This is a genomic window from Marinibacterium sp. SX1, from assembly GCF_050389775.1.
GTDB lineage: Bacteria > Pseudomonadota > Alphaproteobacteria > Rhodobacterales > Rhodobacteraceae > Marinibacterium.
Map to the genome: position 1 here is coordinate 1,246,036 of NZ_CP177144.1, position 57,671 is coordinate 1,303,706.

The 57,671-nt window shown below is 69.7% G+C and carries 41 protein-coding genes (2 of these 41 only partly in view); 30 read left to right on the plus strand and 11 right to left on the minus strand.

Annotated elements, in window-relative coordinates; all coding sequences use genetic code 11:
- From ACK3BB_RS05605 to ACK3BB_RS05620, 4 genes are all read left to right on the plus strand, one after another.
- On the plus strand, positions 1-1,088 hold the 3' portion of the coding sequence (locus ACK3BB_RS05605) for a polysaccharide pyruvyl transferase family protein (RefSeq protein WP_428927741.1). Its footprint begins 115 nt before the window's first position; only the last 1,088 of its 1,203 coding nucleotides appear in the window; its start codon lies off the left edge, out of view; it ends in the stop codon at positions 1,086-1,088.
- A gap of 13 nt (positions 1,089-1,101) precedes the next feature.
- Positions 1,102-2,784: a tetratricopeptide repeat protein gene (locus ACK3BB_RS05610; RefSeq protein WP_428927742.1), complete on the plus strand. Its 1,683-nt coding sequence runs from the start codon at positions 1,102-1,104 to the stop codon at positions 2,782-2,784.
- A 123-nt stretch (positions 2,785-2,907) separates the two neighbouring features.
- On the plus strand, positions 2,908-5,307 hold the full coding sequence (locus tag ACK3BB_RS05615) for a PAS domain S-box protein (protein WP_428927743.1): 2,400 nt from the start codon (positions 2,908-2,910) through the stop codon (positions 5,305-5,307).
- On the plus strand, positions 5,308-6,930 hold the full coding sequence (locus ACK3BB_RS05620) for a chemotaxis protein CheW (protein WP_428927744.1): 1,623 nt from the start codon (positions 5,308-5,310) through the stop codon (positions 6,928-6,930). It abuts the gene before it with no gap.
- Between the two features lie 576 nt (positions 6,931-7,506).
- Here the strand turns inward: ACK3BB_RS05620 and ACK3BB_RS05625 are convergent.
- Positions 7,507-8,010, minus strand: a complete 504-nt coding sequence (locus tag ACK3BB_RS05625; RefSeq protein WP_428927745.1) for a lactoylglutathione lyase family protein — start codon at positions 8,008-8,010, stop codon at positions 7,507-7,509.
- 99 nt (positions 8,011-8,109) lie between these two features.
- Between ACK3BB_RS05625 and ACK3BB_RS05630 the strand changes: the two genes are divergently transcribed.
- Positions 8,110-9,012, plus strand: a complete 903-nt coding sequence (locus ACK3BB_RS05630; protein ID WP_428927746.1) for a LysR family transcriptional regulator — start codon at positions 8,110-8,112, stop codon at positions 9,010-9,012.
- On the opposite strand, the gene ACK3BB_RS05635 is transcribed toward ACK3BB_RS05630, so the two are convergent.
- Genes ACK3BB_RS05635 through ACK3BB_RS05645 form a run of 3 tightly spaced genes read right to left on the minus strand, consistent with a single transcriptional unit; the run spans position 9,009 to position 18,576 of the window.
- A complete protein-coding gene (locus ACK3BB_RS05635) occupies positions 9,009-10,844 on the minus strand; it encodes a sensor histidine kinase (RefSeq protein ID WP_428927747.1) in 1,836 nt (611 codons plus the stop codon). The genes ACK3BB_RS05630 and ACK3BB_RS05635 overlap by 4 nt on opposite strands.
- Complete coding sequence (locus ACK3BB_RS05640) at positions 10,844-11,503, minus strand: LuxR C-terminal-related transcriptional regulator (RefSeq protein WP_428927748.1); 660 nt, start codon at positions 11,501-11,503, stop codon at positions 10,844-10,846. The genes ACK3BB_RS05635 and ACK3BB_RS05640 overlap by 1 nt, the downstream gene beginning before the upstream one ends.
- 41 nt (positions 11,504-11,544) lie before the next feature.
- Entirely contained in the window at positions 11,545-18,576 is a 7,032-nt protein-coding gene (locus tag ACK3BB_RS05645; protein ID WP_428927749.1) for a hypothetical protein, read from the minus strand.
- Positions 18,577-19,193: 617 nt separating this feature from the next.
- Between ACK3BB_RS05645 and ACK3BB_RS05650 the strand changes: the two genes are divergently transcribed.
- The 4 genes from ACK3BB_RS05650 to ACK3BB_RS05665 are packed head-to-tail and all read left to right on the plus strand — an operon-like array spanning position 19,194 to position 23,041.
- Positions 19,194-20,123, plus strand: coding sequence for an iron-siderophore ABC transporter substrate-binding protein (locus tag ACK3BB_RS05650; RefSeq protein ID WP_428927750.1), 930 nt, complete (start codon positions 19,194-19,196; stop codon positions 20,121-20,123).
- Between the two features lie 37 nt (positions 20,124-20,160).
- A complete protein-coding gene (locus tag ACK3BB_RS05655; protein ID WP_428927751.1) occupies positions 20,161-21,216 on the plus strand; it encodes a FecCD family ABC transporter permease in 1,056 nt (351 codons plus the stop codon).
- Positions 21,217-21,248: 32 nt separating this feature from the next.
- Complete coding sequence (locus ACK3BB_RS05660; protein WP_428927752.1) at positions 21,249-22,205, plus strand: FecCD family ABC transporter permease; 957 nt, start codon at positions 21,249-21,251, stop codon at positions 22,203-22,205.
- An 11-nt stretch (positions 22,206-22,216) separates the two neighbouring features.
- On the plus strand, positions 22,217-23,041 hold the full coding sequence (locus tag ACK3BB_RS05665) for an ABC transporter ATP-binding protein (RefSeq protein WP_428927753.1): 825 nt from the start codon (positions 22,217-22,219) through the stop codon (positions 23,039-23,041).
- A 129-nt stretch (positions 23,042-23,170) separates the two neighbouring features.
- On the opposite strand, the gene ACK3BB_RS05670 is transcribed toward ACK3BB_RS05665, so the two are convergent.
- Positions 23,171-25,336 (minus strand): TonB-dependent receptor, encoded by a 2,166-nt coding sequence (locus tag ACK3BB_RS05670; protein WP_428927754.1) that lies wholly within the window; start codon positions 25,334-25,336, stop codon positions 23,171-23,173.
- A gap of 198 nt (positions 25,337-25,534) precedes the next feature.
- Positions 25,535-26,422 carry a LysR substrate-binding domain-containing protein gene (locus tag ACK3BB_RS05675; protein ID WP_428927755.1) on the minus strand — a complete coding sequence of 296 codons (888 nt, stop codon included), beginning with the start codon at positions 26,420-26,422 and terminating at the stop codon, positions 25,535-25,537.
- Positions 26,423-26,608: 186 nt separating this feature from the next.
- Here ACK3BB_RS05675 and ACK3BB_RS05680 point away from each other — a divergent pair, with 186 nt between their 5' ends.
- The 6 genes from ACK3BB_RS05680 (at position 26,609) to ACK3BB_RS05705 (ending at position 33,859) form a co-directional block, all read left to right on the plus strand.
- Positions 26,609-27,358 carry an HAD hydrolase-like protein gene (locus ACK3BB_RS05680; protein WP_428927756.1) on the plus strand — a complete coding sequence of 250 codons (750 nt, stop codon included), beginning with the start codon at positions 26,609-26,611 and terminating at the stop codon, positions 27,356-27,358.
- Positions 27,355-28,281 (plus strand): ABC transporter permease, encoded by a 927-nt coding sequence (locus ACK3BB_RS05685; RefSeq protein ID WP_428927757.1) that lies wholly within the window; start codon positions 27,355-27,357, stop codon positions 28,279-28,281. Before ACK3BB_RS05680 ends, ACK3BB_RS05685 begins: the two co-directional genes overlap by 4 nt.
- A gap of 4 nt (positions 28,282-28,285) precedes the next feature.
- Entirely contained in the window at positions 28,286-29,170 is an 885-nt protein-coding gene (locus ACK3BB_RS05690) for an ABC transporter permease (RefSeq protein WP_428927758.1), read from the plus strand.
- Positions 29,171-29,249: 79 nt separating this feature from the next.
- Positions 29,250-30,803: an ABC transporter substrate-binding protein gene (locus tag ACK3BB_RS05695; protein WP_428927759.1), complete on the plus strand. Its 1,554-nt coding sequence runs from the start codon at positions 29,250-29,252 to the stop codon at positions 30,801-30,803.
- Between the two features lie 69 nt (positions 30,804-30,872).
- Positions 30,873-31,700, plus strand: a complete 828-nt coding sequence (locus ACK3BB_RS05700; RefSeq protein WP_428927760.1) for a metallophosphoesterase family protein — start codon at positions 30,873-30,875, stop codon at positions 31,698-31,700.
- Positions 31,701-32,131: 431 nt separating this feature from the next.
- On the plus strand, positions 32,132-33,859 hold the full coding sequence (locus ACK3BB_RS05705) for an ABC transporter ATP-binding protein (RefSeq protein ID WP_428927761.1): 1,728 nt from the start codon (positions 32,132-32,134) through the stop codon (positions 33,857-33,859).
- Between the two features lie 12 nt (positions 33,860-33,871).
- On the opposite strand, the gene ACK3BB_RS05710 is transcribed toward ACK3BB_RS05705, so the two are convergent.
- Both ACK3BB_RS05710 and ACK3BB_RS05715 read right to left on the minus strand, forming a co-directional pair.
- Entirely contained in the window at positions 33,872-35,212 is a 1,341-nt protein-coding gene (locus ACK3BB_RS05710; RefSeq protein ID WP_428927762.1) for an ATP-binding protein, read from the minus strand.
- Positions 35,209-35,925 carry a response regulator gene (locus ACK3BB_RS05715; protein WP_428927763.1) on the minus strand — a complete coding sequence of 239 codons (717 nt, stop codon included), beginning with the start codon at positions 35,923-35,925 and terminating at the stop codon, positions 35,209-35,211. Before ACK3BB_RS05715 ends, ACK3BB_RS05710 begins: the two co-directional genes overlap by 4 nt.
- A gap of 236 nt (positions 35,926-36,161) precedes the next feature.
- On the opposite strand from ACK3BB_RS05715, the gene ACK3BB_RS05720 reads away from it, so the two are divergent.
- The 14 genes from ACK3BB_RS05720 (at position 36,162) to map (ending at position 53,881) form a co-directional block, all read left to right on the plus strand.
- Positions 36,162-36,806 (plus strand): EF-hand domain-containing protein, encoded by a 645-nt coding sequence (locus tag ACK3BB_RS05720; protein WP_428927764.1) that lies wholly within the window; start codon positions 36,162-36,164, stop codon positions 36,804-36,806.
- Positions 36,807-37,464: 658 nt separating this feature from the next.
- Positions 37,465-38,532 (plus strand): siderophore-interacting protein, encoded by a 1,068-nt coding sequence (locus ACK3BB_RS05725; protein WP_428927765.1) that lies wholly within the window; start codon positions 37,465-37,467, stop codon positions 38,530-38,532.
- Between the two features lie 10 nt (positions 38,533-38,542).
- A complete protein-coding gene (locus ACK3BB_RS05730) occupies positions 38,543-39,628 on the plus strand; it encodes a helix-turn-helix transcriptional regulator (protein WP_428927766.1) in 1,086 nt (361 codons plus the stop codon).
- A gap of 40 nt (positions 39,629-39,668) precedes the next feature.
- Complete coding sequence (locus tag ACK3BB_RS05735; protein WP_428927767.1) at positions 39,669-41,774, plus strand: TonB-dependent siderophore receptor; 2,106 nt, start codon at positions 39,669-39,671, stop codon at positions 41,772-41,774.
- The gene (locus ACK3BB_RS05740; RefSeq protein ID WP_428927768.1) at positions 41,768-42,700 is read left to right on the plus strand and encodes an iron-siderophore ABC transporter substrate-binding protein; all 933 of its coding nucleotides are present in this window, start codon (positions 41,768-41,770) and stop codon (positions 42,698-42,700) included. Before ACK3BB_RS05735 ends, ACK3BB_RS05740 begins: the two co-directional genes overlap by 7 nt.
- Positions 42,697-44,661 carry a Fe(3+)-hydroxamate ABC transporter permease FhuB gene (gene fhuB / locus ACK3BB_RS05745; RefSeq protein WP_428927769.1) on the plus strand — a complete coding sequence of 655 codons (1,965 nt, stop codon included), beginning with the start codon at positions 42,697-42,699 and terminating at the stop codon, positions 44,659-44,661. Before ACK3BB_RS05740 ends, fhuB begins: the two co-directional genes overlap by 4 nt.
- Positions 44,658-45,431 carry an ABC transporter ATP-binding protein gene (locus ACK3BB_RS05750; protein WP_428927770.1) on the plus strand — a complete coding sequence of 258 codons (774 nt, stop codon included), beginning with the start codon at positions 44,658-44,660 and terminating at the stop codon, positions 45,429-45,431. Before fhuB ends, ACK3BB_RS05750 begins: the two co-directional genes overlap by 4 nt.
- Positions 45,432-45,492: 61 nt before the next feature.
- Positions 45,493-47,190: an ABC transporter ATP-binding protein gene (locus tag ACK3BB_RS05755; protein WP_428927771.1), complete on the plus strand. Its 1,698-nt coding sequence runs from the start codon at positions 45,493-45,495 to the stop codon at positions 47,188-47,190.
- A gap of 673 nt (positions 47,191-47,863) precedes the next feature.
- Positions 47,864-48,991 (plus strand): CaiB/BaiF CoA transferase family protein, encoded by a 1,128-nt coding sequence (locus ACK3BB_RS05760; protein WP_428927772.1) that lies wholly within the window; start codon positions 47,864-47,866, stop codon positions 48,989-48,991.
- A 487-nt stretch (positions 48,992-49,478) separates the two neighbouring features.
- Positions 49,479-50,393 carry a metal ABC transporter substrate-binding protein gene (locus tag ACK3BB_RS05765; RefSeq protein ID WP_428927773.1) on the plus strand — a complete coding sequence of 305 codons (915 nt, stop codon included), beginning with the start codon at positions 49,479-49,481 and terminating at the stop codon, positions 50,391-50,393.
- 64 nt (positions 50,394-50,457) lie between these two features.
- Positions 50,458-51,351, plus strand: a complete 894-nt coding sequence (locus ACK3BB_RS05770; RefSeq protein WP_428927774.1) for a manganese/iron ABC transporter ATP-binding protein — start codon at positions 50,458-50,460, stop codon at positions 51,349-51,351.
- The gene (locus tag ACK3BB_RS05775) at positions 51,348-52,205 is read left to right on the plus strand and encodes a metal ABC transporter permease (protein ID WP_428927775.1); all 858 of its coding nucleotides are present in this window, start codon (positions 51,348-51,350) and stop codon (positions 52,203-52,205) included. The genes ACK3BB_RS05770 and ACK3BB_RS05775 overlap by 4 nt, the downstream gene beginning before the upstream one ends.
- On the plus strand, positions 52,205-53,038 hold the full coding sequence (locus tag ACK3BB_RS05780; RefSeq protein ID WP_428927776.1) for a metal ABC transporter permease: 834 nt from the start codon (positions 52,205-52,207) through the stop codon (positions 53,036-53,038). The genes ACK3BB_RS05775 and ACK3BB_RS05780 overlap by 1 nt, the downstream gene beginning before the upstream one ends.
- 87 nt (positions 53,039-53,125) lie before the next feature.
- Positions 53,126-53,881, plus strand: coding sequence for a type I methionyl aminopeptidase (gene map, locus ACK3BB_RS05785; protein ID WP_428927777.1), 756 nt, complete (start codon positions 53,126-53,128; stop codon positions 53,879-53,881).
- On the opposite strand, the gene ACK3BB_RS05790 is transcribed toward map, so the two are convergent.
- The 3 genes from ACK3BB_RS05790 to fepB form a co-directional block, all read right to left on the minus strand.
- Positions 53,878-54,957, minus strand: coding sequence for a FecCD family ABC transporter permease (locus ACK3BB_RS05790; RefSeq protein WP_428927778.1), 1,080 nt, complete (start codon positions 54,955-54,957; stop codon positions 53,878-53,880). The two genes, map and ACK3BB_RS05790, sit on opposite strands and share 4 nt — an antisense overlap.
- Positions 54,954-55,997 carry a FecCD family ABC transporter permease gene (locus ACK3BB_RS05795; RefSeq protein WP_428927779.1) on the minus strand — a complete coding sequence of 348 codons (1,044 nt, stop codon included), beginning with the start codon at positions 55,995-55,997 and terminating at the stop codon, positions 54,954-54,956. Before ACK3BB_RS05795 ends, ACK3BB_RS05790 begins: the two co-directional genes overlap by 4 nt.
- 279 nt (positions 55,998-56,276) lie before the next feature.
- The gene (fepB, locus tag ACK3BB_RS05800) at positions 56,277-57,284 is read right to left on the minus strand and encodes a Fe2+-enterobactin ABC transporter substrate-binding protein (RefSeq protein WP_428927780.1); all 1,008 of its coding nucleotides are present in this window, start codon (positions 57,282-57,284) and stop codon (positions 56,277-56,279) included.
- Between the two features lie 172 nt (positions 57,285-57,456).
- On the opposite strand from fepB, the gene ACK3BB_RS05805 reads away from it, so the two are divergent.
- A protein-coding gene (locus ACK3BB_RS05805) for an ABC transporter ATP-binding protein (RefSeq protein WP_428927781.1) crosses the window boundary here: on the plus strand, positions 57,457-57,671 show its beginning. Its footprint extends 586 nt past the window's final position; the window shows 215 of its 801 coding nt (coding positions 1-215); its start codon is at positions 57,457-57,459; its stop codon lies off the right edge, out of view.

A 57,671-nucleotide genomic window follows, 5' to 3' on the forward strand; every position in this document is an offset into this window, starting at 1 on the left:
TTTCGCCGACCGATTCGGCGGTCGGATATGCCGACAGCCACCGTCCGCTGTCCTTCGCTGAATTTGCCCGCGATCCCATGCGCTTCGACGGGGTGCTGATCGGCGGTGGCAATATCGTGCACCTGCGCGATTTCGGCCTGCCGGCCTATCCGTCCACGGCCTATGCCGCGCTCTGGCTCGGGGCGACGGCCCATGCCGTGGCCCATGGCCTGCCGGTCTGCTGGAACGCGCCGGGTGTGCTGGCGCCGCGCGACCCGGGGCCGCCGCCACCCTGGCTGGCCCGGGCGACGGCGGCGGCCGATCACTTTGCCGTGCGCGACGTGCCGAGCGCGGATGCCATGGGGCGCTGGAGCGGCCGGCGGCCGGAGGTCCTGCCCGATCCGGCGCTCGACCTGGCCCGGCTGTGGCCGCGCGATACGCTGATGGCCCGGGCAGGGGTGCTGTGGGGCGAGCTGGGGCTGGACGATGGCGGGCCGGTCATCGCGCTGCATGTCAAGCGGCGCAGCCTGCGTGACCAGCCGCTGGCCGAATTTGCCGCGGCTCTCGACGGGGCGCTGGCCGCAACGGGCGCGCGGGCTGTTCTGCTGGCGCTGGGGCGCTGTCACGACGATCATACGCTGGTGCAGGAGCTGCACGCGCTTGCCCCGGCGCGCACGGTGGCCTTTGCCCAGACCGACCGGCTGCGCGACATCGCGGCGGTCATTGCCGGGGCCACGGCCTATGTCGGGGCCTCGCTGCACGGCCATATCACCGCGGCGGCCTATGGCACCCCGGCGCGGGTGGTGGCGGTGCCGGCGCTGCACAAGTTCGCCGGCCAGGCCCGGACGATGGGCCGCAGCGACGACCTGGCCGCCGACTGGGCCGCGGCGCTGGAGGCCCTGCCCACAGTGCTGGCCGAGAACCGCCGGCCGCTGCCGGCAGAGGTCGGCACGCAGCTGTCGGGCCATTGGGCGCGGATCGCGGGCCTGGTCCGCGACGGGCGCACGGGGCCGGACCGCCCGGCGGTCTTCCGGCGGCCCAATATCGCACGGGCCCTGCAACGGGTGGTGGACGAGGCCAACGCGGCGCTGGCGCCGGCGGGCCGATAAGGAGACGACGGACATGGCAGAGACAACCGCGGCCGCAACCGATTGGGACAACGCAAAGATCAACCGGCAGATCGCGGCCGGCGAGTTCGAGGCCGCCGGCCCGGTGATCGAGGCCCGGCTGGAGGCCACGCCGGGCTTTCTGCCGGCGCGGATGGCGCGCATCCGCCTGCTGTTGGCCCGGGACGAGGTGGCCGAAGCCGCCCGGCTGGCCGCCGCGCTCTATGACGATGTGCAGGGCAATGCCTGGGTCTGGGTGCTGGCCGTGCAGGCGCTGGCCCGGGCGGGGCAGGCCGAGGCGCTCTGCGAGACCTTCATCGAAGGCGCGACCTGGCTCACGCTGGATGAAACGACCCTGTTGTCGGCCCTGAATGCCGCGATGCCGGCCGCCGGGGGCACTGCCGCCCAGCTGTCCCTGCTGCGCGAGGCCGTCCAGGTGCTGCCCGAGAACCGCGATATCCAGCTGCGCCTGGCCACCCGGGCCTATGCCCTGGGCCAGGTCGAGATGGCCATCGACATGCTGACCCGGGCCGAGGCCTCCGGCCCGCTGCCGGCCTATGCCCGGCGGGTCCAGAGCCAGCTTTATCCCCGGATGGGCAGCTGGGCCCAGGCGGCCGACCGGCTGGCCGCCGACATTGCCGCCCGGGACGAACCCGACGGCGATGTCGAACTGCTCTGCCGGCTCTGCCGCTACCAGGCCGCCGCCGGCCGGTTCGACGAGGCCGCCGTCACGCTGGATCGCGCGCTGCTGGCCCATCCCGAGGCCTGGCGGCCGATCTACCGGCTGACCCGGGTGTTCCTGCCCGCTGCGCAGGATGCCGCCCTGTTCGACCGGCTTGAGGCCTATCGCAAAGCCAATCCGACGGATCGCAACTGGCAGCTGCAATTTGCATTCTTTGCCCTGCGCGCGGGCCGGGATGCCACGGCCGTCGCGCTGCTGACCGACCTGGCCGGCGACGAGGTTGTCGGCCCGACGGCCCGCGACCTGCTGGCCGCGCTAGAGGCCCTGCCCGTGGCCGAACCGCGGCCCGGCGTGCTGGACCACGCGGATGTCCGGGTGATCCGCAAGGAGGGGGCCCGGGGCACGCTGGTATGTTTCGGCAATTTCCTTGGTGGCCTCAGCTATATCCCCGACCGCCGGCTCGATGCCGCGCTGGCCGATCTGCCGCTCAATGTCGTCTATCTGCGCGACCCTCATGGCCGGGCCTACCTGAACGGCATTCCCGGTCTTGGTCCCGACGCGCCGGCCAGTTTCGAGGCCCTGGGCCGGCTGGTCGCCGGGCTGGACGGCGAGCGCATCATTACCCTGGGCAGTTCGGCCGCCGGGCATGCGGCGCTGCGCGCGGGGCTGGCCATCGGTGCCGACCGGGTGATCTCGCTCGCGGGGCTGGTGACACCCGACCAGGCCGGCCAGGGCGAGGCCCAGCACAACCGCAATGCGCTCGATGAACTCTTTGGCCCCGACCTGGGCGCGCTGGATCTGCGCCCGGGGCTTGAGGCGCGGCCCGACACCCGGCTGTCGCTGGTCTTTGGCGATGCCTACGGGCCCGATGTCGCGCGCAGCGCGGCGGTGGCCGGGCTGGGGAACGTCGATCTGCACCCGATGGCCGGGGTGTCGACCCACCATTGCGCGATCGCGGCGATCAGCGACGGCACGCTGATCGGCCTTCTGCGACAGGGGCTTGGCCTGGACGGCTGAGCCTATTCCGCGCGACTGCCGGGTTTTTCGGGGATCGCGCGGATTGTAGGGATGAAATTAGGCAAGCCTTAAACCGGAGGGGGTAGACGAAAGGTCATTCCCGTTCCGGAGAGGAGGCTCCGCATGACCGCCGAAATGTCTGACCAGGACGTTGATCGCCTGCGGCAAATGGTGACCGAAGCAAGCATGTTTCTTCGGATCGACATGCCTGACCAGACCATTCAGACCGCCAATGCCAATGCGCGCGATCTTCTGGCCGGCAAGGATGGGGGCGTCACCGGCACGGCCTTTCCGTCCTATTTCGGCAATCCCGATTACGTGACGACCTGCCTGCAGACGGCATTGGAATCCGACCAGCTGGTGCAGTTCAACACCCGGCTGAAGGGCGGCGACGATGCCGCGACCTTCTTTGGCAGTGCCTTCCGCCCGGATGACAGCGGCAAGGCGGTGCTGGTGCAGGGGCGGCTGGTGCCCTTTGACAAGGAAACCGCGTCGAAGCTGCAGGCGCTCGACCGGTCGCAGGCCTCGATCGAGTTCCTGCCCGACGGCACCGTGCTGAAGGCCAATTCGAATTTCCTTGCCCTGATGGGCTACAAGGCCGACGAGATCGTCGGCGGCCACCACAGCATGTTCTGCCGCAAGGAATTTGCGAATTCACCCGATTACAAGATGATGTGGAACGCGCTCTGCCGGGGCGAGCCGCAGGACGGGGAATTCGAACGGATCGACAAGGCGGGCAATCCGATCTGGATCCGGGCGACCTATTACCCGGTCATCGGCCCTGACGGCAATGTGGCCAAGGTGTTCAAGGCCGCTTTCGATGTCACGGCGGAACATAATGCGTCCAACCAGATCCGCGGCCGGATGGAGGCGGTGAACAATTCCCAGCTGGTTGCCGAATATGCACCCGATGGCCGACTGGTCGAGATGAACAGCGCCTACCTGCGGGTGGCCGGTTTCGAATCCGGCGACCTGATCGACCAGCCGGCGATCCTGTTCTGGACCCGGGACGGGGTCGAGACCAAGGAATACCGCCAGGCCTGGAAACAGCTGGCGGCGGGCGAGACGGTGACGGGCATCCACCGGCGTTTCAACAAGCAGGGTCAGGATTTCTACCTGCGGTCCACCTTTACGCCGATCCGGGACCTGGACGGGCGGATCGATTGCATCGTCGAGCTGGGCCAGGACATCACGGACACGCGCATGCGCAATGCCGAGTTCGAGGGCATGGTCAACGCGATCCGCCGCGCCCAGGCGGTGATCGAGTTCGACCTCGACGGCAAGGTCCTGTCGGCAAATGCCAATTTCCTCGATCTGATGGGCTATGATTCGGCCGATGTCATCGGTCAGCACCACCGGATGTTCTGCAAGCCCGAGATCTTCGAGGCGCCGGATTACCGGGCCTTCTGGGAGAAGCTGGGCCGGGGCGAATTTGTCTCGGGCGAGTTCGAACGGGTGACACGATCGGGCCAGGAGGTCTTTATCCAGGCCAGTTATAACCCGATCATGGATCTGGATGGGCGGCCCATCAAGGTGGTCAAGTTCGCCACCGACGTGACGGCCCAGCGACGCCGGAACGCCGAGTTCGAAAGCAAGTTCAACGCGATCGACAAGTCGCAGGCGGTGATCGAGTTCGATCTGGAGGGCAATATCCTGGCCGCGAACGAGAATTTCCTGCGGGTCACGGGCTATTCCATGCGCGAGCTGCAGAGCCAGCATCATTCGATGTTCTGCACGGCGGAGTACGTCCAGTCGCAGGGCTATTCCGATTTCTGGACATCGTTGCGCAAGGGCGAAGAGCAGGGCGGGCGGTTCTGCCGGATTGCCAAGTTCGACCGCCAGTTCTGGATCCAGGCGACCTATGCGCCGCTCTTCGACATGCATGGCAAGCCGGTGGGCGTGATCAAATATGCCTATGACGTGACGGCGCAGGTCCAGCTTGAGAACCTCATCCGGGAAAAGGCCGAGACCATGAAGGGGATGGTCCAGGCGCTGGAAGGGTCCATCGAGCAGATCGGCGAGGCCACGGATTCGACCATGGCGGTGTCCAAGGACACACGGACGGCGGCCTCCGGCGGGTTCGAAGAGCTCAACCGTGCAATCGAGGTGATCGACCTGATCGACAAGAGTTCTAAGGAGGTCACGGAAATGGCCCGGGTGATCAGCGATATCGCCAATCAGACCAACCTTCTGGCCTTCAACGCCGCGATCGAGGCTGCCCGGGCCGGTGAATATGGTGTCGGTTTCTCGGTGGTGGCCGACGAGGTGCGCAAGCTGGCCGAGCGCAGTTCCAACGCCGCGCTCGAGATCACCCGTCTGGTCAACGAGAACGGCTCGCAGGTGTCGCTGGGCAAGGATCGGTCCAACTCGGCGCGCGCGGCTTTCGAGCGGATCGTGGAAAGCGTTCAGGACACGGGCGGTGCGGTGACCAAGATCTCCGATTCCGTGGGCAAGCAGAAGGATGTGTCGCGCGACGTGGTGAACCTGATTTCCACCCTGGCCCAAGTCACGCAGAGCGGCTGAATGGTCGCCCCCGAAGATCATGGCGTCCCCGGGATTGATGATGCCCTGGCAGGCGAAGGCGCAGCCGTTGCGCCACAGGCCGCCGCGGCTTCTGCCCCTGAGGTCATCCCGGCAGACCCTGCTTCCGTAACTCCAGATCAGGATGCAGCTGCCGCAGGCTTGACGGACACCACCACACCCGACGACCGGCCAAGTCGCGTGCAGGACACTCAGGCTGGTGCCAAAAGCGATGCGCCCATGGCGCTGATCGATCTCGGCGCCGCCAAGATCGCCATCGATGTGACGGACCTGCGCGAAGTCATGCCCGCGCCGGAAAAGCTGCAGGCTTTCCAATCCTCGGCGCCGGGCATTGTCGGCTGTGTCGCCTTGCGGGGTCAGGTGGTGCCCGTTGCCGATCTTGGCCCCCTGCTTGGCCTGCCTGGACGGCAGCCCGGGGATGAGCCGGGGGTGATTGTCATCATCGGCAATCAATCCCAAGCTTATGGCATCACGGCGCGCGCGGCCTTGCAGATCGTTCAGGCCCGCGATTGTGCGCCGCAATACATCACCCGTGACCAAACCGCGCTTGTCGACAGGCTGTTGGCCCGGCTTGTCCTTGTGGATGACGAGGCCATCGGTGTGCTGGATCCCCATGCCTTGCCCGCACTTGGCGTGCCTCTGTCACGATCGGACCGCGCCCAGGACCCAACTCGTGAGCCGACCGAGAATTTCCTGTTGTTCGAAACGGATGGCACCCGCTTCTGCCTGCCGCTGTCGGATATTCAGGCGACATTGCCCGAAGCATCGATCGATCCCAGCATCCTGCGCGCTGGGCCAAGCGAAGGCGGCATCGTGCACCATGGCACCGAGCGGGCCCTGCTCAACCTGTCGCGATACCTGGGCATGTCGACCTCGGGGGGGGGCGCCTCGCGGGCGTCGGCGGTTCTGCTGGAACGGGGCGAGGACCGGGCGCTGGCGCTGCGGGCGGACCATGTGCGCGACATCCTGAGCCTGACAGGCGGTCAGATCGCACGCATGCCCTCCTTGCTCAGCAACAACCCCGGCGTGTTTCGCGGCGTCTATACCCCGACCGAAGGCGAAGAGACCTACATCCTCGATGGGCAGGCGCTGGGCTGCGATCCGGTGCTGTCGTCCTTCGGGCATTTGCAGCATGAAGTCGGTGAAGACCCACCGGAAGATAATCGCAGCGCGACCGTCGATTTGAGCGAGCGGAGGACGGAACTGGCCTTACTGGTCGTGGCCGGCGTGCGTTGCGCGATCGAGGTGGCGGTGGTCGAGGAAATCGTCTCGGTCAGCCCGCGGGTCGCGGAACGGTGGAGCAATGGCATGCAATACCTGGGCAACATCACCTCGCGGCGGGGCGAGCTGATCCCGACTTTTTCCCTGGCGGCCTCTTTGGGGCACACGGCGGCGGCCGAAGCTGCCCTGCCGGCCATTGTTGTCATCCGGCGCAATGACGAACAGATCGGCCTGCTGGTGGACGAGATCTGCGCGTTGGAACGGATGGTTGTCATGTCCGAAAGCAAGAGCGACAGCGGTCGCATCCTGCAGCCGGTCAAGACGGAGGACAATTCGTTGTGGGAGGTCGTGCGGGCGGATGCGCTGCCTCTCTATGCGATGTGAGCGGCGTCCGGCGTGACCCGCCAGCGCTCTTTTTTCTGGTGGGGGTCGGCCAGGAGCGCGGCGGATGGAACCGTTGCGAGAGTGCGAGTGAAAGAAAAAACGCGCTCGAAAATGGGCGAAATGGCTTTCCCACGGCGTGGACCGAATGGTTCCTTTCAGAGCCGAGAGCCGAGAGCCGAGAGCCGAGAGCCGAGAGCCGAGAGCCGAGAGCCGAGAGCCGAGAGCCGAGAGCCGAGAGCCGAGAGCCGAGAGCCGAGAGCCGAGAGCCGAGAGCCGAGAGCCGAGAGCCGAGCCGAGAGCCGAGAGCCGAGAGCCGAGAGCCGAGAGCCGAGAGCCGAGAGCCGAGAGCCGAGAGCCGAGAGCCGAGAGCCGAGAGCCGAGAGCCGAGAGCCGAGAGCCGAGAGCCGAGAGCCGAGAGCCGAGGACAGGCTCGCTCCGGCAGACGTCGGGGCAGGCGGGCCGGGGCGATTGGGATCGCCCGCCCCCCTGCCGAGCCGGGCGATCGCGGTTTCGACGACCGCAAGCCAAAGGCGCCTGCGGTCGCGAAGGCCGGGAGCGTCCGGCAGGGGCGACCGATCAGGCGTAGGCGCCGGCCGAATAGGTCAATTCGTAGCTGTGCGAATACAGTTCAAAGACAATGCCGAAAGGATCTTCGACATAGACCATGCGATAGGGCTTTTCGCCCGGGAAATAGGACCGGACGGGCATGCGCTGGCGGCCGCCGGCGGCCACGATACGGGCCAGCAGGCCCTCGAGATCGGGATCCTGGATCGCAAAGTGGAATAGGCCGACCTGGCGATGAGGCAGGTTGTCGTCGGGGCGATGGTTCTCGGGGAATTCGAACAATTCGAACCCGATCCGGTCGGCGGTCGACAGGTGAGCAATGCGGAACCGTCCCCAGCCCGGGCCAAAGACATCGTTGCACATGACGCCGATGTCGCTGTCATCCTCGGCGATCTCGGTCGGCTCCATGATGACATAAAACCCCATCACATCGCGGTAAAAGGCAACCGCGGCGTCGAGATCGGGCACCGACAGGCCGATGTGGGAAAAGGTGCGGGGCGTTGTGGGCGTGGACATGATCCGTCTCCTGTGTCTGATCGGCAGGGATATGGGATGACGGGTGCTCGCGATCCAATTATCATTTGCACTGGAAATGATAACAATTTGGCATGACACGTGACGCTCAACGCCCAATGGCTCAACACCTTCGTGACGCTCTGCGAGATCGGGCATTTCACCCGGGCCGCGGCCAGCCTGAACATGACCCAGCCGGGGGTCAGCCAGCACCTGCGCAAGCTGGAGGAACAGGTCGGCCAGCCGCTTGTGTCGCGCGACGGCAAGAGCTTTGTGCCCACCCCGGCGGGCGAGGCGTTGCTGGCCATCGGTCAGCGCCGGCGCGAGGAAGAGCGGCAGCTGCGCGAGGGCCTGGGCCAGGACGATGCCGAGACCGGCGAGGTGCGGATCGGCACATCGGGCTCGCTGGCGCTGTTGCTCTATCCGCGGTTCCTGGACCTGATGGCGCAGGCGCCGGGGCTGACCGTGACACTGGAAGCCGCGCCGCAACGGCGGATCGAGGATGGCGTGCTGGCCGGCGAGCTGGACCTGGGTATCGCCGATCACGCCCCGCGCCGGGCGCGGCTGGACGGCCAGCGCATCGGCGAGGACGAGCTGTGCCTGATCCTGCCCGCGGCCGCGCCACCACCCGAGGATCTCGCGGCGCTGCAACGGCTTGGATTCATCGCCCATCCCGACGGCTTTGCCCATGCGGACGAATTGCTGGGCGCCAACTTTCCCGACGATTACCCCGGCGCCGACCGGTTGCGCCAGCGCAGCTTCATCAACCAGATCGGCCAGATCCCGGACCCGGTGGCGCGCGGGCTGGGCTATACGATCCTGCCGCGATCGGGGGTCGAGACCTGTGCCCAGAGGGACCGGCTGCGGGTCGTACCGCTGGCCCGCCCGATCCGGCACGAATTATGGCTGGTGCATCGTCGTGGCCGGGTGCTGCCCGCGCGTATCCGCCGGATCATCGAAGACATCCGCGACACGCTGGCCGGGGCCGAGGCGGGGCGCCCCTAGCCGGGCCAGGACAGCACGACCCGCGTGCCCCGGCCCGAACTGGTGATGTCGAGTTGGGCGCCAAGCGCGCCGGCGCGGCGTTTCATGCTGGTCAGCCCGATGCCCGCGCGGCGCCCGGAGGCGGGCTGGTCAAGGTCAAAGCCGTGGCCGTCATCGGCAACGGAAATGCTGTGTTCGCTGGCGGAAATGGTGATCTGGTGCGCCCCGGCATGGCGCACGGCATTGGTGATTGCCTCTTGCACGATGCGCAGCAGGGTCAGGGTTTGCGACGGGCCGGCTCCGGGCAGATGCGGTTCGGCCCAGATCCGCCAGACCAGGTCGACGTGATGCTCGTCGAAAATCGGTTCCAGCCGGCCGCGCAGCAGGCCCAGCTGGGTGGCGATGCTGTCGCCGGCCTCGATACTGTCGATCATCAGCCCCATGTCGCGCAGCGCGCCTTCGAGCGCGGCCTGCAGCACCGCGTCGCGTTCGGGCCGGGCGGACAGGTAGGCCAGCATGTTGACCAGCTGGCCGCCGACCCCGTCGTGCAGGTCAAGCAGGATGCGCTGGCGTTCCTCGTCGATGGCCTGCGCCCGGGTGCGATCGGCCAGGCGCTCGTAGGAGGCCTGCAGCTCGGCGGTCTTCTCGTCGATCGTGGTCTGCAGGGCGGCGGTCAGGTTTTCATATTGGGCGATGGACCGGGCAAGCTGAAAGAAGATCACCCAGAGCAGGCTGAGGATGAAGGCCACGGGGATCATCAGCGAGGTGATCGACGGCGCCCAGTCGGCCCAGAAATGGCGCGAGGCCCATTGCGCCAGGGCCAGCGACAGGGCCAGGGCGTAAAGCCCGAAGAGCACGGCGAAATTCAGCGGATGGGTGGCCTGGCGCCAGGCCACCAGCACGGTCAGCATGACCAGGGCCATCAGGATGAAGCCCAGCTGGTAGAGCGCGACGAAGGCCTGGAAGGCATCAAGGGGCAGCAGGGCCAGTGCGGCGCTGCCGGCCAGCAACAGGGCCAGGCAGGCCAGGCGCAGCCGCCGCAAGGGCACGCGCAGCAGGGCGCAGACGAAACAGAGCGTGCACCAGATCTGAAGGGCGGCGGCGGTGTTCCACAGGGTCAGCCAGGCGCGGTAATCGGTCAGCAGATTGGGATAGACCCAGTGATAGCAGACCGCCGCGCTGGCAAAGCTGGCGGCGGCCAGCCAGAAATACAGCATGTCCTCGCGATGCATCAGCCAGAAGAGCAGCACGGCGCCGCCGGCCAGCAGGACCAGGCTGAAATTCACCCGGGCGGTGCCGACGCGCAGGATGCCCCACAATTCATAGACGAAATCCAGGGGCGCGGCCGCGCCGACATAGACGGGATACAGCGCGATGTCCTGGAAACCGTGCGCGGCCAGGTCGATGTCGAGCCGGTTGCCCGTGGGCATCAGCGTGGCATTGGGCACGGTGGCGATGGCCGGGCGGTGCCAATGGTGGAAATTGCGCCAATGGCCGGTCAGCCAGGGCGCAGGCAGCAGGCGCTGGCCGTTGACCGACAGCGACACGGCATCGGAAAAGCGCGGCAGGAACACGGCGGTCACCCCGTCCTCAGCGCCGGTCCGGTCGAACCGCAGCGAGAACCGGGCGGCATGGATGCCGTCGCCGCCGGGCGGGCGATAGCGATGGGGCAGGGTGACGGGCACCGGATCAGCCCGGCAGCCGGTGGCATCGGCCAGGCAGAAGGCCGCATCGCGCAGCCGGTCGGCCCCGTCGAACTGGCGGTCGGACCCGGCCGGCAGCAACGAGATGAGGCCGGTCAGCACCAGCACAAGGGCAAGGCTGGCCGCGAAGGCCTGGATGATGCGGGGCATCAGAGAAGTCCGATCTGCGACGCGCGAGTCACGGCCTCGATATTGGTGCTGACTTTCAGTTTTTTGTAGGTGTTGTTTATGTGGATGCCCACGGTGCCGACGGTGATGCTGAGCATCTCGGCGATCTCGCGGCGCTTGTAGCCCCGGGCGACCAAGCTCAGGATTTCCTGTTCGCGCTGGGTCAGGCGCTCTTCTTCGGACAGGGCCCGGTCGGCGCTGTCGGGGGCCAGCATGTCGAGCAGGTAGCGCGCGATCTTGGGGTTCATCGGGCTGCCGCCGTTGATCACCTCTAGGATCTGGCGCGAGATTTCGCCCACCGGATCGCTCTTGAGCAGGTAGCCCCGGGCGCCGGCGCGGATGGCATCCATGGCCCGGCTGCGGTCGCCGAAGACCGAGATGACCATGCTGTCGCAGGGCCAGTCGACCCGGGCGGCGGCCTGGATGATTTCGACGCCGCTGCCGTCGGGCAGGCCGAGGTCGGTCAGGATGAACCGGGGTTTCCTGGCGTCGAAGAGGGCCCAGGCCGTGGCCAGGTCATGGGCCAGGCCGCAGACCTGCAGGTCGGGGCAGGCGTCGATGGCGGCCTTGAAGCGCAGGGCGGTGTGTTCCTGGTCCTCGATGATGAGGACGGAATGGGGAGGGGCGGGATGATCGCTCATCCCGCCCGCGTCCGGTGTCGATATGCCGGGGCGGCCGTCACTTACCAGCGCGCCGTGATGCCCAGGCCGATGCCGTGGCTGGCAAAGTCGTCGCCGAAGGCCCCGGCGTATTCCAGCCGGGCTTCGAAGGTCTGCGACCGGGCCAGCGACAGGCCGAGCGACACGCGGCCCAGCTGGTCGGCCACGGGCACGGCCGTGGTGAAGGTGCCGGCGCTGGCATCGGCCATGTCCAGCCGGGCGATCGAGGTCCATTCATCGGCATTCGACAGGCTGACCGCCGCATTGGCGAACATCGACAGCGACATGCCGTTGCCCACGGCCATGACCTTGCCCACCTCGACCGACGGCGTGGCGATCATGATCGTTTCCGACTGGTCCTGGACGGCCAGGTTGTAGGCCCCCGCGCCGGTCTCGGTATAGCCCGCGGCCTGGGTGTGGACGAGGTCGAGCGACAGGGCCGGCCGGACATAACCCGCCGCGCTGCCGAACAGCCGCGACCCATGCAGCCGCGCGCCAAAGCTGGCGATGTCGGTGTCACCCTCGGCCAGGGTCGGGGTGGCCGCGCCGACGACGTTGCGTTCCAGGTCGTAGGTGCCATAGCCCGCCGTGATCGCCGCGCCCAGGTCAAAGCCGCCGATGTTGCGGCCCGCGGCCAGCGCGATGTAACCGCCGTCGCCTTCCGCCGTCGAGCTGCCGCCATCCGCGGTGAACGAGCTGTGCTCGTAACCCAGGGCAAAGCCCACCTGCCATTCGGAATCCAGCGCCGCCCGGGCGCCGCCGCTGACGACGAACTGGTCGCCGTCATAGCCGCCGACCCCGTTCTGGTCGAAGGTCAGCCCGCCGATATCGGCCCAGCTGCAGGTGTCCAGCTCTTCGGTCACGCCGAAGCTCGGAGCGTTGCAGCCAAGCGCGCTTTGCATGCGGGCCTGGGCGAACATGGCCTGGGTGGCCGCCGCCGCCAGGGCGCTGCCCGGGGTAAAGGACCCCAGCGCCGCGGCATAGGTGGCCTCGCCGTTGTCCAGCGCCGACAGCCCGTCGAGATCGGCCAGCACCTCGGCATAGCCCACCGCGCCGCTGTCGTAGATCCGGTCGAGATGGTCGCCGACCGATTGCTGGTTGCTGTTGAGCGAGGCATAGGCCGAGCCGAAGCGCGTGCCGTTGATCGACACCACGGCCTCGTTGCCGATCATGTCGAGCTGATAGTCGACAGCCGCCGAATCCACCACGTCGAACCCGCCGGTGACGTTGCCGCCAAAGCTGAGCACGGAATGGCTGGTGCCCGGAGAGATCCCGCTGGCCGCGATGCGCAGCTTGCCGGCCAGGGTGACATCACCGAGGAATTTCAGCCGGTCGGCCGTGCCGCCGTCGAAATCGGCGGCGATTTCCAGGATGCCGTTGGCCTTCTGGCGGAAGCTGCCCAGCAGGGTGACGCTGCGCCCCGGAGTGCCCCGGGCGGTGGTGATCGTGCCGGCGTTCAGCACGTGGCCGACCGAGGTGTCGCCCAGGGTCCAGTGGCCCTCCTTGAAGTTGACGACCCGCCCGGCAATGCGCTCGTTGGTGGCCAGCATGGCCGCGCTGGTTGCCGTCGTGCGGGCCTGGGCCGCGCTGTTGGCGATGGTCTGGCTCTGGTCGGCGGCCACCAGGTAGGTGTCGCCGCTGATCGTGCCCTGGTTGTTGACGGTCAGCCAGGCGCCGTATTCGCGGTCGTAGGTGGCGTTGTATTCCACGGCATAGCCCTGGTCGCCGTCGTCGGCCGACCCGCCGGCCAGGATCGCGCCGCCGGAATTGACGTTGACGACGTTGTTGGCGCCCTGCGAGACAAAGACCCCGCTGCCGGCGCCCGACCCGCCGGTCACGGTCTTGTTGACCGTGACGGTGACGGTCTCCGACGTGTCGGGGGCCATGGACTGGGCGAAGATGCCGATGGAATTCTCGCCCGCCGAGGTGATGTTGGCATTGGCCGTGACGTTGACGGTGGAGGAATTGCCGTCGGCGCCGCCGACGCTTCCGGCATGCAGCACGCCGTCATTGCCCCACAGCCCGCCGCGGCCGCCGATCGACTGGGCGATCACGCCATAGGCATTGTCGCCCTGGGTCTGGATCGCGCCGCCGACGGTGACGTCGACGACACCGCCATCGCCCGACACGCCGGCCTGGTCCGAGTTGATGTAGGACGCGTCGAGCGTGGCGGCCGACAGGTCGCCCCCGATGCCGCCGCCGCCGCCGATGGACTGGGCGATGATGGCATGCGACCCGTCACCACGGGTGGTGATGTAGCCGCTGGTCAGGTCGACCGTGACCTGGCCGCCGCTGCCCGACACGCCGTCGACGGAATCGAAGCTGATCGAGGCGATGCTCTCGTCGTCGGTCGTGCCGCCAAGGCCGCCGCCGCCGCCGATGGATTGGGCAACGATGCCCATCGCCCGGTCGCCATAGGTGTTGAGCACGGTGCCGGTGTTGATGTCGACCGTGCCACCGTTGCCGGCCGCCCCGCCGATGCCGCCGATGGACAGCTCGATGTCGATATCCAGGACGCCGTCGCCCGGAACCGCTCCGCCGGTGCCTCCGGTGCCGCCGCCGCCGCCGATGGACTGGGCCAGCATGCCGTAGGAATCATTGCCCGAGGTGGTCAGGCCCATGTAGCTGCCCTGCTTGACCGAGACCGCGCCGCCGTTGCCCGACGCGCCGCCATTGCCGCCATAGCCCGCGCCCAGCGAGATGCCGGCGCCCAGGTCGATGGAATGGATGCTGCCGCCGCCGCCATCCACGTCGACCGACCCGGCGCCCGAGGCCGTGCCCACCGCGCCATGGCCGCCGCCGGCGCCGATGGATTGCAGCAGCACGGCATGGGCGTTGTGGCCCTGGGTGGTGACGCCGGTGCCGCCGCCGTTGTCGTTGAAGGTCACGTCGATCTCGCCGCCGTTGCCGCCGCCGCCGCCATTGCCACCGAGGGCCATGTTGACGCTGACGGTCTGGTTGCCGTCGGTGTTGGTGGCCGTGCCGCCCGAACCGCCGCCGCCGCCGATCGATTGCACGACGATGCCGTCGGCAAAATCGCCCTGGGTCGAGGCCGCGCCGGAATGCACGTAGGTCACCGTGCCGCCATGGGCCCCGGTGCCGCCGGTGCCGCCAAAGGACAGCGTGGCGTTCAACGAGGTATCGACGCCCAGTTCCTGGCGGGGCAGGGCGTTGGAACTGTCGCCTGCATTGGCCCCGGCGGTGCCGCCGATGCCGCCGCCGCCGCCGATGGATTGCAGCACGATGGCATCGGAATCATCGCCGTTTGTGGCAATGGTGCCGCCGGTCGTGATGTCCAGGTTGCCGCCGGTGTTGCCGTCGCCGGTGGTCGCGCCGACGTTGATGTCGACCGAGCCCGAGACGTTGAACTTGAAGACCGATTTCCCGTCCGAGCCGTTCTCCTGCTTGATCTTGCCCGCTTCGGCCGCGGTGAACCCCGAGGCCGTCAGGCCGAAGGACCCGCCCTGGCCGGTGCCGCCGCCGCCGCCGATGGACTGGGCGACCAGCCCGTGCGAGCCGCTGCCGTAGGTGTCGATGCGGGTGTCGTCGGCGAGGGTCACGTCGACCTCGCCGCCGATGCCGCCCGACCCGCCCTTGCCGCCCATCGCGGCATGGACGCTCAGGTTCAGGCCGCGGCCGATCTTGTCGTTATGGGCATTGCCCAGGCCGCCGTCGCCGCCGCCGCCGCCGATCGACTGGGCCACGATGCCGTTGGCATTGTCGCCGTAGGTGCCGATCGCGGTGCTGTCGTTCATGTCGACGGTGACCTTGTTGGCGCTGCCGCCAGACCCGCCGGCCCCGCCCAGGGCGACCGACAGGTCGACCGAGGTGGTGTTGGGCACGCTCAGGCTGCCCGACAGGGACGAGCCGCTGCCGCCGTCACCGCCGCCGCCGCCGACCGACTGGGCCAGGATGCCATGGGCGCCTTCGCCGCCGGTCGAGATGGTCGAACTGCCGTTCAGCGTGGCGGTGGCCGTGTTGCCGTTGCCGCCCGATCCGCCCTTGCCGCCGACCGACATGGTGCCGGTCACGGCCACCGATTCGCCTTCGCCCGTGGGCGCCGCGACGGTCAGGGCCGAGGCCAGCGAGGACCCGCCCGTGCCGCCGCCGCCGCCGACCGACTGCACGGTCAGCCCGTGCGACGAGCCGGCATCGGTTCCCAGCGCGGTGTCGGTGCTGGCCGTGCAATCGCTGCCGCTGAAGCCGGTGGCCACGCAGCTGTCGTTGAGCGTGACGCTCGACACGCCGCCATTGCCGCCGCCGCCGCCGTTGCCGCCGACCGCGCCGTCGAAGGTAAAGCCGATCGAGGCGTCGAACCCGTAGGCCGAGCCGCCGGTGCCGCCGCCGCCGCCGATGGAATGGGCCAGGATGCCGGTGGCCGTGTTGCCGCTGGTCAGGATGACGCTGTCGGTCAGGGTGATCGTCGCGCTGTTGCCCGCGCCACCGTTGCCGGCGCTGCCGCCAACCTGGAAGGCAATGGGCGTCAGCCCGTTCACGGCCGTCGAATTGCCGCCGTTGCCGCCGCCGCCGCCGATGGACTGGGCCACGACGCCCTTGGAATTGTCGCCCGTGGTCTGCAAGGCCAGGCTGTTGAAATCGACCGTCGAGGTACCGGCATTGCCGCCGCCCCCACCGCCCCCGCCGACCTGCACCGACAGGACCGAGGCAAAGGACGCGCCCTGGAAGTCGCCGCCGTTGCCGCCGCCGCCGCCGATCGAATGGCTCATCACCCCGTGCGAGAAATCGCCCGAGGTCAGGATCGTGCTGCTGCCCTCGGCAGGGGCTTCGGACCCGGTGTCGGTCGGGGTCGAGGAACAGCCGTCGTAGAAATTGCTGACGCAGGCCGCGCCGCCGTTGCCGCCGCCCGAGCCCGAGCCGCCGACGCCCACGCCGATCCCGGCGGAAACGTCGATCACGTCGCCGCCGTTGCCGCCGCCGCCGCCGATCGACTGGCTGACGATGCCGTAGCTGTGTTTGCCCGAGGTCTGGATCGTGCCGCCGACGTGGAACACTTCGGCCGTGCCGCCGTTGCCGCCGGTGCTGCCCGAACCGCCGATGGTGAATATGCCGTCGGCCCCGCCGCCGGTGCCGCCACCGCCACCGATGGATTGCAGCACGATGCCGATGCCGGCATTGCCGCTGGTGGTGATATCGCCGGAATTGGTGACATAGCTGGTCACCGTGTTGTTGGCCCCGCTGCCCGCCGAACCGCCGACGGCCAGGACGCCGCCCGCCGTGCCGGCCGCGCCGCCGCCGCCCGACAGCGACTGGCCCAGGATGCCGACGGAATAATCGCCGGTCGTCGTGATGGTGCCGGTGTTGTTGATCTCGACCACGCCGGCCGCGCCACCGGCGCCGCCCGCGCCGCCCAGTTCCAGGAACAGCCCGTCCGAGATGCCGCCGGTGCCGCCGGCGCCGCCGATCGACTGGGCCAGCAGGCCATAGGCGTGCTGACCGGCCGTGTTGATCGTCGAGCCGGTGGTAAAGGTGACCTTGCCGGCATTGCCGCCGTTGCCCCCGTTGCCGCCCATACCGGCCAGCACGCCGGTAAAGTTGTCGCCGGTGCCGCCGCCGCCGCCGACCGAATGGAAGGTCATGCCGACGCCGTAATCGCCCGTCGTGGTGATCGAGGTGCCCGCGGTCGCATAGGCGCCCACACCCCCGGCATTGCCGCCCTTGCCGGCGCTGCCCGCATTGTCGCCGCCGATGCCGCCGACCGACTGGCCCAGGATGCCATAGCCTTCGTAGCCGTCGGTGATGATCGCCGAATCCCCGGTGAAGTTCACCTGGATCTGGCCGCCATAGCCGCCCTGGCCGCCGGTGCTGTCGGAATCGCCGTTGCCATTGCCGCCGTTGCCGCCTTCGGACCGGGTGACGATGCCGCGCACGCCATGGCCGCTGACGTCGATCGTGCCGCCCTGCTGGTTGACCGTCATGACGGCCGCGTTGTCGTTGGTGTCTGTGCTGGCCCCGCCGCCGCTGCCGCCGGTGCTCTTGTCGGCCGAAGCCCCGCCGTTGCCGCCCTTGGACTGGGCAAAGATCCCGGCGGATTCGCCGGTGGCGTCGTTGCCGTAGACCTGAAGGTTGATGTCGGCCGAGTTGGTCAGCGTGATGGTGCGGCCTTCCTCGCCGCGCCCGCCGTTGTCGGAATTGTCGAAGGACGCCGTGCCGTCGCCGCCCCGGGTCGCGGCAAAGATACCGTGATAGCCGTATTCGCCGGTCGAGATGTTGTTGAAATAGGCGTTGAGGTTGCCCGAGTTGTTGATCGTGATGTCACCGCCCGCGCCGCCTTCGCCATTGTCCTGGCCGCCGGTGCCGCCCTGGCTGACGATGCGCATGGCCCGGCCGTCGGTCGTGGCCCGGATGCCGTCGCCCTGAGATCCCAGCGTGATCATCGCGGTGTTGGTGATGCTGACGGCCTTGGCGTCGCCGGCGTTGCCGCCTTTCTGGTCGCCGGCCCCGGAATTCTGCTTGCCGCCATTGCCCGAGTTGGACTGGACGTTGATGCCATAGGCCGGGACCGACAGGTCGACCGTGGCGCTGGTCTCGATGTCGATCGTGCCCGAGTTGTTGATCGTGATCGGCCCGCCGTCTCCGCCGCGGCCGCCGTCCTCGCCATTGTCGTCGGGTTCGACGCCGTTGCCGCCATAGGCAAAGGCCCGGATGCCGGCCACCTGGCCCTGGCTGGCACTTTGCGAGGTGGTGCCGGTCATCATGATCGTGCCGCTGTTGGTGATGCTGAGCACGCCGCCGGCGATGCCACCGGCCTCGGAGGTATTGGAATCGTCGGTCTCGCCGGCGTCGCCGTAGACATCGAGGATGATGCCGAAATTCTGGTAGGACAGGTCGCTGTTGGGGGTCAGGTTGGCCGAGTTGTTGATCGTGTAGGTGGCCTGTGACCAGGTCGAATTGTCTATGACCTCGATATGGGTGGTGTCTTCGGTCACCGTGCAGGTCACGCTGCCGCCGCTGGACACGGCCGGGCAATCGGCCAGGGCCGGGGCGGCGACGCAGATGGCCAGAAGCGAGACGGAAGTGCGGATGCCGGCCCGCATCCGGGGGGCGCCGAATGCCGGAGAGCCCGAGGGCTCCGGCCGTGAGAGTTGCCGGGGGCCCGTGGCGAGAGATTGCATGGTCGTGCTACTCCAAATGTCCTGTCTTCCACGGGGTATGCCCGCGCATCGCTGCGCGCCCACCCGGTGGCGTCTCCTCGATAAATCTACATCCCTGGGGCCATGATTAACGTTCGGGCAACCACCCGGCTATATGCGAATTGATAGAGGCCGGGGCCGAACGGGGCCGCAATGGCGGCGGAAAAACCGCGCCCGGCCGGTCGCGGGCCCCTCATCCGGCCGGGCGGGGCCGGCCAGTATCGGGCTATCCCGTTGTCTTTGAAGGGGTTTCCATCGGAGGCGGGGCGCGCTGCGGCGGGGTGTGCCGGGCGGGCTGCCTCGATCCTGCCTCAACAAACTCTCCATAATACCTCGACAATTTCCTGAATCTTTCCCGGGGTTTCCCCGCCCTTTGCGGCCTTTTCCGGCCTCGGGGGCCGGAGTGGCCCCGCGCCGGCCGGACCGCTGCCTTGGTTGACAGGTCGGGGGCGACTGGTCTTTACCGGATGCCAGCCAGGGGCCCGCACCTCAGCCAGTTTGCGTCTCAGCAGAGGTGAGCCATGCGCCGCGTTGTCCTGATTTTCCTTGTTCTTTTCCTGCAGGCCGCCCAGCCCGCCGCAGCCTGCGAAGGCCGTGTCCTGGACGATCCCCGGGTGCATGCCAGCCCGCTGTGCCTGCCGTCCGCGCCGCAGCGGGTGGTGGTGCTGGACCAGAGTTTTGCCCTGGGCATCGGGCTGGACATGGGCCTGCCCGTGGTCGGCGCGCCGCTGACCCGGATGAGCGACGAGGCCCTGCTGGCCCGGGCCGAAGCCGCCGGGGTGACCGACCTGGGCTTTGTGACCGAGCCCAGCCTGGAACGCATCGTGGCGCTGCAGCCCGACCTGATCCTGGGGTTCACCGGCGATCCGGGCCTGGCAGAGAGCTTTTACCCGATGCTGTCGCAACTGGCGCCGACCCTGCTGGACGTGTCGGGCGACTGGCGGGGCTTCTACGACATCGTCGCCGGGCTGACCGGCCGCGAGGACCAGGCGCGCGAGATGTTCGCGGCCTACGAGGCCCGGCTGGCCGAGCTGCGGCCGCGCGTGCCGGATGTGCCGGTGTCGGTGCTGCGCATCACGACCTGGGATTTCCAGGTCTACACCGACACGCCCGGGGCCTATGCGCCCTTCGAGATCCTGGCCGAGGCCGGGGTGCGGCGCAGCGCTTATGAAACCGCGCCCGAGGGGCCGGCGCTGAAACGGCCCGACTGGGAAGAGCTGGGCCAGCTGGACGGCGAGATCCTGTTGTACATCGTCGGTGGCACCAACGACAGCGCGACCAACGGGCGGCATGAAGAGGTGCTGGCCAACCCGCTGTGGCAGATGCTGCCGGCGGTGCGGTCGGGCCAGGTGCATCGGATCGACCCGGCGGTCTGGATGGAATTCAGCGGGCTGGGCTCGGCGCATCGGGTGCTGGACGACATCGAACGTTTCATCCTGCCTGCGCAATGATCCGGCCGGCAGGCGGGGCGGAACGGATCGGGCTGTGATGGGGCGCGGAGCTGCATGGGGAGACGGCCATTGGGCCTGGCCGGCGCTTGGCCTGGCGCTGGCCCTTGGGGTGGTGGCGCTTTGGGCGATGGGCACCGGCACGGCGCGCATTCCGCTGGCCGAGGTCGCGCGCATCCTGGTTGAGCCCCTAGCTGCGTCGCGACCCGATGATCCGGCAGGGTCCCTGGGCGACAGCCGGGAGGCGCTGATCGTCTGGTCGGTGCGTCTGCCCCGCGTGCTGGCGGCGGTGATCGCCGGGGCGGCGCTGGCCGTGGCCGGGGCGATCATGCAGGCCGCCACCCAGAACCCGCTGGCCGAACCCGGCCTGCTGGGCGTCAATGCCGGGGCGGCCTTTGCCGTGGTGCTGACCCTGACGCTGGCCGACCCGGCGGCCGGCAGCGGGGCGCTGGTCTGGGTGGCCTTTGCCGGGGCGGCGCTGGCCGCGCTGGCGGTCTACGGGCTGGGCGGCACGGGCCGCGAGGGGCCGTCGCCGGTGCGGCTGGTGCTGGCCGGGGTGGTCGTGGGCACCTTTCTGGCGGTGCTGACCTCGACCCTGCTGATCTTCGACGACCAGACCATGGATGCCGTGCGGATCTGGACGGCCGGGTCGCTGAAGGGCCGTGGCCTGGACGAGGTCCGGGCCGTGCTGCCCCATGTCGGGCTGGCGCTGGTGGCGGCCATGGTCCTGCGCGACCGGTTCACGGCGCTGAGCCTGGGGGCCGAGGTGGCCCGCGGGCTGGGCCAGGACCCGGTGCTGTGGCGCGGGGTGTCGGCCGTGCTGGTCGTGATGCTGGCCGGGGGCGCGGTGGCCGTGGCCGGGCCGGTGGGCTTTGTCGGGCTGGTCGTGCCGCACATGGTGCGCCTGACGGTGGGTGGCGATTACCGCCGGCTGCTGCCGCTGGCCCTGCTGGGCGGTGCGCTGCTGACCCTGCTGGCCGATACGCTGCCCCGGGCGCTGTGGGGCAATGACGTGCCGGTGGGCATCTCGCTGGCCCTGGTCGGCGCGCCGTTTTTCATCTGGCTGGCCCGGTCGCGGCTGCAGGTGCCGGCGTGACGGCCGGGGCGCCTGTCGTCCGGCTCGCCGGCATGGCCCTTGTCCTGGCCTTGGCCTGCCTGGCCGCGCTGGCCCTGGGCGATCAGCGGCTGGCGCCCGGCGCGGTGGCCCGGGCGCTGCTGGCACCCGGCGAAGGCCCGGCCCATGTCGAGATCATCGTGCGCGGGCTGCGCCTGCCCCGGGCGGTGCTGGCCCTGCTGGTCGGCGCGGCCCTGGGCGTGGGCGGGGCGGTGACCCAGGCCATCCTGCGCAACCCGCTGGCCGAACCGGGCCTTCTGGGCATCAACGCCGGGGCGGCGCTGGTCGCCGTGCTGGTCATCGTCGAGCTGACCGCCGTGCCCGACAGCGCGCTGCCCTGGCTGACCTTTGCCGGGGCCTGCGCCATGTCGGCGGCGATCTGGCTGCTGGCCTGGCGCGGGGGCAGCGCCGCGCTGCGGGTGATCCTGATCGGGGTCGGGCTGAGCGCCCTGGCCGGGGCGGCGGCCAGTTTCGTGTCGACCTTCGGCGAGGTGACGGCCGTGCAGCGGGCGATGATCTGGATGGCCGGCAGCCTGCAGGACGCGCGCTGGGACAAGGTGCGGCTGCTGGCGCTCTGGCTGGTGCTGCCCATGGCCCTGGCCTGGCTGGCCGCCCGCGACCTCGACGTGATTGCCTTTGGCGACAGCGTGGCCCGGGGGCTGGGCCAGCGGGTGGACCGGGTGCGGCTGACGATGATCCTGGCCACGGCGGCCCTGTCGGGCGCGGCGGTGGCCGCGGCGGGGCTGATCGCCTTTGTCGGGCTGGCCGCGCCGCATATCGCCCGGCGGATCGTCGGCCACCGCCATGCCGCGCTGATCCCGGCGGCGGCGCTTTGCGGAGCGATCCTGGTCGTTGCGGCCGATGTGGTGGCCCGGCGGCTGATGCCTCCGGCGCAGGTGCCCGTGGGGCTGATGACCGGCTTCCTGGGCGCGCCGTTCTTCGGCTGGCTGTTGTGGAAGGCGCGGCGATGAGGGACGGGACGATGGCGGAGCATGCGCTGGAAGCGCGGGGGCTGGCGGCGGGGTATGCCGGGCGGCGGGTGATCGAGGGGCTCGACCTGGCCATTGCGCGCGGGCGGTTCACGGCCCTGCTGGGGCCGAACGGTTGTGGCAAGTCGACCCTGCTGCGCACCATCGGCGGCCAGCAGGCGCCGCTGGGCGGCGAGGTCCGGCTGGGCGGGGTGCCGATGGCGGCGATCGGCGCCCGGGCCCGGGCGCGGCAGGTGGCCCTGCTGGCCCAGGGCGCCCAGCCGCCCGAGGGGCTGACCGTCGAGGACCTGGTCCGGCAGGGGCGCTATCCGCACCGGCGGATGTTGCGGGGCTGGTCGGCGGAGGATGCGGCCAGCGTCGAGGCGGCGTTGCAGCGGACCGGGCTGACCGGGCTGCGCGGGCAGATGCTGGACCGGCTGTCGGGCGGGCAGAGGCAGCGGGCCTGGATCGCGATGACCCTGGCCCAGCAGGGCGAGATCCTGTTGCTGGACGAGCCGACATCCTACCTGGATCCGGCCCATCAGCTCGACGTGCTGGGGCTGGTCGGCGGGCTGGTGGCCGGGCAGGGGGTGACGGTGCTGGCGGTGCTGCACGACCTGAACCAGGCGGCGCGCCATGCCGATCACCTGGTCCTGCTCAAGGACGGGCGGATCCGCCACCAGGGCCCGCCGGCCGGGGTGCTGACGCCCGGGCATATCCGCGAGGTCTTTGGCATCGACATGCGCATCATCGAGGACCCCGAAACCGGCGGCCCGCTCTGCGTGCCCCGGCGGGTGCAGCCCGCGCGGGACGAAACCGGGGAGGGAGGCCGGCCCTGACGGGCCTGGGCTGGTGGCAGGCGGCCCTGACGGGCCGGGATTGGCGCGGGCGGCCCTTCGGGCCGAGGATGGGGGGGGCGGCCCTTCGGGCCGGGGTAGGGGGGAGCCGGCCCTTGCGGGCCGGGCCGGTCAGAAGGTCTTGTTCAGGCGGATGCCCACTTCGCGCCGGTCGCCCAGCGAGGCGACCGAACCGGGACCGTATTCATAGGTATAGAAGGTCTCGTCGAAGAGGTTGGTGGCATAGGCCGTGATCGACACCGTGTCCCAGGCATACCCGACCTGGGCATCGACGGTGACGTAATGGGCCAGCTCGGCCCGGGGTGTGGCGCCTTCGATCCGCGACAGGGCGCTGCCCGTGTAGGTCATGTTGCCCCCGGCAAACCAGCCCGTCGACGCCCCCCAGAACAGGCCGAGGACAAAGCTCTGTTCCGGCGCGTTGGAAAACGGCTGGCCGGCCAGGTTGAGGCTGCCGATCGAGAAATCCTTGAACTCGGTGTGCAGCAGGCCAAGCGAGGCATAGATGTTCAACCGGTCGGTGGCGAAGTAATTGATCTCGACCTCGCCGCCATAGCTTTCGGACTGGCCGGCATTGGCGATGTAGCTCGACGTGGAATCGCCCGGGATCGCCCAGATCTCGACCTGCTGGTTGTCCCAGTCCTGGTAGAACACGTTGGCCCCGACATTCAGCCGCCCGCCCATCAGGCTGCCCTTCCAGGACAATTCGATGTTCTTGGCCTTCTCGGCATCGTAGCTAAACGGCTGGGCATCGCTCAGCCGCACGCCCGAGCCGCCGGGGCGATAGCCTTCCTGGTAGGTCAGGGCCACGGTGTTGAACGGGTTGATCCGGTAGGCCAGGCCCAGCTTGGGGATGAAGGCCGTCTCGTCATGGCTGGACGCGCTGGCAGAGGTGGTCGTGACCACGCCGTTGACATCGGTGGTCACGGCGGTGGCGGTCTGGCTCTGCTTGTAATAGTCGATCCGCCCGCCGGCGATCACGCTCCAGTTCGGGGAGAATTCGTAATCGACCTGGCCGAACAGGGCATAGTTGCGGATATCGGCGGTGTTGTCGGTGCGCGTGGTCGAGCCCAGCAGGAACTGCTCGCGCCAGCCGTCGTTGCTTTCGTCGGCGGCATAGACCCCGGCCACCCAGCGCAGGCGCTCGCTGTCATAGTTCAGCCGGACTTCCTGCGACAGGATCATCTGGTCGAAGGAGCCGACGTTGTAGGCGCCTTCGAAATCGGTATCGGGATCGGCCACCGGGTAGCCGTAATTGACCGACCGCCGGTCGGTGATCGAAGAGGACAGGCCGGTCAGGGCGGTCAGGACCAGCCGGTCGCTGAAGGCATGGGTGATCTCGATCCCGGCATTGTCGACGGTGGTGTCGCGCACGTCCTGGAACAGGGGCAGGGCAAAGCCGTAGGGCGAGATGTCGCCATAGATGTCGCCGCGCATGTCGTCATAGCTGACCCCGGCGGCCGACCAGTTCGGCCCGGCTATCTGGTTGGGCGTCGGGCTGTCGTAGGAATGCGACAGGCTGAACAGCACGCGGGTGTCGTCCGACCCGGTGGGCAGCCACAGGAGCTTGCCGCGCAGGGTGTAGTATTCGTCTTGTGCCAGGTCGTCGTGCCAGGGATAGGCCGCGTAGCTGGGATAGTTGATGTCGCTGTCCTTGCGCGAATATTCCGCGCTGAACCGCATGGCCAGGTTGTCGGACAGCGGCGCGCCATAGGCGATGCCGGTCTGGACATGGTTGTTCTCGCCATAGGTCAGCTGGACCTGGCCCGAGGTCAGGAAATCGGGGTCACGGGTGCGCAGGTAGATCGCCCCGGCCAGGGCGTTGCGGCCGGTCAGGGTGGATTGCGGGCCGCGATAGACCTCGATCTGCTCGGCGTCGAAAACCCCGCGCGCCCCGCGCCGGGCGGCCTCGGCGGTCTGCTGGACGCCGTCGATGTAGAACGAGGCCAGCGGCGCGCCGGCGCCGCCTGGGGTCAGGCCTTCGGAATTGATGCCCCGGATGACAAAGCCGTTCTCGGTCAGGTCGCCGTCGGAGACATTGGCGATCAGCTTGAAGGCATCGTTGACATCGCGGACCGTCGGGCTGGCCAGCTGGTCTTCGGTCAGCACGGCGACCGAGGCTTCGGACTGGTCCAGCGTCGATGCGGCGCGGTCGCCGTAAAGCTGGATTTCGCCCAGGTAGACGCCGTCCGGGTCTTCGAGATCCTGCGCCAGGGCGGCGGTTGCCGCCAGGAAGGATGTGCCGCCCCAAAGAGCGGCCGCGCGTAGAGTGCAAGCCATGTCTGTGATCCCCTGAAATGGTCCGGCTGGCTGATGGCTTGCACGGGGTTCAGCCTGTCAGGGCCGGGGGCCGCGCGTCAACTGCGGCGGGGTCCGGTCGGATGCGGGACGGTATTTCGCGGCAATTGGCAGAGAGACCGTTGCCCGGGGGACACGCGGGGCAGGGCAGCTGCGCCCCGGCCAGGCCACGGCCGGGACTTAGCCGCGCCCGGGCCGCGTGGCATGCAGCGTGTCGATCATGCCGAAGAGCGCGCCGACCGTTTCCATCTGGCGGTCGGCCGGGGCAAAGACCACCTCGGCGCTTTGCGTGCCGCCGCCGTCCAGCACCAGCTGGCGCACGTCGCGGGTGCGGCCGGTGGCCGTTTCCCAGACAAAGCCCACGCCCATGCCGTTGACCACCGCTTCATAAACGCCATCGCGGGTGTCGAGGGTCAGGAAGGGCGCCGGCGCGACCTCGTTGCGGCGGAAATAGCGGTCGACGACCTTCTGGGTGGACGACCCGTCGGAACGAAAGATCAGCGGGTATTGCAGCAGCTCGGCGCAACCGACCGAAGCCCGCCCGGCCAGCGGGTGATCCAGCCCGACGATGGCCACCACGTGGTTGGTCGCCAGCACCTTGCGCCGGAACCGGGTGTCCTTTGGGATCTCGGGCAGGATGCCGACATCGAGATTGTGGTTGATCACGTCGCGCAGGATGCGGTCGTAAGACCCCGTCGACACGCGCAGGGCGACATTGGGATAGGCCTTGTTGAAGGCCGCGATGACCGACATGCCGGGCATGGCATTGCCCAGGCCGATGGCCAGCTCGCCCTGTGCCAGGGTGCCGTGGCGCTGCAGCATCTGTTCGGCGCTGCGGTATTCCAGCATCACCCGGTCGGCCGCATCGCAGAGCCGGTCGCAGAAGGGCGTCGACAGCAGCCGGCCCTTGTCGCGGGTGAACAGGACCACGCCGTATTCGTCTTCGAGGGCGCGAATCAATTGCGACACCCCGGGCTGGGTCAGCTGCATCAGCCGGGCGGCCCCGGCGAAGGAGCCGGCTTCGGCCACGGCGCTGAGGGCTTCGAGCTTGCGCAGGGAGAGGGACATGGGCGGTTCCGAATGCTGATCTTTGGGTGCCTCAAAGCTTAGCTTTGCTTTGTCACAGCGACGTCACAGCCGGCGCGGATTTTGGCTGCACAGGGGCCGGACGCCGGCCCGACACGACCGCAGTCAGCATTGTTTCACGACATGCTTCAGGGTGCCAACGCCCTGGAACAAAGGAGATCTTGTCCCGTGCCATCGCTTCTGGCCGACCCCGTCCGCCCGGTCTCCGGGCTTGATCCCTCGCTTGTTGACGGCGCCCGGCTGGTGCTGTGCGACCTCGACGGCTGCCTGGTGTCCGAAGGCCGGGCCTTTTCCGATGCGCCGGATTTCGTGCGGGGCTGCGGCGACCGGTTCCGGATCGTGTCGAACAATTCCACCCATACCGCCGACGGGCTGGCCGCCGACCTGGCCGCGATGGGCCTGGCGGTGCCGGCGGCGCATATCCTGCTGGCCGGCCATCAGACCCTGCTGCACCTGCATGACATCGTGCCCGGCGCCCGCCTGGCGCTCTTTGCCAGCCCGGCCATCGAACGCGAAGCCCGGCGGCTGGGCTTTGACCTGGATGCCCCCGAGCCCGAGGTCGTGCTGCTGTGCCGCGATCCGGGCTTTTCGCTGGACCGGCTGGACGTGCTGACCGGCCATCTCGCGGCCGGCGCGGCGCTGTGGGTGGCCAATACCGACACGGCCCATCCCGGCCAGGCCGGCCAGCCCATCGCCGAGACGGGCGCGCTGCTGGCCGCCGTCAAGGCCGTCCTGCCCGACACGCTCTTCCGCTCGATCGGCAAGCCCCATGCGGCCATGGCCCGGGCGGCCCTGGGCGCGGCGGGCATCCCGGCGATCGAGGCGGTCTTTGTCGGCGACAACCCGGTGACCGACGGGGCCACTGCCCGCGATGCCGGGGTGCCGTTCATCCTGCTGACCCGCGAGGCCCGCACATGACGGTCTATGTCCTGCGCACCCTGGTCAAGATGTGCCTGACGCTCTTTGCCATCGTCACCCTGGTCTTCTTTGCCACCCGGCTGACCGGCAGCCCGATGGACACCTTTCTGGGCGAAGGGCTGACCGCCGAGGACCGCGCGCTGATGATCCGCTACTTCGGCCTGGACCAGTCGGTCTGGCAGCAATACCTGGGCTACCTGCGCGGCATCACCGAGGGCAATTACGGCCTGTCCTTCATGGAACGCCGGCCGGTGGCCGACATCGTGGCCGAGCGCATCGGCCCGTCGCTGCAATTGCTGGCCGCCTCGGTGGCGCTGACCGTCGCGGTGTCGATCCCGCTGGGCGTGCTGGCCGCGCTTTATCGCGACAGCTGGGTGGGCAGCGCGATCCTGGCCCTGGCCTTCGTGGGTTATGCCGTGCCCAATTTCGTCATCGCGACCTTCATGGTGCTGGTCCTTGCCTTCATGTGGAACCTGCTGCCCGTCGTGGGCAACGGCACGCCGGCGCATTTCATCATGCCGACCATTGCCATGTCGGGCGTGCTGATCGCCGCGCTGACCCGGTTCACCCGCAATGCCATGCTGGACGTGCTGGGTCAGGATTTCATGCGCACCGCCCGGGCCAAGGGCCTGCCGGAAACCGTGGTCATCCTGAAACACGGGCTGCGCAATGCCGGGGTCACCGTGCTCTCGGTGCTGGGCCTGCAGATCGCCGGGCTGGCCGCCGCCGGCAGCGTGGTGGTCGAATCGATCTTTTCCTGGCCGGGCATCGGCGAGCTGCTCGTGCAATCGGCCATCACCCGCGACTATCCGGTCCTGCAGTTCGGGGTCATCACCGTGGCCGTGGCCGTGGTCGTCATCAACGCGCTGACCGACATCGCCTATGCGCTGGCCGATCCGCGCATCCGGCTGGCAAAGGCGTGATCCCATGGTCGACATGACCCAATCCCCCACCGAACGCGGTGCCCTGGCCAGGCTTTGGGCCGAGGCCAACGCGATCCAGAAGATCGCCGCCCTGATCGGCATCGCCCTGGTCCTGCTGGCCGTCTTCGCCCCGCTGATCGCCCCGTTCGACCCGCTGAAACAGAGCCTGATCTCGCGCCTGCGCCCGCCGGTCGGGTTCGACCGCCACAAGGCCGGGTTCTGGCTGGGCACCGACGAACTGGGCCGGGACGTGCTGTCGCGCAGCCTCTACGGCCTGCGCCTGACCATGATGCTGGCCATGCTGGGCGCCTGCATCGGGCTGTTGCTGGGCGGCACGCTGGGCCTGGTGGCCGGGCTGCGCCGGGGCTGGGCCGAGGATGTCATCATGGGCGCCGTCGACCTGCAGATCGCCGTGCCCTTCACGCTGATCGCCCTGCTGATCCTGTCGATCTTCGGCTCGACCCTGCCGGTCATGGTCGCCGTGCTGGGCATCGCCGGCTGGGAGCAATACGCCCGCATCGTGCGCGCCGAGGTCCGGCGCATCACCGGCCTGCCCTTCATCGAGGCCGCCCGGGCCTCGGGCGGGGGGCTGCGCTACATCGCCCTGACCCATGTGCTGCCCAACATCGTCTCGCCGCTGGTCGTCCAGTTCACCCTGGCCCTGTCCAACATCGTCATCCTGGAAAGCACGCTGTCGTTCCTGGGCCTGGGCGTCCAGCCGCCCACGGCCACGCTGGGATCGATGGTCGGCTATGGCCGCGATTACATGCCCACCGCGCCCTGGATGGTCATCGTGCCGGCCCTGATGATCATCCTGCTGACCTTCTCGGTCCAGATCCTGGGCGACTGGCTGCGCGATCGCGCCGACGTGCGCCTGCGCGGCCGATGACCCGTTCCCCGATCCTCAAGAGGCCGTCGATGCCCGCCCCGACCACCTGCCTGTCCACCCCCGCTTTCGGAGACCTCAGATGAAAGTGCTTCTGACCACCACCGCCGCCATCGCCTGCCTGGCGACCGGTGCCCTTGCCCAGTCGATCACCGTCGGCGCCGCCAACGTGTCGAGCTATCTCGACCCCGGCCGCGATCATTCCAACGTCGGTTCCCAGTTCTACTACAATGCCTTCGACACGCTGATCGGCAAGAACCACGACAGCATCGACGCCGAATGGCAGCCCGCCCTGGCCACCGAATGGACCCTGGTCGACCCGCTGACCATGGAGCTGAAACTGCGCGAGGGCGTGACCTTTCACAATGGCGAGGAAATGACCGCCGACGACGTGGTCTTTTCGCTCAACCGCATGTACCAGGCCACGTTCCCGCCCTACCAGGTGCGGTCCAAGGACCGGCTGTCCAATTTCGCCGAAGCCGTCAAGATCGACGATCACACCGTGCAGGTGAAGGTCGAGCGCGAGGAACCGCTGTGGGAAACCCTGCTGAACCTGCAGCAGGTCATGATCATTCCCGAAGATTACACCAAGGCCCTGTCGGGCGATCCGGACGTGGCCGAGGACGGCGATTTCGAGGCCTTCTCGCTGGCGCCCGTGGGCACCGGGCCCTATGCCGTGTCGGAATTCGTGCCGGGCGAAAAGATCGTCTACACGCGGCATGACGGGTTCTGGGGCGACGCCGCGCCGCTGGAACAGGCCACGGTCATCCGCATCCCGGAAACCGCCTCGCGCATCACCGCGCTGAAGACCGGCGAGGCCGACATCATCACAAATGTCGCGCCCGACCAGCTCGACCTGATCAACGGCGATCCCAACCTGGTGACCCAGGGCGCGGCCACGGCGCTGTTCCATGTCATGATCATGAACGTCAACAACCCGGCGCTGGAAGATCCGCGCATCCGCCGGGCCCTGTCGCTGGCCGTCGACCGCGACACGCTGAACGAAGCCCTGTGGTACGGCAAGGCCATCGTGCCTTCGAGCCATACCATGGCCGAGATGGGCGCCCTGCATCAGCCCGACCTGGTGACCTTCGAATACGATCCCGAAGAGGCCCGGCGCCTGCTGGACGAGGCCGGCTATGACGGCACCGAGATCACCTTCGACACCGATGCGGTCTATTACACCAACGGCCTGCTGGCCGCCCAGGCCATCATCGAGATGTGGGCCGAGGTCGGCGTGAACGGCCGGGTCAACACCGGCCAGGCCTGGACCGGGGGCAAGCCCGAGATGATGGTGCGCAACTGGTCCAACCCGATGTATTTCGCCGATCCCTTCGGATCCTTCGGGGTGATGTGGGCGCCCGGCGGCCCGTCGGAAGGCGAAGGCCGGTTCAACACCGACGCAGCCTATGCCGAGGTCTGGGACCGGTTCCGGTTCTCCAAGGATGTCGAGGCGCGCAAGGCGGCCTATGCCGAGCTGATGGAGCGCATCAAGCTGGATCCGCCGGTGCTGCCGCTCTACCGCCCCTATGAAAGCTGGGCCATGCGCAAGGGTGTCAGCTGGGCGCCCAAGCCCGGCCACATTCCCTACGTGCTGGATTTCCGCGCCGGCTCCATCGCCCTGGCCGACAGCTGATCCCACGCCTCCCGGACTCCGCCCGCCGTAGGGCGGGGTTCACCCCGCCATTGTTCCCGGACCCCCAAGATGACCCTTCGCATTGCCATCGTCGCCGATATCCACCACGGCGCGCCGTCCCACACCAAGCGCGGCGACACCGCCTTGCCCCTGCTGGCCCGTTTCGCCGATTTCGTGGCCCGGGAGGCGCCCGACCTCGTGCTCGACCTGGGCGACCGGATCTCGGACGTGGATGCCGCGACCGACGAGCGGCTCGAAACCGAGGTGGCCGAGGTCTTTGCCCGGATCGACGTGCCGGTGCACCATGTCTGCGGCAACCATGACCGCGACCATCTCGATGTGTCCCGAAACGAGGCCATCCTTGGCCAGGCCCTGGCCAGCGAGGTTCTGGATATGGGCCAGTGGCAGATCGCCCTGTGGCGGGCCGATGCGCGGATCTGGCGGGGTGAGGATCACCGGGGCTTCCGCCTGCCCGAAACCGACCTGCTGTGGCTGAGCCGCATGGCCCAGGCGGCGGAGAAACCGACGCTGGTGGTCAGCCACGTGCCGGTGTCGGGCCATGCCCAGACCGGCAATTACTATTTCCAGCGCAGCCCGCAATATTCGACCTATCCCGAGGCCGCCCGGGCGCGGGACGCGCTCGCCCAGGCCCGCGTGCCGCTGGCCTGTCTCGCGGGTCACGTGCATTGGAACACGGTGACGCAGGTCGATGGCATTGCCCACATGACCCAGCAATCGCTGACCGAAAGCTTTACCACCCAGGGCCACCCGGCCGAGGCCTGGGGCCTGATGACCCTGGACGAGACGATCCACTGGCAGGTCTTCGGCCGGGACCCGTTCGAGGCCCGCATCACCCCCCGGGCGGCCCGCTGGACCCCGCCGCTGATGCCGTTCTGAGGCCCGTCATGATCACGCCCCCACCTCGGTCCGCCGCCGCCCCGGCCCCCGTGCCTGGCACCCTGTCCACGCCTGTGCCCGCCGATGCCCCGGCCTCGGTGCCCGGCGTCCTGTCCGCTCCGGTGGGGGCCGCTGCCCAGGCCTCCATGCCTGGCATCGTGTCTGCCCCCGTTCGAGCCTCTGCCGTGGACCCTGTGCCGGATGCCCCGTCCGCTGTGCATACAGCCGCCCCGGCTCCCGTGCCCGGCATCATGTCCGGCCGCGTGGGTGCCACCGTCCCGGCCCCTTTGCCCGGTGCCATGTCCGCCTCTGTGCATGCCGCTGCCCTGGCCCCCGTGCCCGGCGCCATGTTCACGCCCGTGCCTGCCGCCGCATCGGGCCACATGGCTGGTACCACGCACACTCGCGTGGGTGCCGCCGCACTGGCCCCCATGCCTGGTATCACACACGCACCCACCGCTGACGGCCCGGCCCGCGGCCCGGCCGATCCGCCGTTCGAAACCCCGGTACTGTCGGTCAAGACCCTGTCGGTGGCCTTCGGGTCCCACTTGGCCGTGCGCGATCTGTCCTTCGACATCCATGCCGGCGAGACCCTGGCCCTGGTCGGGGAATCCGGTTCGGGCAAATCGGCCACGGCCCTGTCGGTCATGCGCCTGATCGAACGCGAGGGCGGGCGGATCGCGGGCGGGCAGATCCGGCTGGGCCGCGCGGCGCCCGTCGACCTGGCCGGGCTGGCCGACCGCCAGGTCCAGGCCCTGCGGGGCAACCGGATCTCGATGATCTTCCAGGAGCCGATGACCTCGCTCAACCCGGTGATGCGCATCGGCGAGCAGCTGGCCGAGGTGCTGCGCCGCCACCAGGGCCTGTCGCGCGTCATGGCCCTGGCCGCGGCCGAAGAGGCGCTGGACCAGGTGCGCATCCCCGATCCGGCCCGCCGCCTGCGCCAGTATCCCCACGAGTTGTCGGGCGGGCTACGCCAGCGGGTGATGATCGCCATGGCCCTGGCCTGCCGGCCCGAGGTGCTGATCGCCGACGAGCCGACAACGGCGCTGGACGTCACGACCCAGGCCGAGGTGCTGAAGCTGCTCAAGGGCCTGCAGGCCCGGCTGGGCATGGCCGTGCTGTTCATCACCCATGACATGGGCGTGGTGGCCGAGATCGCCGACCGGGTCTGTGTCATGCGCCATGGCGTGACCGAGGAACAGGCCCGGGTGGGCGATCTGTTCAGCCGGCCGCGCTCGGACTATGCCCGGGCCCTGATGGCCGCGACGCCCCGGCTGGGCCAGGCCGCCTTGCGCCCGCCCGTGGCCCCGGCCAGCCCGGCGGTGCTGCAGGTCCGCGACCTGAACAAGGCCTTTCACCAGGGCGGCGGGCTGGCCGGCCGGCGCAGCACGACCCAGGCCGTGCGCGACGTGTCCTTCGACCTGCATGCCGGTGAGACCCTCGGGCTGGTCGGCGAATCCGGCTGTGGCAAGTCGACCCTGTCGCGGGCGGTCATGCGGCTGGTCGAACCCGACAGCGGGTCTGTCCTGCTGGCCGGCAAGCCGTTCACCGGCCTGGGCGAGGCCGCCCTGCGCCAGGCCCGGGGCGATCTGCAGATGGTCTTCCAGGATCCCTTTGCCAGTCTCAATCCCCGGATGAAGGTCGCGGACCTGGTGACCGAACCGGCCTACCTGCACGATGGCATCACCGGCCCGGCCCGCCGGGCCCTGGCCGGCGCGCTGCTCGACAAGGTGGCCCTGCCGGCCGATGCGGCCGATCGCTATGTCCACCAGTTCTCGGGCGGCCAGCGCCAGCGGCTGTGCATCGCCCGGGCGCTGTCGGTCTCGCCCAAGGTCATCATCGCCGACGAGGCGGTCTCGGCGCTGGACGTGTCGACGGCCGCGCGGGTGATCCGGCTGATGCAGGACATCCAGGACGAGCTGGGCGTGGCCTTTCTGTTCATTTCGCATGACATTGCCGTGGTGGAACGGGTCAGCCACCGGATCGCCGTGATGTACCGCGGTGAAATCGTCGAGATCGGGCCGACCGACGAGGTGCTGCGCCGTCCGCGCCACGAGTATACCCGGCGGCTGCTGGCCGCCGTGCCCGCGCCGCTGCCCGGCGGGCGGGGAGCCCTGGTGCAGGACCCGGTGCGCGACCCGGTTCCGGCGGGCTGATCCCGGCCGGGCTCAGGCCGGCAGCAGGACCGTGGCGCACAGCCCGCCGCGCTCGCCGTTGGCCAGCGTGATGCGGCCGCCATGCGCCAGGATGATGTTGCGCGCGATCGACAGGCCCAGCCCGGCGCCGCCGGTGTCCAGGCTGCGGCTGTCCTCGCCCCTGACAAAGGGTTCGAACATGGCGTCGAGCCGGTCGGGCGGGATGCCCGGCCCGTCGTCCTCGATGCGCACCCGGGCGTTGTCGCCCTGCCGGTCGAGGGTGATGCGCGCCGCCCCGCCATAGCGCAGGGCATTGTCGACGAGGTTGCCGAAGGCCCGGCCAAGCGCCACCGGCCGGCCGCGCAACGTCAGCGGCCCGGGGGCGCCCGGCCCGGCCCAGGTCGCGCCGCGATCCTCGACCAGCCGGGCCAGCAGGGCCGCCAGGTCGACCGGGGAGACCGCCTCGCCGTCGCCGGCGCCCTTGGCATAGGAAATCAGCCCGTCGGCCATGACGGTCATCTCGTCCAGGGTGCGGATCATCGGCCCGGCCTCGTCCTCGTCGAGCAGTTCGGCCCGGATGCGCAGCGAGGTGATCGGCGTGCGCAGGTCATGGCCGAGCGCGGCGATGGTGCGCATGCGCTCGGCGTCGAACCGCGAGATGCGGTCCTGCATGTCGTTGAAGGCCGCGGCCGTGTCGCGCAGCTCGCGCGGGCCGGTTTCGGGCAGGCGCACGCCGCGATCCCCATGGCCGGCGGCCCGGGTCGCCCGGGCCAGCCCGGTCAGCGGCCGGGTCAGCCGGCGCAGGAACAGCCAGGACACGCCCAGCACGGCCACCAGCGACAGGCCGAGCAGCAGCAGGAACAGGTCGTCGTCCAGCCCCGGCCCGCCGGCCTTCATCCGCCGGGCGACCAGGTTCAGCCATTGCGGCGGGCCGCCGGGCACGTCCAGCCGGATCGACATGGTCACGGTCTCGAAGACATGGTCGCCGTCGCCCCGGTGGCGGGCCGGGCGCTGCTGGATCGCCGCGCGCAGCTCGCGGCCGGGCAGGGCCTCGGCCAGGGCCTGGGTCAGCGCCCGCGAGCGGGGGCCGCCGGGCGCCTCGCGCACCAGCGGGCCGGGATCGACCGACACCCGGGTCGTGCGGGTCGAGGCATCGCGGGCAATCGCCCGGCGGGCGGCGGGGTCGACGGCCTCGAAGGCCGGCACCAGCGACACGATGCGCTCCATCTCGCGTTCTTCCATGGCCTCGCGGTCCAGCCGCAGCCGTTCGACCGACAGGATGGCCAGCGCCGCCAGGTTGGCCGCGATCAGCGCGGTGGCCAGCAGCAACAGGAACCGCCCCGCGAGGCCCTCGGGGAGAAGCCGGGCGATCATGCCGGGGTGACCTCGGCGGCCAGCATGTAGCCGCCGCCCCATTCGGTGACGATCAGCACCGGCGCGGCGGGGTCGTCCTCGATCTTGCGGCGCAGCCGGCTGACGGCATTGTCGATGGCCCGGTCATAGGCCTTGGCATCGCGCCCGGCGGTCAGGTCGAGCAGGCGTGCCCGGCTGAGCACGCTCAGCGGATGGTCGGTGAAGATGGCCAGCAGGCGGTTCTCGCCGCTGGTCAGCTCGACGGTCCGGCCGTCGTCATGGCCCAGCGTGCGCGTCGCCGGGTCATGGGTCCAGCCGGCAAAGCGGCGCCGGTCGGTCGGCGCGGCGGCCTGGGGTTCGGGCATGCGGCGCAGCACGGCCTTGATCCGGGCCAGCAATTCGCGCGGGTTGAACGGCTTGGTCACGTAATCGTCGGCGCCCAGTTCCAGCCCGACGATGCGGTCGGTCTCTTCGGTCATGGCCGTCAGCAGGATGACCGGCGGGCCGTCATGGGCGACCAGCCAGCGGCACAGGCTCAGCCCGTCCTCGCCGGGCATCATGATGTCGAGCACGACCAGGCTGATGCGCGTTTCGTCCAGCAGCCGCCGGGCCTCGCCGGCATTGGCGGCCAGCTGGGTGCGATAGCCCTGCTTGCGCAGGTACTGGCCCAGCGGCTCGCGGATGTCGCGGGCGTCGTCGACGATCAGGATCTGGGGTTGCGGCTGTTCCGTCATGGGGGCTCCCGGGGTCTGTCACAGGGAAATAGCGGGTTTGGCCCGGTCGGTTCCAGTGCCGCGACAGGGCGCGTGGCAGGAAGTTTGTCGCAAGATGTATCAGCCGGGCGCCCCGCGACAGGTCGCGACAAAACCGGGCCCGGGCTGACACACATCGCCGGACGCGCTGCCTTAGATGTCTGTCACCGGGGCGGACAAGCCCCGCCGGACAAAGAGCCATCGAAAGGAAGAGGCAAATGAAAACCAAGCGCATTCTCCCCATTGCCGCCGTTGTCGCCGCCATGATCGGGGCCAGCGCCGCCGTCGTCACCGCCCAGGATGCCGACACCCAGGCCCAGACCGCACCGCAGGTTGTCCAGCCGGTGGACGGCGAGGCCCAGGCCGGCCCGCGCGGCGACCACGGGCCGCGCCACGGCAAGCGCGGGCCGGAAGGCGTCTACCGCGTGCATGGCGACCGCGACCACGACGGCCGGCACGAGCGGGGCGACCGCGACCGCGACCGGGGCGAGCGCCACGGCCACGGCCCCCGGGGCGGCATGTTCGGCCCGCGTGGCGGCTCCGAGATGATGATCTCGCTGTTCAACCAGGTCGATGCCGATGGCGACAAGACCGTGACCCAGGACGAGATCGACACCTTCCGCGCGGCCAAGGTCGGCGAGGTCGATGCTTCGGGTGACGGCGCCCTGTCGATTGAGGAATTCGACACGCTCTACCGCGAATTCACCCGGTCGCGCATGGTCGACATGTTCCAGGACTTTGACGCCGACGGCGACGGGGTGATCAGCCCCGAGGAAATGGACGCCCGGTTCGGTGGCGTGGTCGACCGGATGGACCGCGACGGCGACGGCGTGCTGAAGCTGCAGCCGCGCAAGGGCGGCTGAGCCGGCCGGGCCGACACGCCGGCCACATGAAGAACGCGCCCGCGGGACCTCCGCGGGCGCGTTTGGTGCTTTTGGGGTGTGGGCGTGACGACGGGTTTGGTGAACGATCTGGCGACCGGGCCGGGGCGGCCAGCCTGGCGTCAGAGCCGGGTTGGTCTGTTTGAGGCTTGGGCGGATTGGCCGGTTTGAAAGTGGGTTCGACCAGCCGGCTTGTGGACCGGCCGGGGCGGTCGGGTCGGTCGGACTCGGGCGGGGCGGTCGGTTGACTTGACGATGGGGCCGGCGTGCCGAGTGGATCGGCGTGCCGCGCGGGGCGGGCGATGCCTCGAAGTGGCTGGCCGTTGTGGGTGCGCTGGCCGACGGGCCTGTGTCCTGAAACGTCCTGGGTCATGGCTGCCCCCCGCCGCCGGGCCTGCCCGTTTCCGCGACGTGACGGGCTGTCGGCGGGCGGGGTTGCCGGCCGGGGGTGGTGCTGTTCTTGACAAAATCACTCTGGAAATCTAGGCCGGGGCCAGAAAGCTGTCCCGTACCGGTGTCCGATGCGTGCCAAAGCGTGGTTGTGCAGGGTGTGCAGGCGGGATCAGCCATGATCTGCCCCGAGGATTCCCCGCCGGCCGCCCGGCCTGCGGAACGTGTCCCAGCCTTGATGGATATCCCGATGACGGTGACGACGCCGATTCCCCTGACCAGCGACGCAATCCTGCCCGGCGTGTCCTACGACGCCCTGCGCATGACCATCCGGCACCTGGCCGACAGCGGCCTGATGACCGTCGAGGACGACAGCGACGCCCGGCTGCAGGTCCGCACCGCGCTGGGGCAGGGGGTCTTTCTGCCCGCGGGCAGCGGCGTCAAGGTCACGCTGGAGGCCATGCGCCCGGACCAGCTGCAGACCCTGCGTTCGCGCCTTGTCGAGCGCCTGACCGAAGCCGCGCCCGAGGCCGCTGCCCAGCTGCGCTGGTCGGATGCCGCCGAGATCGGCGGTCAGCCGGCCAATTTCCGCCTCGTGACCGTCGAAGAGGCCCGTCCGCTGGGCGGGGCGTTCTTCCGGGTGCGTATCTCGGCGGTGGATTTCGCGCTGTTCGACGAGGACTCGATTCATTTCCGCCTGCTGCTGCCCGCGCCCGAGCTGGCCGAACCGGCCTGGCCCTGGATCGCCGAGAACGGGGCCACGCGCTGGCCCGGCGGCGACGAGGCCCTGCACAAGCCGGTCTATACCGCGCGCCGGGTCGATGCGGCGGCGGGCGAGATGACCTTTGACGTGTTCATCCATGACGGTGGGCGGGTGACCGACTGGGTCCGGGCGGTGCGCCCGGGCACGCAGGTCGGGCTGATCGGCCCGGGCGGCGGAGGCATCCCGGCCACCCGCGACATCCGCATCTTTGGCGACGAAACCGCCTTTCCGGCCATTGCCCGCATCGTCGAGACGCTGCCGGCCGAGGCCCGGGGCGAGGTCACGCTGGTCTGCGAGGACGGGGCCGATTGCGCCTATCCGATCCCCGATCACCCCGGGCTGGCCGTGACCTTCCTGCGCCGCGACGAGGCGCCCGGGCTGGCCGAGCTGGCCATGGCCGAACGGGCCGGCTGGACATCGCGCTTCCTGTGGCTGGCCGGCGAAAAGGCCGATGCCCAGGCCGTGCGCGCGGCCTTCAAGGCCGACGGGGGCGATGCCGATCAATCCTATATCGCGGCCTATTGGAGCCGGCCGCGCGCGACACGCGGGGCCTGAGCGCGCCAGCATGACCTTCATGCCCCGCATGACCGCCGAGATCCGCCGGATCCAGCCCGTCAGGCCGCTGCAGGTGCGCCGGCTGGACGGGGTGGTGGCCGACCTGTGGCATGCGCGCGGGCAGAGCGGGGGCGGCGGGTTCTACGTGTCGCCCGATCCGCGGGTCGTGGTCTTTCTGGACGAGCCGGGCGCGGGCGGTGCCGGGACCGGAGACGGCACCGGGAGCAGGAGCGGGGCCGATGCGGTCTGCCTGCGGACCGAGCCCCGGGGCGCCTGGGTCCCGGGGGTGCGGGCGCTGTTTGTGCCGCCCAACGTGCCGCTGTGGAGCGAGATCCGCGCGGCCCGGGATTTCACCCATCTCGACCTGCATTTCCAGGCCGATGCGCTGGCCCGGCGGATGGGGGGCGCAGGGGTGCCGGCCCAGCCCCGGCTGCACAACGTGACCGACCGCATCCAGCCCATCGCCCGGCTGCTGGCCGCCGAGGTGGCCGCTCCGCGCCGGCCCGACCTGATGATGGATGCGCTGCTGACCGCCCTCATGGCCGAGGTCTTTGACCTGCCCGCCGATGCACCCGACGCGCCGGGCGCAGGCGACGCCGGCCGGGCCGGGCCGCACAAGGGCGGGCTGCCCCCGGCCAAGCTGCGCCGGCTGGCCAGCCATGTGCGCGACAACCTGCACCGGCCGATCGGCGTGGCCGAGCTGGCCGAACTGGCCGGGGTTTCGCCCAGCTGGTTCCAGCGCGCGTTCAAGTCGTCGGTCGACGAGACCCCCCAGCGCTGGGTCACCGGCATCCGCCTGCAGGCCGCCCGCGAACAGATGCGCGACGACGGGCTGCGGCTGGCCGATATCGCGGCGGCTACCGGGTTTTCCGACCAGGCCCACCTGACCCGGACCTTCCGCGCGGCCTATGGCCAGACCCCGTCGCAATGGCGCCGCGACCAGGACGCGGGAACGGGGACCGGGCCGGAAACGAGGACAGCACCGGCGCGTCCGCTGATCGCCGGGCCGGACAACCGGCGGAAATCCGCGGAAATGGCATCGGATGGTTCAAAGCGCGGTCGCCTCATTCAATCCGGGGTGGCCATCCCGAGTTAAACACTCGGGATCTTTTCTTCCTCAAGCGCGGACGGGACACATGACCAGAACCATGGGGTATTTCCTTCTTTCCGGCGTCAGCCTGCTGGCGCTGAGCGGCGCGGCACTGGCGCAATCGACGGCCGATATCGTCTATCTCGGTGAAATCCAGATCGGGGCGGGCGACGATGCCACGGCCCCGGTGGCCGGCTATGTGGCCGACAGCGCCCAGACGGCGACCAAGAGCAACACGCCCCTGCTGCAGACCCCGCAATCGGTGTCGGTCATCACCGGCGACATGATCGAGGACCAGGGCGGGACCAACCTGGGCGACACCTTGCGCTACACCGCCGGCGTCTTTGCCCAGCCCTATGGCACCGACCCGCGCTTCGACGCTCCGACGATCCGGGGCTTTGATGCGTCCAATGCCCAGTATCTCAACGGCCTGCGCCTGATGCGCGATTTCGGCGCGCCCAGCTTCGAGACCTATTCGCTGGAACGCATCGAAGTGCTGCGCGGCCCGGCTTCGGCGCTTTACGGCTCGGGCGTGCCCGGCGGGATCATCAACCAGGTCCAGAAACGCGCCTATTTCCTCGACTTCGGCGAGGCCGGCATCGGCGTCGGCAGCCCGACGGCCAACGAGGCCTTTGTCGATTACAACACCGCGCTGACCGATACCTTTGCCGCCCGCTTCACGGCCGTCGTGCGCGACACCGAGGAAGATGTCGAAGAGCTGACCAACACCCGGGGCTACCTGGGCCTGGCCACGCGCTGGCTGCTGAGCGACCGGACCACGCTGCAATTCCTGGGCTCGTACCAGAAGGACGGCCCGATCACCCCGGCCGGCGTGCCCTATGACCTGGTCGGCCAGGTCGACGACAAGGACCTGCGCAGCTTCTACGGCGGCGATCCGACCGACGACAACAGCGACCGGACCATCGGCAACATCGGCTTCGAGCTGGCCCATGACCTGGGCGCGGGCTGGGGTCTGGACATGGGCTTCCGCTACCAGAAGTTCGACTGGGACTATACCGGCTTCTACGTCAACAACACCGTGACCGACGGCGACACGATCTCGCGCGGGGGCAACAACCAGTACGAGGACAGCAACACGCTGAACCTCGACACCCGGGTGTCGGGCGACGTGATCCTGGGCGGGGTCCAGCACCAGCTGCTGTTCGGTGTCGACCTGCGGCGCTACGCGGCCTACGAGGCGACCGAGTTCCTCTATGCCGACGACATCAGCTTTTCCAACCCGGTCTACAACGGGGCCAACCTGTCGGCGCCCTGGTACACGGCCGTCAGCGACCTGACGATCGAGCAGGTGGGCATCTATGCCCAGGACGAGATCGCGCTTGGCAACCTCAACCTGTCGATGGCCCTGCGCCATGACTGGGTCGACCAGACCGGCACGACCTATACCAACTTTGCCGGCACGTCGGATGCCGGCCAGTCCGACCAGGCCACGACCGGCCGGATCGGCGCGTCCTACCTGCTGGACAACGGCATGGCGCCCTACATCAGCTATGCCACGTCCTTTGACCCCGAGGTCGGTGCCGATATCGACGGCAACGCGCTCAAGCCCACCGAGGGCGAGCAGTGGGAAGCCGGGATCAAGTACCAGCCCGACGGGTTCAACGGGTTCTTCACCGCGGCCATCTTCCGCATCGACCAGACCAACGTGTCGGCCAGCGTGTCGGAAAACGGGCTCAGCGGCCTGCGCCAGATCGGCGAGGTCCGGTCCGAGGGGCTGGAGCTGGAAGCCAATGTCAGCCTGATCGACGGGTGGAACCTGCACGGGGCCTATACCTACAACAAGACCGAGCAGAAGAACGGCGACAACCCGGGCGCCGAAATGCCCAACGCGCCCGAACATTTCGCCAGCCTCTGGGCGACCAAGGCGTTCGACGGCTCGCTGGCCGGGCTGACCCTGGGCGGAGGCGTGCGCTATATCGGTGACCGCTTCGGCGATGCGGCCAACAACTTTGCCCTGGACGAAGTTGTCCTGGTCGACCTGCTGGCCGAATACGAGATCACCGAGAACATGCACCTGGCCCTGAACGTGACCAACCTGGGCGACCAGGCCTACGTGGCCAATTGCGGGTCCTTCGGCTGCTATTACGGCGATGGCCGGACGGTGCAGGCGCGATTGACCTACAAGTGGTAACCAACGGCCATATCGGGCGGCGGTCGGTCCTGGCCGGCGCCCTGGCTTCCCTCGCCCTGCCGGCTTCGGCGGGGCGTCTGCGTCTGGCGGCCATCGACTGGGCCATGCTGGAAACGGCCATGGCCCTGGGGGCCGAGCCGGTCGCGGCCTGCGAGCTGATCCGCTATCGCGAAACGGCCGTCACGCCCGAGATCCCGGCGCGGGTGACCGACCTGGGCCTGCGCGGGTCGCCCAATTTCGAATTGCTGCAGCTGACCCGGCCCGACCTGATCCTGACGTCGAACTATTACACCCAGATCGAGGCCCGGCTGCGCACCATCGCCCCGGTGCTGGTGCTGCCGTTCTACGTGGCCGGCGAACCGCCCTGGGCCAAGGCCGTGACCGCCCTGTTGCGCCTGTCGGACGAGCTGGGCATGCCCGAGCGGGGCGTGGCCGTGGCTCGGGCGGCCGAGGACGAGCTGGCCATGCTGGGCGCGCGGCTGTCCCAGGGCGACGGGCGGCCAGTCTATGTCATCGACATCGGCGATCCGCGCCATTTCCGGGCCTTCGGGCCCGACAGCATGTTCGGCGAGATGCTGACCCGGCTGGGCCTGGCCAATGCCTGGAGCCGGCCCAGCCGCTTTGCCTTTTCCGCGCCGGTGCCGCTGGAGCGGCTGGCCGAGGAGCCCGAGGCGCGAATCGTGACCGTGTCGGGGGTGCCGGTTCTGGCCCGGCGGGCGCTGGAACGTTCCGTGCTCTGGACCCGGCTGAACCCGGTGGCGCGTGGCCGGGTGCTGCACCTGCCCGACGTCAATCCCTTTGGCGGCGTGCCGGCCGGGCTGCGCTTTGCCCGGCTGCTCAGCGCCGCGATGACCGGTGCCCCGAACGCCGCGATGACCGGCGCCGGCAGCGGCCCGGCCCGCCCGGCGGCGGAAGTGCCGTCATGACCCGACGCATGGGCCTGACCTTCGGCCTGGCGCTGCTGCTGGCCGGAGCCATGTGGCTGCAGGCCGCGCTGGAGATCCTGCCGGCGGGCTGGCCGGCGCTGCCGCTGCGGCCCGATGCCATGACGCTGGACCAGATCCTGCTGGGCTTCGGCCTGATGCCCCGCGGGGTTGTCGCCCTGCTGGCCGGGGCGCTGCTGGGCCTGTCAGGCGCGCTGTTGCAAAGCGTCTTTCGCAACCCGGTGGCCGATCCGTCGACGCTGGGCATTTCCTCGGGCGCCCAGCTGGCGCTGGTCACGGCCACCGTGCTGGCCCCCGGCTGGCTGGCCTGGGGCACCTGGCCCGTGGCCCTGGCCGGAGCCGGGCTGGCGGCGGCGTTGGTCATGGGGCTGGGCGCGACGCGGGCCTTTCACCCGGTGACCATGGTCATCGGGGGCATGTTGGTCGGGCTGTTCACCTCGGCCATTGCCACGGCCATGACCCTGTCGCAGGGGCAATATCTCTTTTCGCTGGTCGTCTGGACCGGCGGGTCGCTGGTCCAGACCGGCTGGGGCCCGGCCGGCACGCTGGCCCTGGTGCTGGCCGCCGGCGCGCTGGCCACGGCCCTGCTGGCCCGGCCGCTGCGCGTGCTGGGCATCGGTGCCGAGGGTGCCAGCTCGCTGGGCCTGAACGTGGCCCTGATCCGCGCGCTGGCCGTTGTGCTGGCTGTCGTTCTGGCCGCATCGGTGTCGGCCGCCGTCGGGCTGGTGGCCTTTGTCGGCCTGGCCGCGCCGGCCGTTGTCCGCGCCCTGGGCGCCCGCACCATGGGCGCCGTGCTGGCCCTGTCGCCGCTGGCCGGGGCGCTGATCCTGTCGCTCTGCGACGGGCTGGTGCTGGGCCTGAACGCGGCCGTGGGCGAGATGTTTCCCACCGGAGCGGTCACCGGGCTGGTCGGCGGGCCGCTGCTGCTGGCCCTGTTGCCCCGCCTGCGCAATGCCGCGCCCCCGGCGGCCGAGGCCCAGGTGCCCCGCCGGGCCCGCCCCGGCCGGTTGCTGGCCGGGCTGGGTGCGCTGGTGGCGGTCGGTGTTGTCGTGCTGGCCCTGGTCGGCCGCCTGCCCGAGGGCTGGTGGCTGCTCGATCCCGAAAGCGCCCGGGCCTTCCTGCCCAACCGCCTGCCCCGGCTGGTCGGGGCGGGGGCGGCCGGCGGGCTGCTGGCCCTGGCCGGGGCGATGCTGCAACGGCTGACGGCCAACCCGCTGGCCTCGCCCGAGGTGCTGGGCGTGTCGGGCGGCGCGGCGATCGGCTATGGCGCCGTGATCATGCTGGTCGCCGGCCCCGGCACGCTGGTCCTGACCGGCGGGGCGGCCGCCGGCGGAGCCTGTGCCCTGGCGCTGATCTCGGTCTATGCCCTGCGCGGCGACATGGGCCCCGACCGCGTGCTGCTGGCCGGCATCGCCGTTTCGGCCCTGTCCGGTGCGCTGCTGTCGGCCATGATGGCCGCCGGTACGATGAAGAGCTTTGCCATCCTGGCCTGGATCAGCGGGTCGGCCGCCACCCTGACCGGGCCGGGCGCGCTGGCCCTGCTGGTCATCCTGCTGGCCCTGACCGCCGGAGCCATGGCCATGGCCCGCTGGCTGACCATCCTGCCGCTGGGCGGGCCGGTGGCCCGGGCGCTTGGCGTGCCGCTGGGCCGCGCCCGGGCGGGCATCGTGCTGATCGCCGGGCTGGCCACCGGCGCCGCGACGATCCTCGTCGGCCCGCTCAGCTTCGTCGGCCTGATGGCCCCCCACCTGGCCCGCCGCCTGGGCCTGGCCCGTGCCCGCGACCACCTGGTCGGGTCGGTCCTGATCGGCGCGGCCCTGATGCTGGCCTCGGATTTCGGAGCGCGCATGGCCAGCTTTCCCTATGACCTGCCGCTCGGCCTCTTTGCCTCGCTCCTGGGCACGCCCTGGCTGATATGGCTCATGCTGAGAAGACCGCGATGACCACCCCGCTGTTCGAGATCGACACCCTGACCTATGACGTGCCCGGCCGCCGGCTGCTGGACGGGCTGTCGCTGACCCTGCCCGCCGGGCGGCTGATCGGGCTGATCGGCCACAACGGCTCGGGCAAGTCGACCCTGCTCAAGCTGCTGGCCCGCCAGGTCACCGGCGGCGGGCGCATCCTGTTCGAAGGCCGCGACCTGGCCGGCTGGCCGGCCAGGGACCATGCCCGCCGGCTGGCCTACATGCCCCAGCACACGCCCCCGACCGAAGGCATGCTGGTCGAGGAACTTGTCGCCCTGGGCCGCTATCCCTGGCACGGCGCGCTTGGCCGGCCCGGCCCGGCCGACCGGGCGGCGATCGATGCCGCCCTGGCCGCCTGCGGGCTGGACCCCTGGCGCGGCCGCCAGGTCGACACCCTGTCGGGCGGCGAGGCCCAGCGGGCCTGGCTGGCCATGCTGGTCGCCCAGGAAGCCGGCTGCCTGCTGCTCGACGAGCCGATCTCGGCCCTGGACATTGCCCACCAGGTCGAGGTGCTGGACCTGGTCCGCCGGTTGAGCCATGAGAACGGCCGATCGGTCATCGTCGTGCTTCACGATCTCAACATGGCCGCGCGCTATTGCGACCACATCGTCGCCCTGTCGGCCGGCCGGCTGGCCCTGCAGGGTCCGCCGGGCGAGATATTGACGCCCGCGGCCCTGCGCGGGATCTACGGCGTCGAGATGGAAATGCTCACCCGGGCCGACGGCAGCCCCGTCGCCCATCCGCTCTGACCGCCCCCCGGCCCGGTGCCGGGACACGACACCTGACTTCAAGCCCCAGCAAGGTACGCCCATGCTTCGCCAGTTCTTTTCCTATTACCGCCCGCACATGGGCCTGTTCTGGCTCGATTTCGGCTGTGCCGTGCTGTCGGGCCTGCTCGAACTGGCCTTTCCGCTGGCCATCACGGCCTTCGTCGACCACCTGCTGCCCCTGGGCGACCTGCGCCTGACCGTGCTGGCCGCCGTCGGGCTGATCGCGATCTACGTGGTCAACACCGGGCTGATGGCCGTGGTCATCTACTGGGGCCACATGCTGGGCATCAACATCGAGACAGAGATGCGCCGCCGGGCCTTTGCCCATCTCACCCGGCTGAGCTGGCGCTGGTACGACCGGTCGGCCACGGGCAAGCTGGTGGCCCAGGTCACCCGCGACCTCGAAGAGATCGGCGAGGTCGCCCACCACGGCCCCGAGGACCTGTTCATCGCCATCATGACCTTTGTCGGGGCCTTCGTGCTGATGGCCTGGCTGCACCTGCCGCTGGCCATCATCACGGCCGTCATCCTGCCCCTGATGGTCTGGCTGGTCGCCTTCTACGGCGGGCGCATGACCCGGGCCTGGCAGGACATCTATGGCCGAGTCGGCAATTTCAACGTCCGGCTCGAAGAGGCCCTTGGCGGCATCCGCGTGGTCCAGGCCTTTGCCAACGAAGGCCACGAGGAACAGCTCTTTGCCCGTGACAACAACGGCTATCGCAGCACCAAGCTGCAGGCCTACCGGATCATGGCCAGCTCGACGGCCATCCATTACATGGGCATGCGCTTTGTCCAGGTGGCGGTCATGGTCGCCGGGGCGACCTTTGTCCTGCAGGGCTCGCTGACCACCGGGGGCTTCGTGGGCTTTTTGCTGCTGGTCGGCGTGTTCTTCCGCCCGCTGGAAAAGATCGCCGCCGTGGTCGAAACCTATCCGCGCGGCATCGCCGGCTTTCGCCGCTATCTCGGCCTGATGTCCACCGAGGCCGACATCACCGACGCGCCCGAAGCCCGGCCGGCCCCGGCGCTGAAGGGCGAGATCGTCTTCGACAAGGTCAGCTTTGCCTATGACGATGCCCGGCCGGTGCTGCATGACATCACCCTGACCGTGCCGGCCGGCAAGACCGTGGCGCTGATCGGCCCGTCGGGGGCCGGGAAATCGACGCTGATGGCCCTGGTGCCCCGGTTCTACGACCCGGTGGCCGGGCAGGTGACGATCGACGGCATGCCCCTCGCGCAGATGACGCTGGCCTCTCTGCGCCAGCAGATCGGCCTGGTCTCGCAAGAGGTCTTCCTGTTCGGCGGAACGCTGCGCGAGAACATCGCCTATGGCAAGCTGGACGCCACCGAGGACGAGATCGCAAGGGCGGTTGAACTGGCCCAGCTGGCGCCGCTGGTCGACAGCCTGCCCGAGGGGCTGGACACGGTGGTCGGCGAGCGCGGCGTGCTGCTGTCGGGCGGCCAGCGCCAGCGGGTGGCCATTGCCCGGGTCTTCCTCAAGGATCCGCCGATCCTGCTGCTGGACGAGGCGACATCGGCGCTGGACCGCGAGACCGAAAAAGAGATCCAGGCGGCGCTGGCCCGGTTGTCAAAGGGCCGCACGGTGCTGGTCATCGCGCACCGGCTGTCGACGCTGGAAGATGCCGACGAGGTGCTGGCGCTGGACGGCGGGCGGATCATCGACCGGGGCCGCCACCTGATCGCGCCCGAACTGGCCGATCGGCTGCAGGCGGGCGACTGATCCGGCCGGCCGGGCGTGGGGCGGCTGACCCGGGGCGCTGCTACGTCGGCCGATTGTGAAGCGACTGACGCGGGTTAACGCCCTGCCGTCCGCTGATGGGGCAACTGATCCGCCCCGTTGCCGTGCCGTCCACCTGTGGGGCCGGTGAGCCGTTCTACCGCCGTCCCGCTGGGTGACTGATCCGCTCTGCTATTCGCCCGCGGGACATTTCCATCCGTGCCGCCGTCCACCCGTGAGGGCTGATCCGTCCCGCCGCCGTGCTGTCCACCGTGGGGCAGGGTATTCCCGCGTCTTCGGTGCAATCGGGGACGGTCGGGACGGGCAAGGCGGTTGACGGGCTTTGCCGGGGGATGCTCATCATCCCTTCAGCCCTGTTGCTGGAGGATCAACCGGACGTGTCACACCCGATCACCCCACCGCCTGCCCATGTCGGCCCCGCACATTGCGCGCCCGGCCGTCCCGTCGTTTTCGGTCGGGCCGCCATCCATCGCCCCACCCCCTGTCGCAGCGCCATCCGTCGCGCCACAACCAACAGCACGACCACGCCATGCCGCCGGGCAGGTCCGGGGCGCACCCGGTTCGGGCAGGCCTGCGGCGGCGCTCCCCTTGCGCCCCATGCCGTCGGCTTTGCGCCTGGCTCTCCCGTCCTGCCCGGCGCGGCCGGGGGGCGGCCATGACCGGCCCGCTGTCCGGCCTGCGCGTGGTCGAGATGCAGGGGCTGGGCCCGGCGCCGCTGGCCGGCCAGTTCCTGGCCGATCTCGGCGCCCAGGTCACGCTGATCACCCGGCGTTCGGGGCCGGCCGATCCCACTGACATCAACACCCGGGGCAAACGCTCGGTCGCGCTGAACCTCAAGACGCCCGACGGCGTGGCCCTTGCGCTGGACCTGGTGGCCGGGGCCGACGTGCTGATCGAAGGCTTTCGCCCCGGGGTGATGGAACGCATGGGCCTTGGTCCCGCGCCCTGCCAGGCGCGCAATCCGGGGCTGATCTACGGGCGGATGACCGGCTGGGGCCAGGAGGGGCCGCTGGCGCAGACCGCCGGGCATGACATCAACTATCTCGGCCTGACCGGCCTCTTGCAGGCCATCGGCCCGGCCGATGCGCCGCCGCCGCCGCCGCTCAACATCGGGGCCGATTACGCCGGGGGCACGATGTTCCTGCTGTTCGGCATCATGGCCGCGCTCTACGAACGCGGGCAATCGGGCCGGGGGCAGGTTGTCGATGCGGCCATGGTCGACGGCGCTTCGGCCCTGATGGCGCTGGTGCATGGCTGGATGGCCGGCGGCCAGTGGACCGAGGCCCGCCAGTCCAACCTGCTGGACGGGGCGGCGCCGTTTTATGGCACCTATGAATGCGCCGACGGCCGGTTCCTGGCCGTCGGGCCGCTGGAGCCGCAGTTCTTCGCCGAGCTGGTCCGCCTGGCCGGCCTGCCCGAGGATCACCGGGCCGACCAGATGGACCGGGCGACCTGGCCCGCGCGCCGGGCGGCCTATGCCCGGCTGTTCCGCAGCCGCACGCGCGACGAATGGGCGGCGATCTTCGAGGGGTCGGATGCCTGCGCCACGCCGGTGCTGTCGTTTGTCGAGGCGCCCGATCATCCGCACATGGCCGCGCGGGGCAGTTTCGTCGAAGTCGCCGGCGTGACCCAGGCCGCACCGGCCCCGCGGTTCGACCGCACGCCCTCCGGCCCGCCCGGCCCCCCGCCCGCGCCGGGGGCCGATACCGACCCCGTGCTGCGCGAGCTGGGCCTGAGCGAGGACAGGATCGCGGCGTTGAGAGAGGCAAGGGTGTTGACCTGAGACCTACGGCGCTGCGCGGGTTGGGGCGGAGGGAAAGCAGGACGTCCGCGCTGCGATGGACAGATGTGATGACCTGAGAGCCACGACCCCGCCGGCCCCGTGCCGCGCGGGTTGGGGTGGTACTGAAAGCAGGATTACGGCGCCGGGAAGGTCAGGTGTGCCGACGCGACGCCCACGGCATTGCCGACCCGACGCCGGCTTGTGCGGCGCGGGGTGGGGTCGTGCCGGGACCGGAGTGCAGTACTGAGAAGGTCAGGGGTACTGACCTGAGAATCATGGCTCCGACGATCCGGCACTTGCCCGGAACGGGCGAAGCAGGGGCGAAAATGCCTTGTTTTGTGGCACCTGCCCGCGCCCGCCCGGGGATTCTTGCCAAATTCCATGAAGATTGCATGAATCCGGCAGGCATATGCACCACGCCCCTTGATATATTGCGAATGATTTGCATTCTTATTCTCAGGTTTAACGATTGCCGAAAGGACATGGCATGGCCCTTACCCGGGCAGGTCTGATCTGCGCCCTCGGTTCCTTCGCCACGCTGGCGACGGGGCAGGGCGCGGTGGCCGAAGACAGCGACCGCATGAAGGTCGTCACGACCTTTACCGTTCTTGCCGACATGGCCCGCAACGTCGCCGGGGATGCGGCGGATGTCGTGTCGGTGACCAAGCCGGGGGCCGAGATCCACGGCTATTCGCCGACCCCCCGCGACCTGGTCAACGCACAGGATGCCGATCTGATCCTCTGGAACGGGATGAACCTGGAATTGTGGTTCGAACAATTCCTGGCCAACCTGCGCGACGTGCCGTCGGTCGTGCTGACCGAGGGGATCGACCCGATCCCGATCGCCGAGGGCGCCTATCAGGGCAAGCCCAACCCCCATGCCTGGATGGGGCTGGATAACGCGCTGGTCTATATCGACAATATCGCCGCGGCCTTCGGTGATTACGATCCGGCCAACCTGGACGCCTACATGGCCAATGCCGCGGCCTACAAGGACCGGCTGCGCGCCACGCTGGAACCGCTGCGCGCCGAGATCGCCGCCGTGCCCGAGGGCCAGCGCTGGCTGGTGACCTGCGAAGGGGCGTTCAGCTACCTCGCCCGTGACTTCGGCATGCAGGAGCTCTATCTCTGGCCGATGAACGCCGACCAGATGGGCACGCCCAAGCAGGTGCGCAAGGTGATCGACGGGGTGAAGGACAACGACATCCCGGTGGTCTTCTGCGAAAGCACCGTCAACACCGCCCCCGCCGAACAGGTCGCCCGCGAGACCGGGGCGCGATACGGCGGGGTGCTTTATGTCGACAGCCTGTCGGGCGAGGACGGGCCGGTGCCCACCTATCTCGACCTGCTGACGGTCACTGCACAGACCATTGTGGACGGGCTGAGCCCCGTGTCCGAGTAACCATCCTTATCGCGGCCGCCCTGCCCGGGGCGGCCGCAGCCATTTTTGGCGGAAAGACAAGACGATGAAGCACGACAGCCAGATCCTGACCGCAACGCCGGATCCTGCCGATCCGGGAAGCGGCATCATGGCCCGCGACGTCACGGTGACCTATCGCAACGGGCTGACCGCCCTGCGCGATGCAAGCTTTGCCATTCCCCGGGGCACGGTCACGGCCCTGGTCGGGGTCAATGGCGCGGGCAAGTCCACGCTGTTCAAGGCCATCATGGGCTTTGTGCCCCTGGGCAAGGGCGAGATCCGCCTGCTGGGCCTGTCGGTGCGCGAGGCGCTGCGGCGCAACCTGGTGGCCTATGTGCCCCAGTCCGAAGAGCTGGACTGGTCGTTTCCCGTGCTGGTCGAGGACGTGGTGATGATGGGCCGTTACGGCCACATGGGGTTCCTGCGCCGGCCCCGGGCGGCCGATCACCAGGCCGTCGAAGAAGCGCTGGCCCGGGTCAACATGCTGGACTTCCGCGACCGCCAGATCGGCGAGCTGTCGGGCGGCCAGAAGAAACGGGTGTTCCTGGCCCGGGCGCTGGCCCAGGAAGGCCAGGTCATCCTGCTGGACGAGCCGTTCACCGGGGTCGACGTCAAGACCGAGGAACAGATCATCGCCCTGATGCGCGAGCTGCGCGACGAAGGCCGGGTGATGCTGGTGTCGACCCACAACCTGGGCACCGTGCCGGAATTCTGCGACCGCACCGTGCTGGTCAAGGGCACGGTGCTGGGCTACGGCCCGACCGCCACGACCTTTACCCACGAGAACCTGGCCCTGGCCTTTGGCGGCGTGCTGCGCCAGTTCACCCTGGGCGGCACCGACCTGCATGACGACGACGACGCCCGCCAGGTCTCGATCCTGACCGATGACGAACGGCCTTTCGTGCAATACGGCCCGGGCCCCTCGGAGGAAGAGGAATGAGCCTGCTCGTCGAGCCCTTCGGCTATGGCTACATGGTCAATGCCATGTGGGTGTCGGCCCTGGTCGGCGGGGTCTGTGCCTTTCTGTCGTGTTACCTGATGCTCAAGGGCTGGTCCCTGATCGGCGATGCCCTGTCGCATTCCGTCGTGCCGGGCGTGGCGGGCGCCTACATGCTGGGCCTGCCCTTCGCTCTGGGGGCGTTCCTGTCCGGCGGGCTGGCCGCCGGGGCGATGCTGTTCCTGTCGGGCCGGTCGGGGCTGAAGGTCGACGTGGTGATCGGGCTGATCTTTACCTCGTTCTTCGGGCTGGGCCTGTTCATGGCCTCGGTCAACCCGATGGCCGTGTCGATCCAGACCATCACCATGGGCAACATCCTGGCCATCACGCCCCAGGACACCCTGCAACTGGCCATCATCGGGTTTGTCTCGCTGGCCGTGCTGCTGGCCAAGTGGAAGGACCTGCTGGTCGTCTTCTTCGACGAAAGCCATGCCCGGTCGATCGGCCTGCGCCCGGGGCTGCTGAAAGGCGTGTTCTTCGTGCTGCTGTCGGCCTGTGTCGTGGCCGCCATGCAGACGGTCGGCGCCTTCCTGGTCATTGCCATGGTCGTCACCCCCGGGGCCACGGCCTACCTGCTGTGCGACCGCTTCCCCCGGCTGATCGTCACGGCCGTGTGCATCGGCACGCTCACCAGTTTCCTGGGGGCCTATGCCAGCTATTTCCTCGACGGGGCGACCGGCGGCGTGATCGTCGTGCTGCAGACCCTGGTCTTCCTGGTGGCCTTTGTCTGGGCGCCCAAACATGGCCTGCTGGCCCAGCGGCGCAAGGCCGCCGCGGCCCTGGCGGAGGGCGCGTGATGGCCGAGGCCCTGCTGATGCCCTTCCAGTTCCCGTTCATGCAGAACGCCTTCTGGATCGCCCTGATCGTCTCGGTGCCCACGGCGCTGCTGTCCTGTTTCCTGGTGCTCAAGGGCTGGGCGCTGATGGGCGATGCGGTCAGCCATGCCGTGCTGCCGGGCATCGTTCTGGCCTATGTCCTGGGCTGGCCGCTGATCATCGGAGCCTTTGCCGCCGGCATGGTCACGGCCCTGGCCACGGGTTATCTCAGCGACAACAGCCGGGTGAAGCAGGACACCGTGATGGGCGTGGTCTTTTCCGGCATGTTCGGCCTGGGCATCGTGTTCTATGTCGCGCTCAGGACCAATGTGCATCTCGATCACATCCTGTTCGGCAACATGCTGGGTGTCGGGCCTGAAGACCTGCGCACCGCCGGGGTGATCTCGGCCGTGGTCGTGCTGGCCCTGCTGGTCAAGTGGAAGGACCTGATGCTGCATGCCTTCGATCCGATCCAGGCCCGGGCCAGCGGCCTGCCTGTCGGTCTGCTGCATTACGGCCTGCTGACCATCCTGTCGCTGACCATCGTGGCCACCCTGTCGGCCACCGGGCTGATCCTGGCCGTCGGCCTGCTGATCGCGCCGGGAGCCATCGCCTTCCTGCTCGTGCGCAGCTTCGGGCGGATGCTGGTCGTGTCGGTCGCGGTCTGCATGGTGTCGATGGTCGGCGGGGTCTGGTTCAGCTTCTACCTCGACAGCGCCCCGGCCCCGACGATCATCCTGATCCTGACGGCCTTGTTCGTGCTGGCCTTCGTCCGGCGCAACCTGCTGACCCGCCGGGCCTCGGCCACGGTCTGAGCCGGGGCCGGACCGGCCATGGCCGGGCGGCGGGACATTCCCCGCTCGGCGCCCTATGATGGCCGGGCATCCCAGGCGGAGACCCAGATGACCATCACCCAGGAAGACGAGCTCGACGGGCTGAAACACATCGGCCGGATCGTGGCCAACACGCTGCAGGCCATGTCCACCGCGGCCCGGCCGGGCATGACCACGGCCGAGCTGGATGCCATCGGCCGCCGCCTGCTGGACCGCGACGGGGCGGTGTCGGCTCCCGAAAGCACCTATGGCTTTCCCGGCGCGACCTGCATCAGCGTCAACGAAGAGATCGCTCACGGCATCCCCGGCGCCCGCGTTCTGGCGCCCGGCGACCTGGTCAACATCGATGTCTCGGCCTCGAAGAACGGGTTCTTTGCCGATACCGGGGCCAGCTTTCGCCTGCCGCCGCAGCGCCTTGGCCAGGACCGGCTGTGCCGCGACGGGCGCCAGGCCATGCAGATCGGCATCGCCCAGGTCCGCGCCGGCCGGCCACTGTCGGGCATCGGCCAGGCCATCGGCCGGTTTGCCGCCAGGCGGGGCTATAGCCTGGTGCGCAACCTGGCCAGCCATGGCATCGGCCGGGCGCTGCATGAATACCCCCAGGAAATCGCCACCTGGCCCGACAATGGCGACCGCCGGCGGATCACCCGCGGGTTGGTTCTGACGGTCGAGCCCTTCCTGTCGCGCGGCGGGCTCTGGGCCACCGAGACCGGCGACGGCTGGACCCTCGTGGCCGAGCCGCGGGCCGAGGTCGTGCAATACGAACACACCGTCGTGGCCACCGGCGGCAAGCCGATCATCGTCACCCTGCCGGACCGGGCCTAACGCCGCCGGCCGTCGCCCAACAGCACGACGATCAGGTACAGCCCGCCGAGAAAGCCCGTGGTCAGCCCGACCGGCAGGTTCAGCGCCAGCGGCGCGGCCTGGCCCAGCAGGTCGGCGGCCATCAGCAGCAAGGCTCCCGTCATCGCCCCGGCCACCATCGGCACCCCGGGCGCCCGGGTCAGGCGCCGGGCGATCTGCGGCCCGGCCAGCGCGATGAAGGCCACCGGCCCGGTGGCCGCCGTGGCCACCGAGGTCAGCCCGACCGCCGCCAGCACCACCCACAACCGCGTGGCGCCCACCCGCACGCCCAGCTGGCGGGCCGTGTCGGCGCCCATTTCCAACAGGCTCAGCCGGCGCGACTGGGCCAGCAGGATCGGGGCGAAGACAACCAGCCCGGCCAGGGCCGGCCAGACATGGGCCCAGCTCCGCCCGTTCAGCGATCCGGCCAGCCAGACCTGAGCGGCCATGACCTGGTCCAGCCCGCCTTTCAGCATCAGCCCGGTGTTGACCCCGCCCAGGATCGCCCCGGCGCCGATGCCCACCAGGATCAGCCGATAGCCGCCCCCTGCCGCCGTATCCCCGCCGCCGCGCCGGGCCAGCAGCAGCACGGCCAGCGCCGTGCCCATGCCCGACAGGATGGCCGCCAGGGCGGTCTGCAGCGGCGTGGCCTGGAACAGGATGATGGCCGTGATCGCTCCGGTCGCGGCCCCGGTGGTAAAGCCGATCACGTCGGGCGACCCCAGCGCATTGCGCGACAGCGACTGGAACGCCGCGCCGGCCAGCCCCAGCGCCGCGCCGACCAGCAGGGCGGTCAGCACCCGGGGCAGGCGCAGGCGCTGGATCACCCGGGTGATCATCGGCTCGCCCGGATCGCCCAGCAGCCCGGCCAGCACCTGGGCCGGCGACAGGCGGATGGTGCCGGTGCCCAGCAGGACGATGGCCAGGCCCAGCAGGGCCAGCCCCAGCACAAGGCAGACCCGCAGGCTGCGCGGGCGCCACAACAGGCTGATCCCGCCCCGGCGCAGCACCTTCTGGCCACCGGGCGGTTCGGGGATGGGGGCGGGCCGGGCGCTCATAGCCGAGCCAGCCGGACGCGCCGGACCACGTGGATGAAGAACGGCCCGCCGATCACCGTGGCCACCACGCCGGCGGCCATCTCGTCGGGGGCCACGACGATCCGGCCCAGGATGTCGGCGCCCAGCAGCAGCGCGGCGGCATAGACCGCCGAGAGCGGCAGGATCATGCGGTTGTCCGGCCCGGCCACGGCCCGCGCCAGGTGCGGCGCGACCAGCCCGACCAGCGCGATCGGCCCGGCAGTGGCCGTGGCTGCTCCGGCCAGCACCATGACCGACAGGCAGGCCAGCGCCCAGATCCGGCCTGGCCGCAGCCCCAGCGCCCGGCCGCTGTCCCGGCCCAGGGCCAGGGCGTTCAGCGCCGGGGCCAGCGCCAGGGCCAGCCCGCCGCCGGTGATCAGCGCCAGGCCCATGACACCGGCCACGGCCATGCCGCGCCCGTCCAGCGCCCCGGCGCCCCAGCTGCGGAAGACATCCAGTACGTCCAGCGCGGCGTTCAGGATGACCAGGCTGACCGCCGCGCCCAGCACGATCGACAACCCGGCTCCGGCCAGCACGAGGCGCACCGGATCGGTGCCGCTGTCATGGGCCCGGCCCAGCAGGAACACGGCCGCCCCGGCCAGCCCGGCCCCGGCAAAGCCGAACCAGACATATTGCGTGATCGCCGTCAGCCCAAAGGCCGAGGCTCCCAGCACCACGGCCATGGCCGCCCCGGCGTTGACGCCCAGCAGGCCGGGCTCGGCCAGCGGGTTGCGCGTGACGGCCTGCATCACCGCCCCGGCCAGGCCCAGCCCAGCCCCGGCCAGCACGGCCAGCAGGCTGCGCGGCAGGCGCAGCTCGCGCACGATCAGGTGCACGTCATTGGCCGGATCAAAGGCGGTCAGCGCCCGGGCCACATCGCCCGGGGCCGTCGGGCGCGAGCCCACGGCCAGGCTGGCGGCCATCAGCAGGGCCAGCAGCACCAGCCCGGCCACCAGCCCCGGCCCCGAGGCGGGCCGTGCGGCGGTTGGACGTGCCGGCAGGGGTGGGGCAGAGCGGGTCATGGGGTGGCGCGGGTCATGGGGTGGGGACGGGTTTCGGGGGCGGACGGGCAAAGGGGCCAGGCGGGCAGGTCTTAGGGTCGGGTTACAAGGCGGAGCAGGCTACGTGGCGGGCGGGTCGTGGCGGCGTGAGGTTCGTGAGGCTCATGGGCAAGGGGTCGGATGGGTCACAAGGCTGAGTGCCGGACGGATCGCAGATCAAGGCGGGGCCTGATGCGCGGCAGGGCCTGCCGAGCGGCCCCCGGGCAACCGACCGCGCAGGCGCGCCAGAGGGCCGCCGGATCATTCGCTGAAATAGGGCATCAGCGTCTCGATGATCGTCAGCCCCGAGTAATAATCCACCCGGAAGGACAGCGGCCCCAGCGGATAGACCTGCCCGGCCTGCACGGCGGGCAGGTTGGCCAGCACCGGATCGGCCATGAACCGTTCGACCGCCTCGGGCGTGCCGTTGAGCAGGAAGATGCTGTCGCCGGTGATCGCCCCGGGCAGGTTCTCGTGCGAGATGAAATCGTATTCGCGCGATTGCATCACCCGGTCGCGCATGGCCTCGGGCAGGCCGGTCACCTCGAAGCCCAGTTCGGCCAGCACCCGGGCCTGGGCGCTGATCGGCTTGGACACCCCGTAATTGCCCGCGAAATTGTAGGCCACGATGCTGGCCGTGCCCTCGGGCCGGGTCATCTGCGCCGCGGCGGCCTTGGCCCGGGCGGTGAAATCGCGGGCCATGTCCCGGGCCTGGGCTTCGTGGCCCGTGGCCCGGCCGATCTGGCGGGCCAGTTCCTTCCAATCGTTGCGGGCATAGTCGAAGACCGCGACGGGGATGCCCATGGCCTGCAGCTCGGCGACATGGGGCAGGATGCTGTCGGCGCCCGAGGCCGAGGCCACGACAAGATCGGCATCCTGGATCAGCAGGGCTTCGAAATCGAAGGCCAGGTTGGGGTAGAGCACGGCAACCCCGCGGTCATGGGCGATCTCGGCCCATTGCCGAAAGAACCCGGCATCATCGGTCAGCGGGCTGCGCGTGGCGGCGGCGGTGGCCACCAGCGGCACGTCCAGGGCCAGCAGCGTGCCGGTCAGGCTGGGCGAGGTCGAGACCACGCGTTGCGGCGGGGCATCCAGCACCAGCGTGCCGGCCTCGTGTTCGATCCGGCGGGGCCAGTCGCCATCGGCGGCCGTGGCGGCGGGGGCCAGGGACAGGGCGGCCAGCGCGGCCAGGGTGGTGCCCAGGACAAGGCGGCGGCCGGGCGCGGCAGGCAGGCGGGACAGGCGAGACAGGCGGGGGTAGGGGGGCATCGTCGGGCTCTTCCGGCAGGGGCGCGCGGGGCGGCGCCCGGATGGATCGGGGAAGTGGCGCGGCGGCGGGCGCGGGGCGCCCGGGCGTCTGGCTGGGTCCGGGTTCGCGCCCATATTGCAGAGCGCGTTCCGCAATGCAATACGGGCCCATGTGCCGAGCAAGGAGAGCGCCATGACCGCGAGGCTGTCTGCCCAGGGCCTGACCCTGCGCTACCAGGCGCGGGTGATCTCGCGCGATCTGTCGCTGTCGATCCCCGATGGCGCCTTCACGGCCATCGTCGGGCCGAATGCCTGCGGCAAGTCCACCCTACTGCGCGCGCTGACCCGGCTGTTGCCGGCCGAGGCCGGGCAGGTCGTGCTGGACGGCAAGGATATCCATGCGCTGCC

What these genes read in the sequence shown, in the direction of transcription:
- ACK3BB_RS05700 (WP_428927760.1), top strand. Translation starts at nt 30,873, where the DNA reads ATGACCCTTCGCATTGCCATCGTCGCCGATATCCACCACGGCGCGCCG.
- ACK3BB_RS05770 (WP_428927774.1), top strand. Translation starts at nt 50,458, where the DNA reads ATGAAGCACGACAGCCAGATCCTGACCGCAACGCCGGATCCTGCCGAT.
- ACK3BB_RS05645 (WP_428927749.1), bottom strand. Translation starts at nt 18,576, where the DNA reads ATGCGGGCCGGCATCCGCACTTCCGTCTCGCTTCTGGCCATCTGCGTC.
- ACK3BB_RS05670 (WP_428927754.1), bottom strand. Translation starts at nt 25,336, where the DNA reads ATGGCTTGCACTCTACGCGCGGCCGCTCTTTGGGGCGGCACATCCTTC.
- ACK3BB_RS05625 (WP_428927745.1), bottom strand. Translation starts at nt 8,010, where the DNA reads ATGTCCACGCCCACAACGCCCCGCACCTTTTCCCACATCGGCCTGTCG.
- ACK3BB_RS05690 (WP_428927758.1), top strand. Translation starts at nt 28,286, where the DNA reads ATGGTCGACATGACCCAATCCCCCACCGAACGCGGTGCCCTGGCCAGG.
- ACK3BB_RS05665 (WP_428927753.1), top strand. Translation starts at nt 22,217, where the DNA reads ATGGCGGAGCATGCGCTGGAAGCGCGGGGGCTGGCGGCGGGGTATGCC.
- ACK3BB_RS05720 (WP_428927764.1), top strand. Translation starts at nt 36,162, where the DNA reads ATGAAAACCAAGCGCATTCTCCCCATTGCCGCCGTTGTCGCCGCCATG.
- fepB (WP_428927780.1), bottom strand. Translation starts at nt 57,284, where the DNA reads ATGCCCCCCTACCCCCGCCTGTCTCGCCTGTCCCGCCTGCCTGCCGCG.
- ACK3BB_RS05715 (WP_428927763.1), bottom strand. Translation starts at nt 35,925, where the DNA reads ATGACGGAACAGCCGCAACCCCAGATCCTGATCGTCGACGACGCCCGC.
- ACK3BB_RS05615 (WP_428927743.1), top strand. Translation starts at nt 2,908, where the DNA reads ATGACCGCCGAAATGTCTGACCAGGACGTTGATCGCCTGCGGCAAATG.
- ACK3BB_RS05655 (WP_428927751.1), top strand. Translation starts at nt 20,161, where the DNA reads ATGGGGCGCGGAGCTGCATGGGGAGACGGCCATTGGGCCTGGCCGGCG.
- ACK3BB_RS05790 (WP_428927778.1), bottom strand. Translation starts at nt 54,957, where the DNA reads ATGAGCGCCCGGCCCGCCCCCATCCCCGAACCGCCCGGTGGCCAGAAG.
- ACK3BB_RS05660 (WP_428927752.1), top strand. Translation starts at nt 21,249, where the DNA reads ATGGCCCTTGTCCTGGCCTTGGCCTGCCTGGCCGCGCTGGCCCTGGGC.
- ACK3BB_RS05775 (WP_428927775.1), top strand. Translation starts at nt 51,348, where the DNA reads ATGAGCCTGCTCGTCGAGCCCTTCGGCTATGGCTACATGGTCAATGCC.
- ACK3BB_RS05635 (WP_428927747.1), bottom strand. Translation starts at nt 10,844, where the DNA reads ATGCCCCGCATCATCCAGGCCTTCGCGGCCAGCCTTGCCCTTGTGCTG.
- ACK3BB_RS05710 (WP_428927762.1), bottom strand. Translation starts at nt 35,212, where the DNA reads ATGATCGCCCGGCTTCTCCCCGAGGGCCTCGCGGGGCGGTTCCTGTTG.
- ACK3BB_RS05780 (WP_428927776.1), top strand. Translation starts at nt 52,205, where the DNA reads ATGGCCGAGGCCCTGCTGATGCCCTTCCAGTTCCCGTTCATGCAGAAC.
- ACK3BB_RS05620 (WP_428927744.1), top strand. Translation starts at nt 5,308, where the DNA reads ATGGTCGCCCCCGAAGATCATGGCGTCCCCGGGATTGATGATGCCCTG.
- ACK3BB_RS05705 (WP_428927761.1), top strand. Translation starts at nt 32,132, where the DNA reads ATGCCTGGTATCACACACGCACCCACCGCTGACGGCCCGGCCCGCGGC.
- ACK3BB_RS05725 (WP_428927765.1), top strand. Translation starts at nt 37,465, where the DNA reads ATGACGGTGACGACGCCGATTCCCCTGACCAGCGACGCAATCCTGCCC.
- ACK3BB_RS05675 (WP_428927755.1), bottom strand. Translation starts at nt 26,422, where the DNA reads ATGTCCCTCTCCCTGCGCAAGCTCGAAGCCCTCAGCGCCGTGGCCGAA.
- ACK3BB_RS05795 (WP_428927779.1), bottom strand. Translation starts at nt 55,997, where the DNA reads ATGACCCGCTCTGCCCCACCCCTGCCGGCACGTCCAACCGCCGCACGG.
- ACK3BB_RS05750 (WP_428927770.1), top strand. Translation starts at nt 44,658, where the DNA reads ATGACCACCCCGCTGTTCGAGATCGACACCCTGACCTATGACGTGCCC.
- ACK3BB_RS05760 (WP_428927772.1), top strand. Translation starts at nt 47,864, where the DNA reads ATGACCGGCCCGCTGTCCGGCCTGCGCGTGGTCGAGATGCAGGGGCTG.
- ACK3BB_RS05695 (WP_428927759.1), top strand. Translation starts at nt 29,250, where the DNA reads ATGAAAGTGCTTCTGACCACCACCGCCGCCATCGCCTGCCTGGCGACC.
- ACK3BB_RS05765 (WP_428927773.1), top strand. Translation starts at nt 49,479, where the DNA reads ATGGCCCTTACCCGGGCAGGTCTGATCTGCGCCCTCGGTTCCTTCGCC.
- ACK3BB_RS05685 (WP_428927757.1), top strand. Translation starts at nt 27,355, where the DNA reads ATGACGGTCTATGTCCTGCGCACCCTGGTCAAGATGTGCCTGACGCTC.
- map (WP_428927777.1), top strand. Translation starts at nt 53,126, where the DNA reads ATGACCATCACCCAGGAAGACGAGCTCGACGGGCTGAAACACATCGGC.
- ACK3BB_RS05730 (WP_428927766.1), top strand. Translation starts at nt 38,543, where the DNA reads ATGACCTTCATGCCCCGCATGACCGCCGAGATCCGCCGGATCCAGCCC.
- fhuB (WP_428927769.1), top strand. Translation starts at nt 42,697, where the DNA reads ATGACCCGACGCATGGGCCTGACCTTCGGCCTGGCGCTGCTGCTGGCC.
- ACK3BB_RS05755 (WP_428927771.1), top strand. Translation starts at nt 45,493, where the DNA reads ATGCTTCGCCAGTTCTTTTCCTATTACCGCCCGCACATGGGCCTGTTC.
- ACK3BB_RS05640 (WP_428927748.1), bottom strand. Translation starts at nt 11,503, where the DNA reads ATGAGCGATCATCCCGCCCCTCCCCATTCCGTCCTCATCATCGAGGAC.
- ACK3BB_RS05610 (WP_428927742.1), top strand. Translation starts at nt 1,102, where the DNA reads ATGGCAGAGACAACCGCGGCCGCAACCGATTGGGACAACGCAAAGATC.
- ACK3BB_RS05650 (WP_428927750.1), top strand. Translation starts at nt 19,194, where the DNA reads ATGCGCCGCGTTGTCCTGATTTTCCTTGTTCTTTTCCTGCAGGCCGCC.
- ACK3BB_RS05735 (WP_428927767.1), top strand. Translation starts at nt 39,669, where the DNA reads ATGACCAGAACCATGGGGTATTTCCTTCTTTCCGGCGTCAGCCTGCTG.